At 68.7% G+C, this 56,840-nt stretch carries 50 protein-coding genes and 2 pseudogenes (2 of these 52 cut by a window edge); 23 read left to right on the forward strand and 29 right to left on the reverse strand.

The window, feature by feature from the left end; translation table 11 throughout:
* From DAETH_RS20670 to DAETH_RS20700, 6 genes are all read right to left on the reverse strand, one after another.
* Nucleotides 1-1,194 carry the 5' portion of a UDP-glucose dehydrogenase family protein gene (locus DAETH_RS20670; RefSeq protein WP_264778507.1) on the reverse strand. 195 nt of this gene lie to the left of the window's left edge, so the window shows 1,194 of its 1,389 coding nt (coding positions 1-1,194); the start codon lies at nt 1,192-1,194; its stop codon lies beyond the left edge, outside the window.
* Between the two features lie 1,151 nt (nt 1,195-2,345).
* Entirely contained in the window at nt 2,346-3,335 is a 990-nt protein-coding gene (locus tag DAETH_RS20675; RefSeq protein ID WP_264778508.1) for an AI-2E family transporter, read from the reverse strand.
* Nucleotides 3,336-3,747: 412 nt separating this feature from the next.
* A complete protein-coding gene (locus DAETH_RS20685) occupies nt 3,748-4,257 on the reverse strand; it encodes a fasciclin domain-containing protein (protein WP_264778509.1) in 510 nt (169 codons plus the stop codon).
* A 136-nt stretch (nt 4,258-4,393) separates the two neighbouring features.
* Nucleotides 4,394-4,813: a PRC-barrel domain-containing protein gene (locus DAETH_RS20690; protein ID WP_264778510.1), complete on the reverse strand. Its 420-nt coding sequence runs from the start codon at nt 4,811-4,813 to the stop codon at nt 4,394-4,396.
* Nucleotides 4,810-4,992 carry a hypothetical protein gene (locus DAETH_RS20695; RefSeq protein ID WP_264778511.1) on the reverse strand — a complete coding sequence of 61 codons (183 nt, stop codon included), beginning with the start codon at nt 4,990-4,992 and terminating at the stop codon, nt 4,810-4,812. Before DAETH_RS20695 ends, DAETH_RS20690 begins: the two co-directional genes overlap by 4 nt.
* 109 nt (nt 4,993-5,101) lie before the next feature.
* Complete coding sequence (locus DAETH_RS20700) at nt 5,102-5,620, reverse strand: PRC-barrel domain-containing protein (RefSeq protein ID WP_264778512.1); 519 nt, start codon at nt 5,618-5,620, stop codon at nt 5,102-5,104.
* Nucleotides 5,621-7,350: 1,730 nt separating this feature from the next.
* Here DAETH_RS20700 and DAETH_RS20705 point away from each other — a divergent pair.
* The 4 genes from DAETH_RS20705 (at nt 7,351) to DAETH_RS20720 (ending at nt 9,855) form a co-directional block, all read left to right on the forward strand.
* Complete coding sequence (locus DAETH_RS20705; protein ID WP_264778513.1) at nt 7,351-7,581, forward strand: hypothetical protein; 231 nt, start codon at nt 7,351-7,353, stop codon at nt 7,579-7,581.
* 314 nt (nt 7,582-7,895) lie between these two features.
* The gene (locus DAETH_RS20710) at nt 7,896-8,702 is read left to right on the forward strand and encodes a hypothetical protein (protein ID WP_264778514.1); all 807 of its coding nucleotides are present in this window, start codon (nt 7,896-7,898) and stop codon (nt 8,700-8,702) included.
* Nucleotides 8,703-8,744: 42 nt separating this feature from the next.
* The gene (locus DAETH_RS20715) at nt 8,745-8,894 is read left to right on the forward strand and encodes a hypothetical protein (RefSeq protein WP_264778515.1); all 150 of its coding nucleotides are present in this window, start codon (nt 8,745-8,747) and stop codon (nt 8,892-8,894) included.
* 565 nt (nt 8,895-9,459) lie between these two features.
* Nucleotides 9,460-9,855 (forward strand): WGxxGxxG family protein, encoded by a 396-nt coding sequence (locus tag DAETH_RS20720; protein WP_264778516.1) that lies wholly within the window; start codon nt 9,460-9,462, stop codon nt 9,853-9,855.
* Nucleotides 9,856-9,911: 56 nt separating this feature from the next.
* On the opposite strand, the pseudogene DAETH_RS20725 reads toward DAETH_RS20720, so the two are convergent.
* Nucleotides 9,912-10,441 (reverse strand): annotated as a pseudogene (locus DAETH_RS20725) (IS6 family transposase).
* On the opposite strand from DAETH_RS20725, the gene DAETH_RS20730 reads away from it, so the two are divergent.
* Nucleotides 10,340-11,416, forward strand: coding sequence for a helix-hairpin-helix domain-containing protein (locus DAETH_RS20730; protein WP_264778517.1), 1,077 nt, complete (start codon nt 10,340-10,342; stop codon nt 11,414-11,416). The pseudogene DAETH_RS20725 and the gene DAETH_RS20730 sit on opposite strands and share 102 nt — an antisense overlap.
* A gap of 366 nt (nt 11,417-11,782) precedes the next feature.
* Here DAETH_RS20730 and DAETH_RS20735 read toward each other — a convergent pair whose 3' ends face one another.
* From DAETH_RS20735 to DAETH_RS20770, 8 genes are all read right to left on the reverse strand, one after another.
* Nucleotides 11,783-12,286, reverse strand: a complete 504-nt coding sequence (locus DAETH_RS20735; RefSeq protein WP_264778518.1) for a response regulator — start codon at nt 12,284-12,286, stop codon at nt 11,783-11,785.
* A gap of 32 nt (nt 12,287-12,318) precedes the next feature.
* Nucleotides 12,319-12,672, reverse strand: coding sequence for a hypothetical protein (locus DAETH_RS20740; RefSeq protein ID WP_264778519.1), 354 nt, complete (start codon nt 12,670-12,672; stop codon nt 12,319-12,321).
* A 266-nt stretch (nt 12,673-12,938) separates the two neighbouring features.
* Nucleotides 12,939-13,961: a LacI family DNA-binding transcriptional regulator gene (locus DAETH_RS20745; protein ID WP_264778520.1), complete on the reverse strand. Its 1,023-nt coding sequence runs from the start codon at nt 13,959-13,961 to the stop codon at nt 12,939-12,941.
* 238 nt (nt 13,962-14,199) lie between these two features.
* On the reverse strand, nt 14,200-15,069 hold the full coding sequence (locus tag DAETH_RS20750) for a carbohydrate ABC transporter permease (protein WP_264778521.1): 870 nt from the start codon (nt 15,067-15,069) through the stop codon (nt 14,200-14,202).
* A complete protein-coding gene (locus DAETH_RS20755) occupies nt 15,066-15,974 on the reverse strand; it encodes a carbohydrate ABC transporter permease (protein ID WP_264778522.1) in 909 nt (302 codons plus the stop codon). Before DAETH_RS20755 ends, DAETH_RS20750 begins: the two co-directional genes overlap by 4 nt.
* A 76-nt stretch (nt 15,975-16,050) precedes the next feature.
* A complete protein-coding gene (locus DAETH_RS20760) occupies nt 16,051-16,539 on the reverse strand; it encodes a type 2 periplasmic-binding domain-containing protein (protein ID WP_264778523.1) in 489 nt (162 codons plus the stop codon).
* Nucleotides 16,458-17,354 carry an extracellular solute-binding protein gene (locus tag DAETH_RS20765; protein ID WP_264778524.1) on the reverse strand — a complete coding sequence of 299 codons (897 nt, stop codon included), beginning with the start codon at nt 17,352-17,354 and terminating at the stop codon, nt 16,458-16,460. The genes DAETH_RS20760 and DAETH_RS20765 overlap by 82 nt, the downstream gene beginning before the upstream one ends.
* A gap of 181 nt (nt 17,355-17,535) precedes the next feature.
* On the reverse strand, nt 17,536-19,071 hold the full coding sequence (locus tag DAETH_RS20770; RefSeq protein WP_264778525.1) for an alpha-N-arabinofuranosidase: 1,536 nt from the start codon (nt 19,069-19,071) through the stop codon (nt 17,536-17,538).
* A 248-nt stretch (nt 19,072-19,319) separates the two neighbouring features.
* On the opposite strand from DAETH_RS20770, the gene araB reads away from it, so the two are divergent.
* From araB to DAETH_RS20810, 8 genes are all read left to right on the forward strand, one after another.
* Nucleotides 19,320-20,966, forward strand: coding sequence for a ribulokinase (gene araB, locus DAETH_RS20775; protein WP_264778526.1), 1,647 nt, complete (start codon nt 19,320-19,322; stop codon nt 20,964-20,966).
* Nucleotides 20,966-21,637 (forward strand): L-ribulose-5-phosphate 4-epimerase, encoded by a 672-nt coding sequence (locus tag DAETH_RS20780; RefSeq protein ID WP_264778527.1) that lies wholly within the window; start codon nt 20,966-20,968, stop codon nt 21,635-21,637. Before araB ends, DAETH_RS20780 begins: the two co-directional genes overlap by 1 nt.
* Nucleotides 21,634-23,181 (forward strand): L-arabinose isomerase, encoded by a 1,548-nt coding sequence (gene araA / locus DAETH_RS20785; RefSeq protein WP_264778528.1) that lies wholly within the window; start codon nt 21,634-21,636, stop codon nt 23,179-23,181. The genes DAETH_RS20780 and araA overlap by 4 nt, the downstream gene beginning before the upstream one ends.
* Before the next feature lie 14 nt (nt 23,182-23,195).
* Nucleotides 23,196-24,200 carry an arabinan endo-1,5-alpha-L-arabinosidase gene (locus DAETH_RS20790; protein ID WP_264778529.1) on the forward strand — a complete coding sequence of 335 codons (1,005 nt, stop codon included), beginning with the start codon at nt 23,196-23,198 and terminating at the stop codon, nt 24,198-24,200.
* The gene (locus DAETH_RS20795) at nt 24,197-25,225 is read left to right on the forward strand and encodes an alcohol dehydrogenase catalytic domain-containing protein (RefSeq protein WP_264778530.1); all 1,029 of its coding nucleotides are present in this window, start codon (nt 24,197-24,199) and stop codon (nt 25,223-25,225) included. The genes DAETH_RS20790 and DAETH_RS20795 overlap by 4 nt, the downstream gene beginning before the upstream one ends.
* A gap of 20 nt (nt 25,226-25,245) precedes the next feature.
* On the forward strand, nt 25,246-27,195 hold the full coding sequence (locus DAETH_RS20800; RefSeq protein WP_264778531.1) for a glycoside hydrolase family 127 protein: 1,950 nt from the start codon (nt 25,246-25,248) through the stop codon (nt 27,193-27,195).
* Nucleotides 27,196-27,308: 113 nt separating this feature from the next.
* Nucleotides 27,309-28,292: an arabinan endo-1,5-alpha-L-arabinosidase gene (locus DAETH_RS20805; protein ID WP_264778532.1), complete on the forward strand. Its 984-nt coding sequence runs from the start codon at nt 27,309-27,311 to the stop codon at nt 28,290-28,292.
* A 120-nt stretch (nt 28,293-28,412) separates the two neighbouring features.
* Complete coding sequence (locus DAETH_RS20810; protein ID WP_264778533.1) at nt 28,413-29,957, forward strand: alpha-N-arabinofuranosidase; 1,545 nt, start codon at nt 28,413-28,415, stop codon at nt 29,955-29,957.
* A 530-nt stretch (nt 29,958-30,487) separates the two neighbouring features.
* On the opposite strand, the pseudogene DAETH_RS20820 reads toward DAETH_RS20810, so the two are convergent.
* Nucleotides 30,488-31,185 (reverse strand): annotated as a pseudogene (locus DAETH_RS20820) (IS6 family transposase).
* Between the two features lie 271 nt (nt 31,186-31,456).
* Between DAETH_RS20820 and DAETH_RS20825 the strand changes: the two are divergent.
* Nucleotides 31,457-32,191 carry a hypothetical protein gene (locus DAETH_RS20825; RefSeq protein ID WP_264778534.1) on the forward strand — a complete coding sequence of 245 codons (735 nt, stop codon included), beginning with the start codon at nt 31,457-31,459 and terminating at the stop codon, nt 32,189-32,191.
* Between the two features lie 266 nt (nt 32,192-32,457).
* On the opposite strand, the gene DAETH_RS20830 is transcribed toward DAETH_RS20825, so the two are convergent.
* The 3 genes from DAETH_RS20830 to DAETH_RS20840 all read right to left on the reverse strand — a co-directional run bounded on the left by DAETH_RS20830 (nt 32,458) and on the right by DAETH_RS20840 (nt 35,542).
* Nucleotides 32,458-33,384, reverse strand: coding sequence for a DUF1517 domain-containing protein (locus DAETH_RS20830; RefSeq protein WP_264778535.1), 927 nt, complete (start codon nt 33,382-33,384; stop codon nt 32,458-32,460).
* A 50-nt stretch (nt 33,385-33,434) separates the two neighbouring features.
* A complete protein-coding gene (locus tag DAETH_RS20835) occupies nt 33,435-34,172 on the reverse strand; it encodes a carboxypeptidase-like regulatory domain-containing protein (RefSeq protein ID WP_264778536.1) in 738 nt (245 codons plus the stop codon).
* 92 nt (nt 34,173-34,264) lie between these two features.
* Nucleotides 34,265-35,542 carry an SBBP repeat-containing protein gene (locus tag DAETH_RS20840; protein WP_264778537.1) on the reverse strand — a complete coding sequence of 426 codons (1,278 nt, stop codon included), beginning with the start codon at nt 35,540-35,542 and terminating at the stop codon, nt 34,265-34,267.
* Between the two features lie 394 nt (nt 35,543-35,936).
* Between DAETH_RS20840 and DAETH_RS20845 the strand changes: the two genes are divergently transcribed.
* From DAETH_RS20845 to DAETH_RS20875, 7 genes are all read left to right on the forward strand, one after another.
* Nucleotides 35,937-36,437 (forward strand): hypothetical protein, encoded by a 501-nt coding sequence (locus tag DAETH_RS20845; RefSeq protein WP_264778538.1) that lies wholly within the window; start codon nt 35,937-35,939, stop codon nt 36,435-36,437.
* Between the two features lie 58 nt (nt 36,438-36,495).
* Nucleotides 36,496-36,849: a hypothetical protein gene (locus tag DAETH_RS20850; protein ID WP_264778539.1), complete on the forward strand. Its 354-nt coding sequence runs from the start codon at nt 36,496-36,498 to the stop codon at nt 36,847-36,849.
* A gap of 76 nt (nt 36,850-36,925) precedes the next feature.
* The gene (locus DAETH_RS20855; RefSeq protein WP_264778540.1) at nt 36,926-37,966 is read left to right on the forward strand and encodes a LacI family DNA-binding transcriptional regulator; all 1,041 of its coding nucleotides are present in this window, start codon (nt 36,926-36,928) and stop codon (nt 37,964-37,966) included.
* 48 nt (nt 37,967-38,014) lie between these two features.
* Complete coding sequence (locus tag DAETH_RS20860) at nt 38,015-39,259, forward strand: ABC transporter substrate-binding protein (RefSeq protein WP_264778541.1); 1,245 nt, start codon at nt 38,015-38,017, stop codon at nt 39,257-39,259.
* Nucleotides 39,260-39,270: 11 nt separating this feature from the next.
* The gene (locus DAETH_RS20865) at nt 39,271-40,188 is read left to right on the forward strand and encodes a carbohydrate ABC transporter permease (protein WP_264778542.1); all 918 of its coding nucleotides are present in this window, start codon (nt 39,271-39,273) and stop codon (nt 40,186-40,188) included.
* Nucleotides 40,178-41,014, forward strand: a complete 837-nt coding sequence (locus tag DAETH_RS20870; protein ID WP_264778543.1) for a carbohydrate ABC transporter permease — start codon at nt 40,178-40,180, stop codon at nt 41,012-41,014. Before DAETH_RS20865 ends, DAETH_RS20870 begins: the two co-directional genes overlap by 11 nt.
* 3 nt (nt 41,015-41,017) lie before the next feature.
* A complete protein-coding gene (locus DAETH_RS20875) occupies nt 41,018-42,643 on the forward strand; it encodes an FAD-dependent oxidoreductase (RefSeq protein ID WP_264778544.1) in 1,626 nt (541 codons plus the stop codon).
* Here the strand turns inward: DAETH_RS20875 and DAETH_RS20880 are convergent.
* From DAETH_RS20880 to DAETH_RS20925, 10 genes are all read right to left on the reverse strand, one after another.
* Entirely contained in the window at nt 42,613-43,314 is a 702-nt protein-coding gene (locus DAETH_RS20880; protein ID WP_264778545.1) for a substrate-binding periplasmic protein, read from the reverse strand. The genes DAETH_RS20875 and DAETH_RS20880 overlap by 31 nt on opposite strands.
* A gap of 74 nt (nt 43,315-43,388) precedes the next feature.
* Complete coding sequence (locus tag DAETH_RS20885; RefSeq protein WP_264778546.1) at nt 43,389-44,213, reverse strand: ABC transporter permease; 825 nt, start codon at nt 44,211-44,213, stop codon at nt 43,389-43,391.
* Nucleotides 44,210-45,190, reverse strand: coding sequence for an ABC transporter ATP-binding protein (locus DAETH_RS20890; protein WP_264778547.1), 981 nt, complete (start codon nt 45,188-45,190; stop codon nt 44,210-44,212). Before DAETH_RS20890 ends, DAETH_RS20885 begins: the two co-directional genes overlap by 4 nt.
* Nucleotides 45,187-46,080, reverse strand: coding sequence for a substrate-binding periplasmic protein (locus tag DAETH_RS20895; RefSeq protein WP_264778548.1), 894 nt, complete (start codon nt 46,078-46,080; stop codon nt 45,187-45,189). Before DAETH_RS20895 ends, DAETH_RS20890 begins: the two co-directional genes overlap by 4 nt.
* 76 nt (nt 46,081-46,156) lie before the next feature.
* Nucleotides 46,157-47,821, reverse strand: coding sequence for a PQQ-dependent dehydrogenase, methanol/ethanol family (locus DAETH_RS20900; protein WP_264778549.1), 1,665 nt, complete (start codon nt 47,819-47,821; stop codon nt 46,157-46,159).
* 54 nt (nt 47,822-47,875) lie between these two features.
* Nucleotides 47,876-48,451, reverse strand: coding sequence for a QcrA and Rieske domain-containing protein (locus DAETH_RS20905; RefSeq protein WP_264778550.1), 576 nt, complete (start codon nt 48,449-48,451; stop codon nt 47,876-47,878).
* 222 nt (nt 48,452-48,673) lie between these two features.
* Complete coding sequence (locus tag DAETH_RS20910) at nt 48,674-49,909, reverse strand: MFS transporter (protein ID WP_264778551.1); 1,236 nt, start codon at nt 49,907-49,909, stop codon at nt 48,674-48,676.
* 440 nt (nt 49,910-50,349) lie between these two features.
* Complete coding sequence (locus DAETH_RS20915; RefSeq protein WP_264778552.1) at nt 50,350-50,733, reverse strand: hypothetical protein; 384 nt, start codon at nt 50,731-50,733, stop codon at nt 50,350-50,352.
* A gap of 399 nt (nt 50,734-51,132) precedes the next feature.
* Nucleotides 51,133-53,424 carry an ATP-binding protein gene (locus DAETH_RS20920; RefSeq protein WP_264778553.1) on the reverse strand — a complete coding sequence of 764 codons (2,292 nt, stop codon included), beginning with the start codon at nt 53,422-53,424 and terminating at the stop codon, nt 51,133-51,135.
* A gap of 161 nt (nt 53,425-53,585) precedes the next feature.
* Nucleotides 53,586-54,794, reverse strand: a complete 1,209-nt coding sequence (locus tag DAETH_RS20925; protein WP_264778554.1) for a sigma-54-dependent transcriptional regulator family protein — start codon at nt 54,792-54,794, stop codon at nt 53,586-53,588.
* Between the two features lie 289 nt (nt 54,795-55,083).
* Between DAETH_RS20925 and DAETH_RS20930 the strand changes: the two genes are divergently transcribed.
* Nucleotides 55,084-56,073: an ABC transporter substrate-binding protein gene (locus DAETH_RS20930; RefSeq protein WP_264778555.1), complete on the forward strand. Its 990-nt coding sequence runs from the start codon at nt 55,084-55,086 to the stop codon at nt 56,071-56,073.
* A 3-nt stretch (nt 56,074-56,076) separates the two neighbouring features.
* Nucleotides 56,077-56,840: the 5' portion of an ABC transporter permease gene (locus DAETH_RS20935; RefSeq protein ID WP_264778556.1), read on the forward strand. It continues 34 nt past the right edge of the window; 764 of the gene's 798 nt are visible here — the first part of the coding sequence; it begins with the start codon at nt 56,077-56,079; its stop codon lies beyond the right edge, outside the window.

The following is a 56,840-nucleotide window of genomic DNA, read 5'->3' on the forward strand; positions in this document are numbered from 1 at the left end:
CAGGGCGGTCGCCGGGTCCGGGGCGGCAGTGTAGGTGAGGTGGCTCCACTCCCTCTCGGCGCGGGGCATCGCCACGGGGTCGTGGGCCAGGACGGTCGCGCCGAGCTGGTGCAGGCGCGCGATCAGGTCGTGGGCGGGCGCGTCGCGCAGGTCGTCCGTGTTCGGCTTGAAGGCCATGCCGAGCACCGCGATGCGCTTGCCCTTGAGGGACTTGAGGTGCCGCAGCAGCTTCTCGACCACGACGTTGCGCTGACGGTAGTTCACGTCGATGGCCGCCTGGAGGATCGGCATGGGGTAGGCGTGCTCCCGCCCGGCGCTGATCAGGCCCTGGGTGTCCTTGCCGAAGCAACTGCCACCCCAGCCCAGGCCCGCCTGGAGGAAGCGGTGGCCGATCCGCCCGTCGAGGCCGATCCCCGTCGTGACCTCTTGGATATCCGCCCCGACCCGCTCGCACAGGCCCGCGATCTCGTTGGCGAAGCTGATCTTGAGGGCCAGGAAGGCGTTGGCGGCGTACTTGATCATCTCGGCGCTTTGCAGAGTCGTCCTGACCACGGCGGGCCGGGAGTAGCTGTCCGGGCGCCCGATGCCCTGGGGGGCAGTGAAGGACTGCTCGATCAGCGGACCGTACAGCCGGGCCAGGACCTCGACCGCCTCTGGATGGCCGCCCAGCACGATGCGGTCCGGGTAGAGGCTGTCGGCGAGGGCCGTGCCCTCCCGCAGGAACTCCGGGTTGCTCGCGACCCGGTGGCGGGTCTCGTCGAACTGGGGGGCGTGGTCTTCGAGCAGGCGCTGGAGGAAGTCGCCGGTGCCGATGGGAACGGTGCTCTTGTTGACGATCACCTGGGGGCGGTCTCCCAGGTAGGCCGCGATGCTGCGCGCCGCGCCGGTGACGTAGCGCAGGTCGGGCGTGCCGTCGGGTCCGGGGGGCGTGCCGACACAGATGAAAATGACGTCGGCCTCGGCGACGGCCTGGTAATCCGTCGTCCAGGTGATCCGGTCCTCCTGGCTCGCCAGCAGCAGGTCCAGCCCCGGCTCGTGGATGGGAACCACGCCCCGCTGCAACTGGGCGATCTTGTCGGGATCGATGTCGATTCCCGTGACCCGGTAACCAAGGTGGGCGAGCAGCCCGGCCGTCCCCAGACCCACGTACCCGGTGCCCACGACAGCAATACGACTGGGAACATGACTTCTCATTCAAAAGCCTCCTCTTCACCCGTCCCTTCGGGCCGCTGGACGACCGGAGGGGGACGTGTGCCTGTGCGTGCTGCCGTCGCCATCACCCCTGACGGAGGGTGAGTCGTCGGGTTTCGACGAAAATCGAATTTCAGAGCCTAGCGTTGTCGGAAGGGGTGCCGGGGTGAGATAGGTGAAAACTCCTTAAGGAGTACCAACGTTCCAACCACCGCAAAAGGAGTCTAAATACGACCTTAAAGTTTCGCTAACGGATACTTCACAAGAGGTGATGGGGGTATTCCCGGGGCCCAACGGGGGTATTCGGTGGCTGCTTGGGGGAGTGTGAGCGCTTCGCCTCAAACCAACGCCCCCTGAGTTGTGTGTTCCAACAACCGCGCACGGCTTGAAGGTGAGGGGGCACCAAGACTCAGTGTGAGGACTTGGTGTGAGGCCGCCCCCTTAATGTGCTTGAACGAACGACGGAAACGGGTCGACCAGGCGAGAGAGCGTTCCACTTGCCCACGTACACGTTCCCCTCGCGGCTGCCACGACCATACCCGCGAGAGCAACTCCTCCCGCGAGCAGTCCCGTTCCGGCCGAAGGTCGAAGCCTTCCAACAACTCGAACTCCCCGGCGTGAGGGGGACGCTCGCTCCGGCGGCGCCCGTTAGCTGACGCCACAGCAGGGGCCGCCGGAAGCCACCCGGCAGGGAGACCACGTTGCTGGGCCGTCCCGCCGAGCGGTGAGTCAGAGCTGAGAGGCGCGAGCGCCCCTTGCGGGAATCGAAGGGAAGACTCCCTGAGTCGTCCCCGCCGACATAGCGCTCAGGCTGGCGTGACCTCCTCGACGCTGTGCCCGGATTCTCGAAGGCCAGCGGTGATCAGTGGCCATGAACGCTGGTCGTCTTCCGCAGACAGGAGGCGCATGACAGCAGTGGGGAAAGCGCACGGGGGTGACCCCGTTCCCGCCATCCTCGACAGCCCTCCAGGTGGGGTCCTTGTGCACACCCAGGCAGGGGCGGGCTCCTGTCCTGCCTCGCGCCGTGGCGCCTCATGGCCGCGACCCTCACTCTGGGCCTCACAGACGTCCCCGGGCGCCGGGGGCCAGGACGCGTGCTGGGAACGTGGGCAGTCCCGACGGCTCCGGCCTGACCCGTTCATCCTTCAGCGGCCCTACCGCCGCTCGCCGTGACCCAGGAGGGCGGCGAGCGGGCGGGTCACCGGGAACTCGGCGAGCAGCAGCGCGATCCCCGCCGTGAGCGGCACTGCGATGAGGGCACCACCTACTCCCCACAGCCAGCCCCAGAACACCACCGAGACGGCCACCACGGTCGTCGAGAGCCCCAGTTGCCCGCCCTGGAGCAGCGGGTTCACGAAGCTGCCGATCCCGATCTGGATCACGCCGAGGCCGATCAGGACGAGCACGCCCTGCGCGGCGCTCCCGAACACGAACGCGAACAGGGTCGGCGGCAGGACCGCCAGGATCGAGCCGACGGTCGGGAAGAACTCCAGCACGAGGGTCAGCACGCCCCACACGAACGCGAGGGGCACCCCGACGATGAGGAGGAACAGCCAGGACAGCACGGCGGCGAGGGCTCCCGTCAGGGCCTGCACCCACACGAAGCGCTCGAACTCGCCCGACATCCGGTGAAAGGCGTCCGCGACCCGCGAGCCGTCCTGCACCCCGAAGGCGCGGGTGACCCGGGCGCGGATAGCGTCCGCCTCCAGCAGCAGCAGCGCGAGGAACACCACGATCAGCAGCAGGAGACTGCCCGCCGAGAACAGCGCGCCCACTCCCTGGAAGGCCGCGCTCAGCAGACTGGACGAGGAGGGGGTACCCGAGGAGAGGTGCTCGGGCAGCCGGACGCCCAGCCCTTGCAGGTGGTCACGGTAGCGGGGCCACTCGTCCGCGACCGCCGAGGCGCCGTAGCCGACCCCGGCGGCGAGCAGCCCCAGGAACAGCAGGAAGACCAAGACCACGAGCGTAACGCCCGCCCACCTGGGCACGAGAACCTCCAGGCGCCGTTGCAGGGGCCGGAACAGCACGGCGAGCACGCCGGCGAAGGCGACCGGCAGGGTCACGGGTTGCGAGACGTGTAAAGCTCCCAGGACGGCGACGACTGCGATCAGGGCGAGCAGGGGGCGCAGGGCAGCGGTATTCATACACCTCCTGGAAGCATGACAGTTCCGTGGTGGGGAGGTTCAGGGCGCACCAACTTCACCGCCCGTTGCTGCCCGGTCGCCCCGGCACATGGTCCTCGAGACGGGCCTGGCTGCCGCGAGCCAATTCAGCGCGCGGCAGCCTGAGAGGGAAGCTGGCGGTTTTGCGAGGACGAGTTGCCTATCCTGACGGCAGGATGGGCGGCGATCACCTCCATGCCGTCCTGCCCCGTCGTGCTCGCGCTGCAGGCGGAGCTGGTTATGCACCTGCACCTCGATATCGCTGGCGTCCGCCCCGTGCTCGTCTTCCAGGGCGGTACCGACCTCCTCGCGGATGCGGTCGTCGCTGCGCCGGTCCCCCTTGGGGCCCTTGCCCCGGGAGCCCGTCACGCCCGACCGGCCGGAGCCCGCGTGCTCAGGGAGGGGTGAGGTCCCCGGGCAGCAGGACGGTGTCGATGACGTAAATCAGCCCGTTGCACGCCCTGAGGGCCTGGTCCCCGGCATGTGCGTTGTTGACGACGACGTGTGACCCCAGCGGCCGCACGTCGAGCGGGACGCCCGCGAGGGTGGTGGGCGTCCGGATCACGTCCAGTTCCTGCAAGTTCACACGGCCCTTGACGATGTGATAACTCAGCAGCCGCGAGAGGGCGACCCGGTCGTTGCGGAGAAGTTGCTGGCGCCCTGCGGGAACGCGGGCGAAAGCGTTGTTGGTGGGCGCGAAGAGGGTGTAGACCGCCGGTCCGTTCACCACCGTGATCAGCCCGGAGGTGCGCAGGGCCTCCTGGAAGCGGCTGAGCTGCGGGTTGTTCGTCAGCAGGACACCCAGCGGCTGGCAGGCCACCGGGGCCGCCCCACCACCGGCGAGGGCTACCTGGGCACCGCCCAGCGCGAGGCTGAGGCTCAGGGCACGGAGAATAGAATTCATCAGGGCTCCTTTCCCGGCTGATGGGTGGCCCTTCGGCGTCCCGGTCAGCCTGTTCGGGTCTCTCCCGACATGGCCGGTTTCCCCGGCGGGGCGCCGGAGAGGCCGTGAGGGGCGGCGGGCGATTCAGTCCGGCGAGTCAGTACGGCGGAGGAGGGAGGTACCCGGCCACCCAGAAGGGCGGGGTCCCGTAGTAGCCGTAGTACGGCTCCCAGAAGTCGCGGTTCGGCCGCACGATCAGGTCAGGGTCGTACCTGGGCGAGTTCACCACGCGCTCGCGGGTCTGGTCGACGTGGACCTCGTCCCGGGTCACCCGGGTGACGGCCTCCACCGGAAGCAGGAAGTGCCGCTCGCCCAGGCCCAGGAAGCCGCCCGCGCCGACTTGCAGCATCCGAACCCTTTTCTCGCGCGGATCGACGAACAGCGCGCTCACGTGGCCGATCTCGTCGCCGTGCCGGTCGACCACCTTGCGGTCGCGGATGTCCTCCCCCTGCTGGGAGAGCGTGAGGTCGGTGTCGCTCAGCCGTATGAGCACGTGGTCCCCGGTGTCCTGCGTCATGGCTGCCTCCTTGACCGGGCATGGGGGGAGCGGCGGGCGGCCTGCCCAGGGTGGGCGTGGACGGGCCGGTACGACGGAGCCCGGTCCGGCATGAAGAGCGGCACGTCGGGGGCCTCCCCCACCCGCGCGAGCGCCCGGACGAGCCGGAAGAGGGTCTGGCGGAAGGAAAGCCCGGTCACGGCGGTCTCCTTTCTGCCCACCGGGACGGCGGGGCGGAGGCTGAAGGGTGAGGGGCGTGCCTGTGGCCGGTTCCGGGGCGGCCCGCCTGTTCGGCCACCGGGGCGCATCTCACCCCAGGTCGCCCGGGGACGCCCGCGCCATGTGGGCGAAGAACACGTCCGCCCGCGCCGAGACGTGCAGGGCCTCGTCCCCCTGAAAGGACGCGTGTTCCGCCGGGACGTAGACGAGTCGCGTCGGGGCGTCGCTCGACGCCACCTCGTATCCGGCCACCCGGGTGGAGTCCGGGTCGTAGTGCAGGTCGTGGATGACGCCGAGCGGGACGCCGTCGCTGCTGACGAGAGGGGTTCGGCCCAGGTGCGGGCCGTGCTTGTGCGCGAACCTGACCCTCGGCAACCGGCCGATGGGGGCCAGGTCGTCGCGGGCAGTCACGACCACCTCGGCGGACCTCAGCTCGAAGACCGACTCGAAGGGCAGCACGAGGTCATCGGCTGCGGGCGGAGCCGGGCGGACGAGGAGCGCGAGCACCTTGACCTCGGCCGGATCGATGATGACGTCTTTCACCTGCCCGAGCCGCCCGTCGCCGCGCTCGACGACGGCCTTGCCGATCAGTTCCAGGGTGGTAGGCACGTGGCCCTCCGAAGGAAGATTCCGCGAGCCGCGAAGGTCCAAACCGGCGACACGGCGAAGTGGGGGCGCCGGGCATCACCCGGTCCGTCCACCCCGACGGTACGCGGGGAAACTGTGGCCCACCTGTTCCGAAACTGAGCCAGAGCTGAGGCCTGCCGTGCCGTCCTCCCGGTGCGGCCACGACGCGGCGCGGGAGGGTCTTGCCGGGCAGCTTGAGGTGACGGGCAGATCGAGGCGCTTCCCGGCAGAGAGGCGCGATCAGGGAGGGGACGAAGGGCCCACTCACACAGGTTCCCGGACGCGCGTCCTCCGGGTGAAGGGGTGCCTGTGCCGGAGCGGGGCGTTCCTCGCCGGACCACGCCTGTCTTCCTCCCGCGTGCCCGGGGAGAACCGGCCCTGTCGGGCGGTCTTGCCCGCGTCCGCCGCCGTGGAGGTCACGGCCGGGCAGGTGAAGCAACGCGAGACGGGGCCGACGGACCCACGGTCATCCACGGGGCTGGGGGCCGGTTGAGGGCCGCCTCGCCTTCTCCGGGGTGGAGACTGCGACGACACATGGCGGTGGAGGACGACAACTCGGGTGTGACCGCGCCGCGGCGCGGCTTCACGCAGGGGGACGGCGGCCCCGTCTCGCCGGGGCCAGGGCACCCGACCTGTCGATTCCGCCGATGTCCTTGCCGGAAGTCCCGGCCCGGACACAACGGCTCGCCGGAAGACACGTGACGCCACCGGACCCCCGCCACTGGCTTCCTTTCCCCGGCGAAGGTGGGGCGGACCCCGGCCTATTGTCTTTGCCCGTGGAGGTGCCCCGGAGTCCCGGAGACGTGAATCGGTGCCAGCGCGCCGCCATCCCCCCAGGAGCGTGACCTGTCGCCAGTCGCACCCACACGAGCAGGGGTTGGTCGGCTCGCGGACCTCCAGGGTCCGATGAGCCTCAGCCGGGGCTCAGCCTGCCGACAGTCCCAACTCAGCCTGACCGCCTAGCGTAAGCACGGGTTGTTGCGGGAGCGTACGTGGTGATCCTTCTTCTCCCTGCCCCGGAGGTCCCCATGCTGACCCTTCAGGAGGTGGACGGTCCGCCCGTCATTCGGCGCGGCGGCACTCCGTCCCGGAAAATCGCCGAGACGGTCGTCGTGCCCCAGCGGGGAGAAGTGCTCGGCCTGTCGCCCGGCGAGGCATCCTGCGGGGCACGACCTTTCACGGTGCCCCCTGAGGTGGTGTTCGGCCTCCTCACTGTTCGGAAGAGGGCCACCGCAAGGCCGGGCGGTCTGACTCTGGATGAGTCCACCCCCAGAGTTCACCCGAGAAAATCGGTCCTGCCGACGCTTCCTCCCGCTCTCCGCCGCGCAGTCCGTGGGGGTGGAAGTCCTCTGCCCCTCCCAGTCGAGGCGGGTGCCTGCTCAACCTCTCCACGAATCAAGCCAGTCTCGTTCCGGGCAAGGTCGCGCGCTGCGAGAAGGGTGGCCCTTTCCCCGACGGGTGACCGTCCCTCACCCCGGGTTCGGCCGGACAGGAACGGGTGGACCTGTCGCCGGGGCTCGGTTCGTGCCCGACCTTCCCCGGGCCGAGCCCACAGCCTGAACGGTCAGAGGAGACCCGTGCTGCTCACGCACCCCACAGGACAGAGCCCCGGCTGCCGCGAACCGCTGGAGCCGGAAATTCCGGCTCACCCCGGACACCGACTCCCTTGCCACCCCACGGAGCGTCCCCACCTCACCCCCAGGAGCATGAAGATGAGCGACACCGAGCCCCTAAATTCCGTCCAGCCGATCAAGTCCCTCGACCAAATCGAACGGGAGACGGGCGGCGCCGCGACCCCCGTCACACCCGTCGATACCCGGGAGGGTGAGGACCGGTCGTTCCTCGGGGCGCTCGTTGCCCCGTTCATCGGGACGGCGGAAGGCGACAGGCCCGACCCGACGACCGCGCCACCCAGCGAGACCACGGAGAACTCGGAGGGTTGAGGCTTCCCCACGTCGTCGAAGCGGACGGAGGCCACGGCCGCGAGACAACGGGAACCCGGGCTCCGTGCCTCACCCGCGCCCGGGTTCCCGGAGGTTTTTCTTGGGGCCGAAGGGACGGTCGATTGCCCGCGCGGCTTGGTGCAGTCATCCGCCCCTGCGCCCTGACCGGCGGCAGATGGGAGACCAGCGTCCGGCTCTCGGGGAACGGTGTGGGTCCCCCGCTCCTGACGGACTGGAAGAGACGCCGCCTCGCGGCCCAGGGTCCAGCTTCTCCCACCTGCCGTCCTCCCGCCATCCACCTCGGAGGTTTCCCCATGCGTTTCCTGCCCCTCGCCGCCCTGCTGCTGCTGGCGCCCGTCGCCGCCCAGACGACCGGGGAGCGCCTGCTCTCCGGCACGACCTTCGAATTGCCCTGGGGGATCTACCAGGGCGGCCTGACCAACCTCTACGACGGCGAGACCCGCCTGCGCCTGAGTGCCCCGCAGGGCGTCCGCGTCCTGGGCACCCGCTACAACCCGGAAACCCACGGGGCGCTGGTCGCGTACCGTGGCACCCTGTCTCCCCGCGAGGCGCTGGCCTTCGCGGTGAATCAACTTCAGCGTCAGGGCTTCGAGCTGACCATCCGCGCCTACCCCGACCCCGGACAGGCCCGGGCCCTGCTGCGCCGCAACGAGCTCCTGATGGAGGTGAGGATCACGCGGGGCGACCAGGGGGTGACCCGGGCGCTGTACCTCTTCCGCAACGGAGAACTCCCCGAGCGCCTGCTCGTCGACCAGGCCCCGGACTTCCTGCGGGTGTATGCCGCCCCGGTCGATCTCCAGACGGTGCAGGTCGAGCGAGGGCGCGTCATCCTGACCCCGCCCGGGGACGTGCTGATCGACGTGACCAGTTACCGGGATGGGGTCGCCAGCCTGCAGTTCTACGGTAACTTCTCCCTGGAGCAGCTCAAGGACTTCTACCTGCCCTTCTTCAAGGCCCAGGGGTTTGTGGAGATCGGAACGGTTCGGGAGGACGACCGGGAAGTTTCCTTCCAGTTCGGGCGGGGCGACGAGCGGCTGACAGTGGAACTTGAGGCGGAGACGACCGACGCGGCCCGCGTGGACCTGCGTTACGGGCGCTGAGCCCAGGGCCGCCGGCCCGGCCTGTCAGCGAGGACCCGGCTCGTGGCGCAGCACCTGCCCGCGCGCCAGCCGCCCGGCGTCATGCCGCCTGAGCAGCAGCAGGTCGGCGACGGCGGCCCGACTGGGGCCGCGCCAGTGGTCCCGGACCTCCTCCCCGTCAACATCGCCATCTTGCTCCTCGCCGTGTGGTGATTCGTCTCGATTCGGTATGAACAGCGCGTTTACGACCAGAACAAGCCCTGACCTTCCCGAAATCGGCAGGGCGCTCCGTCCGTTTGCCACGGCTGAGGGTTGGAAAGGCATTTCGTTGGCGTGGCCCCTGCTCCCCCACGCGGGCGGGCTACATTCCGTGTCCACGCCGTTCCTTCTCCTTCTCACCCGCCTGCCTGGCGACCGCAAAGGCGTGGCGCCCGTTCCTCCCATCCTCCTCCTCCTGCAGGGCACGGTTGAACGTCTTTAACAACGCCTCGTTCTGACCGTCGTTGGACTGACCCACCCGCGACTACGGTAGATCAGCCATGCACTCCTCCGGCTTCCAGGCTTTGTGCGCTTCATCCTGGGTCGCGTTCGCAGGGGAACAGCACGTTCACTTGCGAACGCTCCGTGGAGGAGCACTTCGACGGGTCGCCTCGCCTCAGCCCCCCCTCAGCTTCGGGACAGGGAGGCCACAGCTTCTCCACGTACCCTCTCAAGCAGAGGGCGCTGGAAGTCTGCCCCATTGCGCCCCTGAGTCTTGAGAGGCACCCCAGGAGGACCTATGAATTCCAGAATCCAGAAGATCGCTCTCACCCTGGCCCTGGTCTCCCTGCCGGTGACGGCAACCGCTCAGACGGACGCGACCCCCAACGTCGAGAACAACGCCGTCACCACGCCAGCGGAGAGTGACAACGTCCCCGGCAACGAGGGTGGGGTGTTGACCGATCCCGACCGCATCGAGAACAACGCGACCACCACGCCGGCCGAGAACGACGGCATCCCGGGGAATGAAGACGACACCGTGGCGGGGAACGCCGTTGTCGTTAGGGCCGAGGAGGACAACCGTTTCCCCTGGGGACTGCTCGGCCTGATCGGTCTGGCGGGTCTGGCGGGCCGCAGCGGTGGTGCGCGGCGGGAGGTCAAGCTGGGCGGGCCGGTGGACGGCGCACGCCATTGACAGTTCTGGCAACTTAACCTCAGCGAAGCGGAGTAGCTCAGCAGGCGGCTTGAGAATCAAGCCGCCTGCTGAATCGCCTCGCTCCAGAGGAGCAGTGCTGCGGTCTGGTTGCTTCGTCGGAGGGCAGCGGGGACGGTCGTTCGGGTCTGGCGGTGAAGGTTCGAGATTCGGGCGTGCAGCGCGAGGAATTCCTGTGTTCGAAGCCGAGTTGGCTCCGTTCCTGCTGTCGTGCCCTGCGATGCGATTGTTCCACGAGGTTGTTGCAGCGGGCGGACTTGGCTGCCTCGGTGTCGCGGTGTTCCTGAAGCAGGATGTCCAGCACGTCTGTGTGTTCGTTGACCGCCCGCCACAACCCATGCCCTACCCCACCGACCTTGACGCACACCTCGTCCAGAGGCCACCGAGAACCCCGCTGGGATTCTCGGTGGCGCAGTTCCTCGGTGAGGAGCGGCGCGAATGGGATGTTCCACTGTCGCAAGGTCTCATGGCTGACCTGAACCCCGCGCTCGTGAAGCAGTTCCTGCACGTCCCGCTGGCTGAGGGGGAAGCGGTGAGAGAGCCGCAGAGCGTCGCCGATGACGCTCAGGGGAAAACGGTGGCGGTAGGGCTTCCGGTCAGTCACCGCTCACCACCCTACCGGCGTTTAGTTGCCAGAACCCACGCCCATGCGTTCGCGCAGCACGCCTCCGCCTCCGCCTGGATGCGCCAGCACCACCCGGCAGCGTTCCTGGCGGGCGTGCTCGCTGAAGCGCCGGGGATGTGGCCCGCGAGCACCCTGGGTCACGAGGCGCGGCGCTGGGGAGTGAAGCTCGCCCCCATGTGCATCAACCGGAGTGGGATCAGCTACCGGGCCGAATCGGCGCAAGTTGTCCGTGCCCCACTGACAGCGGTGGACGGGCTGAGCCCCGACGCGGCGCGGGGGATCGTGCAGGAACGCCTGACCGGGGGGAAGTTCGTGGGCGTTGAGGACTTCTACGACCGGGTCGATCTGAGCCGGGACACGTTGGAGACGCTGGTGAAGGCCGGGGCGTTTGACGTCCAGGGTCCGCGACCGAACCGCCTCCAGGTCTTCTACGCCTTGCAGACCGTCGCCCACGCGCGGAAGCCAGGCACCCGTGCCCTGCTCGGTCCCCAGGTTCAGGCCCCGGACCTGCCCGACCTCTGCGCGGACGAAACCTTGTGGCTGGACCTGGAGACCAAGGGGGTCTCGGAGTCGGGACGGCACCCCCTGGACGCCCACCGCACCCGGCTGCGGGACGTGGGGTGCAAGCCGCCGGAAGCGCTGCGGCACGGGGAGCAGGCCTGGACGGCGGGGCTGATCGTGGCGAGGCAGAAACCGCCTACGGCCGGGGGCTTCGCCTTCTATGTCTTGGAGGACGGCGCCTCGCGAGCCCAGGCCGTCATCTCCCCGGACCTGTGGGAGGCGCACCGGGTCCTGCTGCGCGATGCCCAGGCGCTGATCGTGTGCGGGGAGGCGACGGTGCGGGGCCGGGCGGTGACCCTGCGGGTCCTGCGGCTGTCGGAACTGCCGCTCAGCCACGTGCGGCAGGCGGCCGATTAAGCGGGCCCGCCTCATGCGGGGGGCAGGGGCATTCCGCGTCTACTCGGCCGCGCACCCCTGCCCGTCCAGTGGCCGCCGGGCACCCGACTTCCGGGCGGCTGAGCCCCCTGCGTGGGCCACGTCTCTCGGCGGCCCCTGGCCCTGGTGCCCCAGCCTGGACCACGGGGATCAGCGCCGTCAACCCACCTGGAGGCCGGGTCGCTCACACGCACGGGCGCACCCAAAGGCCAAGAAGTAAGCCCCGGGGCCTACACGGCGCCCAGGAGCAAAGGGACCGACTTCACCCGGCCAGTTGTGTGGGACACCCCAACCTTAAAACCCCAGCATCAAGGTGGGATGCAAACCCAAGGAAGAGGCCTTCACCGCTCAGGCGCAGCGGTCGGCGGTGAGCCAGCGCCGACCAAGCTGGTTGATGGTGGTGACGAACTCGGCGAACCCCTCGGGCTTGAGCAGGTAGTCGTCCGCGCCGCAGGCCAGGCACGCCTCGCGGTCCTGGGACAGGTTCGAGGTGGTGAAGATCACCACCGGCACCTCCCGGAGCGCGGCGTCCCCCTTGATGGCGCACAACACCTGGTGGCCGTTCACCCGGGGCATGTTCAGGTCGAGCAGAATCAGGTCCGGTTGTCCCGCCGGGCGCCCGGCGTAGGCTCCGCGGCGGGAGAGGAAGTCCAGCGCCTCGGCCCCGTCGCGCGCCACGCTGACCTTACACTGCACGTTGCTGAGTTCCAGCGCCGCGCACGCCAGCTCGACGTCGTGTGCGTTGTCCTCGACGATCAGCAGGTGCCTGGACAGGCGGACTCCTTTCAGGAAGCAGGGCGCCCGGTGGCGCCCCTCGCGCTTCAGAATACCTTGACGTGTGAAAAAGGACACGTCCGCTGTATTCCTACCCGTGGGATGCAGACTCAACGGCGCAGTCCAGCGCCTTCCTCCAGCACGGAGAGGATCGCCTCCGTCAAGCCCCGGGCATCTGCCCGCGCCTCCTCGGCCTGGTTGAAGCGGAAGGCGTGGGCCGTCTCGTAGGATGTTTTGCGAACGCAGTATCCGAGCACTGCCCAATGCGGGGCGTCGAAAGCCTCGGGATGGAAGAGGTGGACGACCGCCTGGGACCCTTGCTCCTCGCCTCCCGCCAGCTCGACGTGGGCCAGGCCGAACGCCGTGGCATGGTTCTGCGGCTCCTCCTGCTCGGGGAGTCCCTCGACTGGCACGAACGAGGCCCCGACGACCGGCGGAACATCACATTCCTGGTGCCAGAGCACCGTCAGTCCTCAATCCCCGGGTGCAGGGCGGTCGACTGGAGCGCCGCTCGGGCTTGGCACAGGGCGCTCCCGCGCCCGGAGGCGTTGGCGTCCTCGGGCGGCCAGGATGTCCTAAGCGGCTCTCCCCGTGGAGGGGCTGGGCGGTGGGCCGCGCTACACGTTCATCCCGTAGGCCGTCCCGCCGAACTTCATGAAGGCTAGGGGCCTTCCTGTGTTGCGCCTCACGGTGGGGCTTCCCCCGACACTGGGCCCGGTTGACGGCTGTCTCAGGCTCGGGGGCCGGGAGGCACCGTGGTGGCCCGCACGAGGAGGTGCGGTTGAAAGACGTGATGCGACGCCCCCAGCCGCTGGCCCTGAATCCGCCGGATCAGTTCCTCCAGGCTCTTGCGCCCGAGCTGGGCGAAATTCTGCTGGACCGTGGTGAGCGGCGGCTGGTAGAAGGCCGATTCGGGCGTGCCGTCGAAGCCGACCACCGAGACGTCCTCCGGCACCCGCCGCCCTGCCCGCGCGAGGGCGGACATCGCGCCCAGCGCCATCTGGTCGTTCCCCGCAAAGACCGCCGTGAAGGTCAGGCCGCCCGCGAGCGCCGCTTCAAGCACGTTGAAACCGCTCTGCGCACTCCAGTCCCCGTTCAGCCGGGGAAGCTCGGGCAGGCGGTGTGCCGCGAGGGCGGCGCAGTACCCTCGGTAGCGCAGGTCCGCGTCGCTCCACTCCACTGGACCGCCGAGGTGCAGAATCTGGCGGTGGCCCAGCTCGATCAGGTGCTCGGTGGCGATCCGCCCACCCTCGAACTGGTCCACGCTCACGCTGGGACCGTCCACCTCGGTGGTCGCGTCAATCAGGATGAACGGCACCTGCGCGCCGATCACCGGCACGACCTCGTGCGCGTCATAGGGGGTCAGCAGCACCAGGCCGTCCACCCCGAACTGCTGGAGGCGGGCGACGGCCTGCACCATCTCCGCCGCCTCGAAACGGCGTAGCGTGGTGAGCATGCTGTCGTACCCGCAGAGGCGGGCCGACTGCTCGACATGCTGGACGATCTGGGCCGGGCCGTACTGGTCGGTCGCGGAGGCGACGATGCCGATGAGGTGCGAGCGGCGCGTCACCAACCCCTTGGCGATCAGGCTGGGCTTGTACTTCAGTTCCTCGATGGCGTGGAGCACCCGTTGGCGGGTGGCGGGTGCCACGCTGACGTGGTTGTTGATGACCCGGGAGACCGTCTGATAGGAGACGCCCGCCCGTTTGGCGACGTCGTGAATGGTGGCGTTGCGGGGGACTACCTTCGACATGCTCGTCCTCTCACGCTGCTTCGGGGCGTCCAGCGGGGGTGGAGGGTGGGGTGGGGGGAGTTCAGGGGGGCTCTGTCACGGCGCATGTGGGGGTGTCACGGTCCGGGTTCGGGCGACCCGTCATCCTACCTGCGGCGGAGGGCCCGGGCGCCGTGCCTCAACTCCCGTTCAAGGAGGGGGGCAGAACGCGGTCACCCGGTCGTTCTGCCCCCCCTGCACCCCCCGGGTTACTCCCGGGTTACTTCAGTCCGGCGGTCGCCATGACTCCCTCGGTTACCCGGCGCTGGAAGATCAGGTAGGCGATCACGGTGGGCAGGGCCGCTGTGACGGCCGTCGCCATCGTCTTGGCGTAGGCCACCCCGTAGGCCGACTGCACCTGGGTGATGCCGACCGGGATGGTGAGTTTAGGCGGGTCGTTCAGCACGATGAAGGGCCACAGGAAGTTGTTCCAGGCCGCGATAAAGGTCACGATGGCGAGCGCCACGGTAATGCTCCAGTTCAACGGCAGGAAGATGCTGAACAGCACCCGCCACTCGCCCGCCCCGTCGATGCGCGCGGCGTCGCCGAGTTCGTGGGGAATCTGGTCGAAGAACTGCTTGTAGATCACCACCGCGAGGGGGGCGGCGAGCTGCGGCAGGATCAGCCCAGCGAAGTTGTTTACTAGCCCCATCTTGTTGATCAGGATGAACAGCGGAATCAGGCTCGCCTGGAAGGGAATCATGAACCCCACCAGCACCAGCACGTACAGCCACTTCCTCCCCCGGAAGTCGATCTGCGAGAGGGCGTAGGCGCACAGCAGCGAGAGCAGCAGCACGAGCACCGTGATCGCCAGCGAGGTCAGGATGGAGTTGGCGTACCAGCGCACCAGCGGGCTGTTCTGGAGGATATAGGTGTAGCTGCTGAAATCGAAGGGCTTCGGCCAGAAGGTCGGCGGGTTGGCGATGGTGTCGTTGTCGGCTTTCAGAGACGTGATGGCCGCCCAGTACAGCGGGAAGACCCACAGCGCGGCCAGCAGGACGGTGAGCGCGGTCACGACCCCGCCCCACAGCCGGGCCAGCCGGACGGAGGACGAGGCGGTGCGCGCGGCGCGTGGAACGGTGGTCGTCATGCGCGTTCTCCCCGGCCCAGCACCCTCGACTGGAGCAGCGAGGCGGCCAGGATGACCACCATCAGCACCACGCCGATGGTCGAGGCGTAGCCGCCGTGCTGCTGCTGGAAGCCCTCGCGGTAGGAGTACAGGAGCAGCACGAGCGTCTTGTCGAAGGGGCCGCCCGCCGTGAGCAGGTAGACCTGATCGAAGATCTTGAACTGGGCGATGAGTTGCAGCAGCAGCACGAGGCTGGTCACCGGCCAGAGGTTGGGCCAGGTGATCGAGCGGAACAGCCGGAAGCCCGACGCCCCGTCGAGCGCGGCGGCCTCGTAGATCTCCGGGGGGATGTTCTGAAGCCCGGCGATGAACAGCAGGATGTTGAAGCCCACCGTCCACCAGATCGTCACGAACGCGACGGCGGGCATGGCCCACACCGGGTCCTGGAACCACGCGACGGTGCTGTGGGTCATGGTGTTCACGATCCCGAAGTTCGAGTCCAGCACCCAGTTCCAGATGTTGGTGACCACGCTGACCGGCAGAACGTAGGGCAGGAAGAAGCAGGCGAGCACCAGCCCCTTGAGCCGGTTCAATCTCGTCACCAGCAGGGCCAGCCCCAAACCGACGAGCGTGTTGGGCACGACCGTCAGCAGGATGAAGTACAGCGTGTTCAGGAGCGCCGTCCAGAAGGTGGGCTCGCGCAACAGCCGCGCGTAGTTGCTCAGCCCCACGTACTCCCCCTGCCCGGTGAGGTCGGCGTTGGTGAGGCTCAGTTGCAACACCCGCAGGGAGGGGTAGATCAGGAACACCAGGTAGAGCAGGACGAACGGCGCGACCATCAGGAGGGCCGTGACGCCCCGCCTGCGGAGCTGGACCTGCTTTTCCTGGCTAGCCAGACGCCCCGGTTTGGAAACGGTTTCGAGCATGACGCCGGGTTCTCCTTTCCCGTGGGGCTGGGAAACGCAAAGGGGGAAGGCCACGGCCGCCTTCCCCCTTCCCCCCTTACTTGTTGAAGTTCTGGAGGGCCGTTTTGAACTTACTCATGGCCTGGTCAACGCTGATCTGCCCCAGCAGCACGGGCGTGAAGTTGTTGCCGACCGCGTCGTACACCGGGCCGCCCACACCGAAGATGGGCAGGGTGGGCTCCAGGGTCGCGTCCCTGGCCGAGGTCGCGCTGTACTGCACGTTGGGCTGGAGGGCCTTGAAGGCCGCGCTGCTTTGGGTGGGCAGGTAAGCGGGGATGTGACCGCCACCTGCCCAGGTCAGGCCGCCCTGCTTCTGCACGTACCCGACAAAGGTCATCACGGCCTTGAGTTTCTCCGGGCTGAGCTGGCCCTTGGCGTTGGCGGGGATCGCCAGCATGTGCGAGTCAGCCCAGGTCTTCTGGTTGGCGTACAGCTTGGGGAAGCTCACCACGCCGTAGTCGAACTTGAGGGTGCCCTTGGCCTTGGCGTCCACCAGGGTGGGCACCTCCCAGTTGCCATTCGCCATGATCGCGGTGCGTCCGGAGGTGAACAGGGCCACGTTCGCCGGTACTGGGTGTTCTTGGGGATCAGGCCCTCCTTGGCCCAGTCCGCCATGACCTGAAGGGCCACCTTGCCCTTGGTGTCGAGGTCCGTCAGGTCGAGCTTGCCGTTCCGCACCAGCGTCCCGCCCTGTTGCAGGAACAGGGTGTACCACAGCCGCCAGACGTTGGCGGGGTCTTGGTTGGTGCTCAGGCCCAGGGGTGTCACGCCGGTTTTGGCCTTGATCTGGCGCAGCATGGCCGTCATGCCCGCGACGCTGTTCACGCCCGTGAGCTGACCATTGGCGCCCAGCACACCCGCCTTCTTCAGCAGGTCCTTGTTGAGGTACAGCACGAAGGTGTGCGTGTCGAGCGGGACCGCGTACCAGCCCGCCTGCCCGGACTGCACCTTGGCGTCCCCGGTCATGGTGTTCACCAGGTTCGCCTGGAAGTCGGCGGGCTTCAGGCCTCCCTGAGCCAGCTCAGCCGCCGTGAGGGGACGCAGGTCCTTGCCTTGCAGGCCCGCAGGCAGGTGCGACAGGTGATAGGTCATCACGTCGGGCACCTGGCCGGAGACTACACCGGTATGCACCTTGGTGTAGAAGGGATTCCCCCACGTCTGCGTCGTGCGCTGCACCACGATGTCCTTCTGCGAGCTGTTGAAGGTGTCCACGATCTGCTTCATGCGGGCGCCGTCGCCGCCCCCGAAGAAGTCCCAGAACACGATCTTGGTCTGCGCGTGGGCGGCGCTGGCGAGAGCAGCGGACACCGTGAGGCCGAGGGTGATCATCCTGTGACGCATACATTCCTCCAGGGGGAGCGACGTGCGAGGGGCCGGGCGCGGAGCGCGGGAAGCGGCGAACGCAGCCGGAGAACCGGCAGGGGCAGAGCGCGAGGCGAACCGTCAGGCCGATCTGGGTTGTTGATGTGAACGATCACAGCTTAAACATCCTGTGAAGTTCTGTCAAGCCATCGGGGACCCTTCAGCCCCGCGTGTGCTGAGTCAGCAGGGCGGTGAAGGATAGGGGCGGCAATTCCAGCGTGACGGCGCGGCCCTCCATGTGGGGAGGGGTGAACTCGTAGGGCACCACGTTGTCCGGCTGCTCGAAGGAGTTGCCCGCGAAGGGGTCCTCGCCGTGCATCTGCCAGGCGCGCGTCACGCTCTGCGGCGCCTCGTCCTCCCAGCAGAGGTGCAGGGTCAGCGGCTGGGTTTGCGAGCGGTTTACCAAGAACACCCCGCCCTTACCGGTAGCCGGATCGAAGCTGGCGGAGGCGTCGAGCTGGGGGACGTCGCCGTAGCGCTTGGTTGCCCGCAGCGGCGCCTTGACCAGCGCGTCCAGCGCGTACCCGCTCGCGTGGTTGCTGAAGATCGTCAGCGGGTAGAAGATGGTCTGCTTGAACATCCCGTCCTTGCGGGTCATGATCGGCGCGATCACGTTCACGATCTGCGCGATGCAGGCTATCTTCACGATGTCGGCCTTGCGCAGGAAGGTGTTCAGCCAGGTCGCCACCACGAGGGCGTCCTCCAGGTTGTACTCCTCCTCCAGGATGTGCGGGGCCTCGCTCCACTCGCCGTCCCCGCCCTTGGCGCGGTACCAGACGTTCCACTCGTCCCAGCAGAGGTGGACATTCTTTTTGGAACGCTTCTTCGCCTTCGCCACGCGAATGGCGGCGCCGAGCGTGTCGGCGTGTTCCTCAAAGTGGAGGCTGCTCGCCAGGTAGGAGTCGGTGTCCACCGGCAATCTCTCGGTGTTCGAGATGGTCGGGTAGGGGTTGGCCGCGTAGTGGTGCATCGAGAAGTAGTCGATGTGGTCGTAGGCATGGCCCAGCACCGTCATGTCCCAGTCGGGGTAGCCGGGCATGGCGGTCGCGGACGAGCCACAGGCGATGGTCTGGATCGTGGGGTCCATCCAGCGCATCAACTTGGCAGCCTGCACGGCCTTCTCGGCATAGGTCGCCGCGTCCATCTGGCCGATCTGCCAGGGACCGTCCATCTCGTTGCCCAGGCACCAGTACTTCACGCCGTAGGGCTCGGGGTGGCCGTTTTTGGCGCGCAGATCGCTGTAGAGCGTGCCGGTGGGCAGGTTCAGGTACTCGACGAGGTCGGCGGCCTCCTGAATCGTGCCCGTGCCCAGGTTGACCGCCCACATAGGCTCGGTGCCAATCTCCCGGGCGAACTCCATGAACTCGTGCGGGCCGAACTGGTTGGTCTCAATGGAGCGCCAGGCCAGGGCGCGGCGGCGGGGGCGCTGTTCCTTCGGCCCGATGCCGTCCGTCCAGCGGTAGCCCGACACGAAGTTCCCGCCCGGGTAACGCATGATGCGGTAATTGGTCTCCCTCAGCGCAGCCACCACATCTTGCCGGATGCCGTTCTCATCGGCCAGGGGTGAGCCAGGGTCGTAGATGCCCTCGTAGATGCAGCGGCCCATGTGCTCGGCAAAGCCCCCGAAGATCAGCGGGGAGATTTCGGCGATGGTGCGCTGGGTATTGAGGGAGACGGTCGCACGGTTCTGGTCCACGGGGCGTCCTTTCGGGCGGGGGAAGGCGTGAACTCCGCGAGGTCGCACGGGAGCGTGCGGCGGAACCCTCCGCCGGGGCGAGCGTTGACAGGCTGACCCCCCCAGCATACGATGTGATCGTTCACAGTCAAGCCCGCCCCCACTTCCTGCCTCGCCACCTCCTCCCCGGCGTCCCCGAGGTGGTGCCCCCGCCCGGACGCCACGGAGGCATCCCTTGTCATCTGTTTTTCCCCTCCCGGAGGCCCGACATGGCTGAGCGTTATGCGGTCGGCGTCGATTTCGGCAGCGAGTCGGGCCGCGCCGTGATCGTCCGCGTCTCCGACGGCGCAGTGCTGGGCGAAGGCGTGACGCCCTACGCCCACGTCGTGATGGACCGCACCCTGCCCACCGAAGAGAAACTGGGCAAGGAATGGGCCCTGCAACACCCCCAGGACTACCTGGACGTGTTCCAGCAGGCCGTGCCCGCCGCGCTGAAGGCGTCCGGCGTCTTCCCAGACGACGTAATCGGCATCGGCATCGACTTCACCGCCTGTACGATGATGCCGACCACGGCGGACGGCACACCGCTATGCTTCCTCCCCGAGTACGCGCGCCGCCCGCACGCCTGGGTGAAGCTCTGGAAGCACCACGCCTCACAGCCCCAGGCCGACCGCATCAACGCGCTGGCCGAGGGGCGCGGCGAGTTCTGGCTGCCCCGCTACGGCGGCAAGCAGTCCTCGGAGTGGTTCTTCGCCAAGGCGCTCCAGATTCTGGAGGAGGACCCGGAGATGTACGGGGCCAGTGAACGGCTGATTGAGGCCGCCGACTGGGTGGTGTGGCAACTGACGGGCGTGGAGACGCGCAACGCCTGCACGGCGGGGTACAAGGCGATCCACCAGGACGGGCACTTCCCGGACCAGGGCTACTTCGCGGAACTGCACCCGGACTTCGCGGATGTGGTTCAGACGCGGATGAAGGAGGACCTGGCACCCCTCGGAGGCAAGGCCGGGGAACTTACTCCGCGGGCCGCCGGGTGGACGGGCCTGAAGCCCGGGACCGCCATCGCCGTCGCCAACGTGGACGCGCACGTCACCCTGCCCGCCGCCGGAGTCACGGAGCCGGGGCGGCTGGTGGCGATTATGGGCACCTCGACCTGCCATGTCCTCCTCGGGGACACCTTGCGCGAGGTGCCGGGCATGTGCGGGGTCGTGCCGGGCGGGGTCGTGCCGGGCCTGTACGGCTACGAGGCGGGGCAGAGCGGCGTAGGTGACATCTTCGCCTGGTTTGTGAAGAACGGCGTGCCGCCCGAGTACCACGAGCAGGCGAAACGGGAGGGGATTAACCTCCACGCTCTGCTGGAGCGGGAAGCGTCCACTCAAGCGCCCGGCGAACACGGCCTGGTGGCGCTCGACTGGATCAACGGCAACCGCAGCGTGCTGGTAGACGCGAACCTCAGTGGCATGATTCTGGGGCTGACGCTGGGCACCCGCGCGCCCGACATCTACCGCGCCCTGATCGAGGCGACGGCTTACGGGACCCGTGTGATCGTCGAGAACTTCGAGGGGAGCGGTGTGCCCGTGAACGAAATCGTCATCTCCGGCGGCCTCAAGCGCAACCGGATGCTCATGCAGATTTACGCGGACGTGACAGGCCGCCCGCTGAGCGTTCTCGACGTGGAGCAGGGTCCGGCGGTGGGAAGCGCGATGCACGCGGCGGTGGCAGCGGGCGAGTACCCAGACATCTTTGCCGCGGCGAAGTGCATGGGCAAGGTGCGGCGGGAGGCCTTTGTGCCGGACGCGAAAAACCAGCGCACCTACGACAGGCTCTACGGTGAATACGTCAGCCTGCATGACTACTTCGGACGCGGCGCGAACGAGGTCATGCACCGCCTGAAAGCGATGAGGAGGGCGGACTGATGTACGAGGACCTGCGAGCGGACCTCACCCGGCTGCACCTGGCACTGCCGAAAAACGGCCTGGTCACCTGGACGAGCGGCAACATCAGCGCCCGCGCCGGGGAGCACATGGTCATCAAGCCCAGCGGCGTCACCTTCGAGGACCTGACGCCCCAGAGCATGGTCGTCACCGATATGGAGGCGAACGTGGTGGAGGGCGACTTCAGCCCCTCGTCGGACACCGCCACCCACGCCTACATCTACCGCCACCTGCCGGAGGTCGGCGGCATCGTCCACACCCACAGCCCCTACGCGACCGCCTGGGCCGCCAACGCCCGCGAGATTCCCTGCATCCTGACCGCGATGGCCGACGAGTTCGGCGGGCCGATCCCCTGCGGCGGCTTCGCGCTCATCGGCGGCGAGGAGATCGGCGCGGAGGTCGTGCGGGTGCTGCGCGGGCACCGCTCGCCCGCGATCATCCTGCAAAACCACGGAGTCTTCACGGTCGGCAAGACGCCGGGAGCCGCCCTCAAGGCCGCCGTGATGTGTGAGGACGTGGCGCGCACCGTCTTCCTCGCCTTCCAGCTCGGGGCCGTCCAACTCATCGCTCAGGAACACATCGACAGGCTCTACGACCGCTACCAGGGCGTGTACGGGCAGAGGTCCGGCACACCCGCGAAAGGACCCGCATGACGACGCTCACCCAGACTGTCCCCCAGGCCAAGGCGCCCGTCCACCTCGCCCCGGCGGAGGTGTGGTTCGTCTGCGGTTCACAGCACCTCTACGGGCCTGAAGCCCTCGAACAGGTGGCGGCCCATGCCGGGGTGATCGGGAATGCGCTGAACGAGAGCCCCTCCATCCCGCTCGAAGTCGTGACCAAGGGCGTGCTGACCACCCCCGAGGAGATTCGCCGCCTGTGCCGCGAAGCGGACAGCGACCCCCGGTGCGCCGGGCTGATCCTCTGGATGCACACCTTCTCGCCGTCGAAGATGTGGATCGGCGGGCTGAGCACGCTCAAGAAGCCCTTCGCCCACCTGCACACCCAGTTCGACCGGGAACTGCCCTGGGACAGCCTGGACATGGATTACATGAATCTCAACCAGTCCGCCCACGGGGACCGGGAGGCGGGCTTCCTGCATACCCGGCTGCGACTGGAACGCAAGGTGGTGGTGGGCCACTGGTCCGACCCGGAGGTGCATTCCAGGTTGGGTGCGTGGGCGCGTGCCGCTTGGGCCTGGCACGACCTCCAGGGGGCCCGCTTTGCCCGCTTCGGCGACAACATGCGTGACGTGGCCGTGACCGAGGGCGACAAGGTGAGCGCCGAGATGCGCTTCGGCTTCGCGGTCAACGCCTTCCCGGTGGGCGACCTGGCCGAGCGGGTGAACGCGGCGACTGAGGCGCAGGTGGACGCGCTGATCCAGACCTATCTGAGCGAGTACGAGGTCGGGCCCGAATTGCAGCCCGGTGGTGAGCGCCACGCTTCTCTGCGAGACGGCGCCCGTATCGAACTCGGCCTGCGCTCCCTTCTGGAGGAAGGCGGCTTCAAGGGCTTCACCGACAACTTCCAGGACCTGCACGGCCTGAAGCAGCTTCCCGGTCTCGCCACCCAGCGGCTGATGGCCGATGGTTACGGCTTCGGCGGTGAGGGCGACTGGAAGACGGCGGCCCTGGTGCGCGCGATGAAGGTGATGGCGCAGGGACTGGAAGGCGGCACCTCCTTCATGGAGGACTACACCTACCACCTGGAACCGGGCAACCATCAGGTGCTGGGCGCGCACATGCTGGAGGTCTGCCCCACCATCGCCACAGGCAAACCCCGGCTGGAGGTCCATCCCCTCGGTATCGGCGGGAAGGAGGACCCGGTGCGGCTGGTGTTCGACGCGCAGCAGGGCCGGGCGATCAACGTCTCGCTGGTGGACCTGGGCAGCCGCTTCCGCTTCATTGTGAACGAGGTGGAGGCGGTGGATCACCCGGAGCTGCCGAAGTTGCCGGTCGCGCGGGCGGTGTGGGAGTGCGAGCCGGACTTCAAGACGGCCTGTGCAGGGTGGATTTATGCAGGGGGCGCGCACCACACTGGATACAGCTACGCGGTAACGACGGAGATGATCGAGGACTTCGCAGCCATCGCCGGGGTGGAGCTGGTGGTGATCGACGAGAACACTCGGCTGCGGGCCTTCCGCGAGGCGCTGCGTCTGAACGACCTGTACTACGTCCTCGCGCAGGGGCTGAGGGCATGAGGGGGAAGCCGGGAGTGAGACGGGCTGCGCCCCTCCTGCTCACGCTGGGCTCCGTCGCATCAGGCGGTGGTGACCGCCCCACCCAGCCCATTCTGAAGGGCGACCTGCAAATCCACGACCCCACCCTGCTGCGCGTCGGCAACACCTACGTGGCGATGGGCACGGGCTACGAGAACGTGGACGGCGGCACCCTGCGAATCAAGACCTCGCCCAATGGCATCATCTGGACGGACGCGGGCACGTTGGGGGAAACACAGCCCGCCTGGGTGGAGAAGCAGCTCGGGACCGCACCGCCCAACCTGTGGGCGCCGCACCTCTTCGCGCGGGGGAATACGACCTACCTGTACTTCGCCGCGTCCCTCTTCGGGAAGAACACCAGCGCCATCGGCCTGATGACCAACAAGCATCTCGACCCGAAAAATCCGGCGAAAGGCTGGGTGGATCAGGGCGTGGTGGTGACCAGCCAGCAGGGCGACACCTTCAATGCCATCGACCCGGCCCGTATCGACACGCCGGATGGGCGCGCGTGGCTGGCCTTCGGGTCCTTCTGGGAAGGGATCAAGATGCGCGAACTCGACCCGGTGAGCGGCAGGCTGAGGGCGAGCAATCCGAAGCTCTACAGCCTCGCCTCACGCGGGGGCGGGGCCATCGAGGCGGCCTCAGTCCTGCGGCATGACGGCTATTACTACCTCTTCGTGTCCTTCGACCGCTGCTGCGCGGGGCTGGAGAGCACCTACCGGATCATGGTGGGCCGCTCGAAGAACGTGACCGGGCCTTACGTCGATCAAGAGGGCGTGCCTATGCTGCAAGGCGGAGGAAGCCAGCTTCAGGCCACTTATGGGCGCTACATCGGGCCGGGCGGGCAGGAGGCGATCCACGACGGCTCGCGCGACCTGCTCGTCTACCACTACTACGACGGGGACCAGGGGGGCACGCCGCAGCTTCAGGTTTCGCCGTCGCGTTGGGGCGCTGACGGGTGGCCCACGCTCGATCCCCTGCCCGGGGGAGGCCAGCTATGAGTCACCCCGCCGCCGTCCTGACCGGTCCCGGCCAGTTCGCCCTCACCCAGCGTGACCTGCCCGCTGCCGCTCCTGGTGAAATCGTGGTGGAGATTCGCACCGTCGGCGTGTGCGGCTCCGACATCCACATGTTCGCCGACGGGCGAATTGGCAACATCGAGATCGAGCGGCCCCTCGTCCTCGGTCACGAGTTCATGGGCGTGGTGGTGCAGGCCCCTGGGGGAATCCTGGACGGCGACGACCGGCCGTTGAAGGTGGGGGACCGGGTGGCCGTCGAGCCGCACGTGGCCTGTGGCCACTGCCGGGAGTGCCGCGAGGGGAACCCCAACCTCTGTGCCCACCACACCTTCATGGGCGTGTACCCGCGCGACGGGGCACTCCAGAAATACCTCAGCGCACCTGCCCACAACTGCTTCGTCCTGCCGGAGAGCGTGTCGGACAACGGCGGCGCGATGCTCGAACCCTTGGGGGTAGCCCTCCACGCGCTGCGGCTGGGGCACGTCGACGTGGGCGACCGGGCTGCCGTCGTGGGCGCGGGGCCTATCGGCTTGCTGCTCGTCCAACTGCTGAAACTCGCAGGGGTTACGGCTCTCCACGTGATCGAGCCGCTGACCTGGCGCCGGGGCTTCGCCACCCGCAGCGGCGCGACCTCGGTGGCGGCGACCTACGACCCCGCGGAGGAGTCCCGCTACAACGTGGTGTTCGAGGCGGGCTGGGCGGACGACTCCGTGCAGACCTCGGCGCTGCTGGCCCGTCCTGGTGCAAAGGTCGTCCTCGTTGGCATCCCAGGCGACGACCGTTGCACGGTGCAACACTCGCTCGCCCGCCGCAAGGGCCTCTCGCTGATCTTTTCCCGGCGCATGGCGCACACCTACCCGGAGGCCATCGCCCTGGTCGAGCGGGGAATGGTGGACGTGGACGGCCTGGTCAGCGACGTATTCCCGCTGGAACAGGTGCAACGGGCTTTCGAGCGCCACTCCGGTTACGAGGACGGCGTGATCAAGGTGATGGTGCAGGTGGGGTAGCCCTACCTCCGAGGTTTCGCATGACCGACCCCCTGAACAACTCACTGCGGTTCACGCCGCTGCCCCTCCAAAGCGTGACCCTGGATGACCGCTTCTGGCGCCCCCGCCTCGAAGTGAACCGGACCGCCACCCTGCCCTTCCTCTATGAGCAACTGGAGCGGGTGGGAGCCATCGATGCCCTCGACCTGAGACCGCGCCCCCTGCGAGTCCCCTGCCACCCCGGCAGCGCCGTCACGCCGCAGATGTGGTGGGATTCGGACATCGCCAAGTGGATCGAGACGGCAGCCTACGCCCTAGCCACCCACCCCGACGCGGCGCTGGAGGCGCAGGTGGACGCGCTGGTGGAGAAGATCGCGGCGGCGCAGCAGCCCGACGGCTACTTCAACACCTTCTTCACCGCCATCGAGTCCCAGAACCGCCTCACCAATGAGCGTGACTGGCACGAGCTGTACAACGCGGGACACCTGATCGAGGCCGCCGTTGCCTACACGCAGGCCACCGGCAAGACGGCCTTCCTCGACGTGATGGAGCGGTACATCCGTTTCCTGATGGGGGTGTACGGCCCCCATCCCGGCCAGAAGCACGGCTATCCCGGCCACGAGGAGATCGAGCTGGCGCTGGTGAAGCTCTCCCGCCTGACGGGCAAGCGCGAGTATCTGGAGTTCGCCCGCTACTTCGTGGACGAGCGCGGGCGGCAGCCGTACTTCTTCGACGAGGAGGCGCGGGCGCGCGGGGAGGAACCCAGCTCCGAACTCCTGTCCCACGGTGATGCCCTGCCCTATGAGTACATGCAGGCCCACAAGCCCATGCGCGAGCAGGACAAGGTGGTGGGCCACGCTGTCCGCGCCATGTACCTCTACAGCGCGATGGCCGATCTCGCCGCTGAACTCGGGGACGAGAGCCTGCGCCAGGCCTGCGAGCGGTTGTGGGCCGACCTCACCTCCCGGCGCCTGTATGTGACGGGTGGTCTGGGCCCCTCCGCGCACAACGAGGGCATGACCACGAATTACGACCTGCCCAACGACACAGCCTACGCGGAGACCTGTGCCGCGGTGGGACTGGTCTTTTGGGCTCAGCGAATGCTGAACCTGACGGGCGACGGGCAGTACACCGACCTGATGGAGCGTGCGCTCTACAACAACGTCCTGAGTGGCGTGGCGCAGGACGGGCGGCGCTTCTTCTACGACAACCCGCTGGAGAGTCACGGGGACAAACACCGCTGGGAATGGCACTCCTGCCCCTGCTGCCCGCCGAACGTGTCGCGCCTGCTCGCCTCACTGGGGGGGTACGTGTACGGGCGGACGGCGGACGGTATCGCCGTTCACCTGTATGCGGGGGGCAGCGCCCGGTTCGAAGTGGAAGGTCAGCCGGTGACCTTCTACCAGCGCACGGAGTACCCCTGGGAGGGGAAGGTCGAGTTGGAATTCGACCTCGAACGTCCGGCCCGCTTCACCCTGTCGCTGCGGCTGCCGAGGTGGTGCCGCGATCCGAAGCTCTCTGTAAACGGCGAGGCGGTGGACCTGTCTGACGCCCGCGACGGCCACGTCCACCTCACACGGGAGTGGAGCGCTCAGGACCGGGTGGAACTGAATCTCCCCATGCCCGTCGAGCGCGTCTATGTCCACCCGAACGTGCGACAGGACGCCGGGCTGGTCGCCCTGCAACGTGGCCCCGTCGTGTACTGCGTGGAGGAGGCAGACGTGGACGTGCCCCTGCACCAGCTCGCCCTGCCGCGCGGTGCGGACCTCACGGCCACCTTTGAGCCGGAGTTGCTGGGCGGTGTCAGCGTCGTTCGTGGAGAGGCCGAGGTGGAGGAGCCGGGCGACTGGGGGGGAACGCTGTACCGGACCGCTCCCCCGCGTCAGATCACAACCTCACTGTGCGCCGTGCCGTATGCCCTGTGGGACCAGCGCGAGCCCGGCGAAATGCGCGTCTGGCTCCGGGAGGAGGTGAGGGAGGCGCCCAGGTGAATGCACAGGAACGTCTGCCATAGAACACCGAACACACCAAACTCTCGCCTGTATTAGGCCAGGAACTCCTGTGCCTGGTCAGCGGACGGCTGACGCCGTTTTGAGGAGCTCTTATGAAGCCTAAAACCGTTGCCCTTCTCGTCCTTTCGGGCCTGCTGTCGTCCTGCACGCGGTTAGGGTCCACTCCATCCGACGGCGGCCCGGCACTCCTGACGCTCACGGGGGAACTCGACGCGCACGATCCCACCCTCTTCAAGGCCGGGAACACCTATTACGTGTTCTCCACGGGCCTGATTCAGACCGAGGCCGACCCGGGAGGCATCCGCGTCCGGTCGGCCCCCAGCCTGAACGGGGAGTGGAAGGTCCAGGGGGCGATTACCGCACCCGAGTGGGCCAAGAACGGCTACCACGCCAACAACCTCTGGGCGCCGAACGTGGTGAAGAATGGCGACACCTACTACCTGTACTACGCAGTGTCGGAATTCGGAAAGAACCACTCGGCCATAGGTCTGGCGACCACGACCACCCCGGGGGACCTCGGGAGCTGGCAGGACCAGGGGCCCATCCTGACTTCCAATACCACCGACGATTTCAACGCCATTGACCCGCACGTGTTCAACGACGGGGGGCAGTGGTGGATTTCCTACGGGTCCTTCTGGAGCGGCCTCAAACTCCAGAAGTTGCAGGACATGAAGACGCCCACGGGGGACCGCGTCGCCCTCGCCGACCGCCCGGGGGTGCAGTACAACCCCATCGAGGGCCCGGCGATCACCAAGCACGGGAGCTACTACTACCTGTTCATGTCCTGGGACTTCTGCTGCCAGGGGCGCAATACCACCTACAAACTGGCGGTGGGCCGCTCCACCAGCGTGACTGGCCCGTATGTGGACAGGACCGGCAAGGCGCTCACTGAAGGCGGAGGCACCGTCTTGCTCACCGGCCAGGGCAGCCTGGTGGGCGCAGGCGGCGAGGACGTGTACACCGAGGGCGGCAACACGCACCTGATCTACCACTCCTACGACGCCAACCAGAACTACCTGCCCACCATGAGCATCCGGCGACTCGGTTGGTCGGGCGACTGGCCCACGGTCGAGTAACCCCGTCAAGGAGGGCGCGAAATCCCGAGAAGCTCCCGCCCGCGCGTCTTCCCCGCACGTGGCGGGAGGGTCTGTTTTCCATCTCCGCCCCCAACTCAGCCTTCACCCCGCGAGGACCCCGTGACCACCTCCCCTTCCCTGCAAACCGCCACACTGCACGTCCGCACCAACTCTCCCATCGGCAACCTCTCCCCCCGGCTGTACGGCCACTTCGCCGAGCACCTGGGCCGCTGCTGTTACGACGGGCTGTGGGTGGGCCCTGATTCCGAGATTCCGAACACGGACGGCTTCCGCAACGACGTACTGAGCGCCCTGCGCGAACTGCCCGTGCCCCTGCTGCGCTGGCCGGGCGGCTGCTACGCCGACCACTACCACTGGCGCGACGGGATCGGGCCGGAGAGGATGACCCGGCTGGGCATCTCGTGCGGCCTCCAGGTGTCCGACACGAACGCGCTGGGCACGGACGAATTCCTGCGCCTGTGCGAGCTGATCGGGGCCGAGCCCTACCTGGCGGGCAACGTCGGCAGCGGCACCGTGCAGGAGCTGTGCGACTGGCTGGAGTATTGCAACGGGGCCGCCGACACCAGCCTGACCCGCGAACGCGCGGCGAACGGCCGGGCCGAGCCCTGGAACGTGCGGCTCTGGGGCGTCGGCAACGAGAGCTGGGACTGCGGGGGCCGCTTCGCCCCGGAGACGTACGCCCACGAGTACCGCCGTTACGCCTCCATGCTGCGCCACGTGGACCCCACCGCCGAACTCGTGATGGTCGGCCTGGAGGACGAGGGCTGCTTCCAGGCCGGGATGGACCGCGAGTGGAACCGCAAGGCGCTGGAGACGCTGGGCTGGAGCCTGCCGCTGGTGGACCACCTCTCCATCCACCACTACTGGACCCACGGCGGCCCGGAGACGGACTTCAGCGAGGAGGAGTATTACGCCCTGATTCAGGAGGCGGAGGCCACCGAGGGCAACATTACGCGCACGGCGGACGTGATCGCGCGGGTGACGGGCGGCAGGCAGCGCATCGGCATCGCGCTCGACGAGTGGGGCGTGTGGCACCCGGAGGCGCGGCCCTGGGGACCGGGGGAGGGCACCGCGCGTCGCGAGCCCATCACCTACGAGCAGGCGAACACGCTGCGGGACGCCCTCGCCGCCGGGGCCATGCTGGAAGTCCTGCACCGCCAGTGCCGAGTGCTGAGTATGGCGAACCTCGCCCAGATCGTGAACGTGCTCCAGGCCGTCGTGCTGACGAAGGGGACGCAGGCCATCCACACGCCGACGTACCACGTCCTCGCGCTGCATAAGCCCCACATCAGGGCGGAGGCGCTGCCCGTGAAGGTCAGCGGGGGCGAACGCCTGCCCGACGGCTCCCCCGCCGTGACGGCCACCGCTTCCCGGAATGCGGAGGGCTTCGCCGTCACCCTGCTCAACCGGCATATCTCGCGTCCGGCGTTCGTGCGGCTGCCCTTCGCGGAGCCTTCCGTCCGGCAGGCGCACCTGCTGACCGCCGATCAGCCGAACGCGCAGAACACCTTCGAGGAGCCGGACCGGGTCTCCCCCGTGCCGCTGGAGGTAGGCCGCGAGCGGGACGGCACGTGGGGCGTTCACCTGCCGCGGCACTCGCTGGCGACGGTCGTGTTCGCCGCGGGGAGCGAGGGTCAAGCCTAGAACCTATGTCAAGGACACGGCAAGCTTCCCGATCCTTTCTGGCGGCCCACTTTCCACCGGACGCGCTAGGGCGAAGGCCTCCTCCCAGGGGATTCACTTCTCCGCGAGTCCCACGACGCCTCCGCTTTCAGGCGCCCGCGTTGCCGCCTTCCCTCCACGTCGAACGCGAGGTACAGCCAGCCGGATCAACGCCGGAGCGTGCAGGCTCCCGCCGTGGTGGGAGTCCTGCACCGGGTGCAGCGAGGAAAAGCCCAGACCACGCTGCTCAACCCGCCCCGAACGGTCAGGAACGGGGCGATTCTTCTCGCCGCGTCACACCCGTCTTCCAGTTCAGCGAATCACGGTGGTGGGCACGCCAACACTCAAGCTGCTCCAGGCCCGGTCAGCGGTTAAGGCCGGGATGCCGAGGCGCTGCGCGAGCGCCAGGCAGTACCGGTCGCCAAGGGAGAGCCCGGCGCTGCGGGTTGGGCCGAAGAGTTCTGGCAACTTAACCTCAGCGAAGCGGAGTAGCTCAGCAGGCGGCTTGAGAATCAAGCCGCCTGCTGAATCGCCTCGCTCCAGAGGAGCAGTGCTGCGGTCTGGTTGCTTCGTCGGAGGGCAGCGGGGACGGTCGTTCGGGTCTGGCGGTGAAGGTTCGAGATTCGGGCGTGTAGCGCGAGGAATTCCTGGGTTCGAAGCCGAGTTGGCTCCGTTCCTGCTGTCGTGCCCTGCGATGCCATTGTTCCACGAGGTTGTTGCAGCGGGCAGTGGAGACCACCTGAACGTGCTCCACGGTGTGGAGCACGGGAAGTTCCCGCAGAGCTGCCCCGTAGCTCCACAACTTGTCGGTGTGAATGACCTCCGGCACGTCGTACTGGTGGAGCAGGCGCACAAAAAAGGACCTGGCTGCCTGGGTGTCGCGGTGTTCCTGAAGCAGGATGTCCAGCACGTCTCCGTGTTCGTTGACCGCCCGCCACAACCCATGCCCTACCCCACCGACCTTGACGCACACCTCGTCCAGAGGCCACCGAGAACCCGGGCGGGGTTCTCGGCGGCGCAGTTCCTCGGTGAGGAGCGGCGCGAATGGGATGTTTCACTGTCGCAAGGTCTCATGGCTGACCTGAACACCGCGCTCGTGAAGCAGTTCCTGCACGTCCCGCTGGCTGAGGGGGAAGCGGTCATCGAGCCGGAGAGCGTCGCCGATGACGCTCAGGGGAAAACGGTGGCGGTAGGGCTTCCGGTCAGTCACCGCTCACCACCCTACCGGCGTTTAGTTGCCAGAACCTTGTTCGGCCGGGTGTTCATGGCGTCTCCTTGTTCGGAGCGCACGGTAGGAGGTGGGCGGTGGCTGGTGGATGGCGCGGCTCCCCTCGTGTTCCCCGTTGACCCACCGTGACGCCGATTCCGGGGGCGACCCGTGACTGCGGCCGTGTGTAACGGCGCCCCGCCGTCATGTCGGCCACCCGTCAGCCATCCCCGCCGTCATCCCCGAATCACCCGGCCCTGAGTACCCTTTCCCCATGAACGCGACACTGCTCAGCGCCCTGCTTCTCCTGGCCGCCGCCACACCCGCCCTGCCGAAGGTGACCTTCGACGCCCGGCCCCTCGGTGTAACGGCGACCGTCCGCACCGTGGGGGCACAGAAGCGCGAGGACACCCCCGACTTCTTCCCGCCCCGGCACGTGCGGGTCGCCCTCGGTCCGCAGGGGGACGAGGTGCGCGAACTCAACGTCTACCCGGTCGCGGGCCTGATCGCCCAGTACCCCGGCATGAGGGACGGGGTGCGCACCGAGATCGGCAGCCTGCGGGCCCTGCTCAGGGAGCGCCCCGTGCCCGCCGAGATTCGGGGGGAGCTGCCCTTCCTGCCTCTTCCCTTTGCCGGGCAGGTGCTCAGCGCCGCCGTCAAATACCTCGACTTCCCCGGCGGGCGCGGCGTGCGGTACCTCGTCGGTTTCAGCCAGGACGTGTCACCCCTGTCGCGCGAGCAGGTCTTCTACACCTTCCAGGGAATCACGAACGACGGGCGGCACTACGTCTCGCTCCAGTACCCGGTGCCGCTGAAGGAACTGCCCCAGGACGCCTTTTCGGGCCCGAACCGTCCGGTCATGGACGCCCTCAACTCGGGGGACCAGGCGCGGGCGAGTGCGGCCTGGAAAGCCTACCTGGCGCGTACCAAGGGGCAACTCAACGCCCTGGCGAACGACCCACGGCTGACGAAGATCGACACCTTCGTGGGGTCGTTGCGGATACGCTAAAGCCGAACTCGGAGGACACGGGGGCCAAGACCCCGACAATCCCAGCACTTGCGGCGCCCACACTGTTCTCGTGGGCGCCGCGATGCTCGGTGGCCCGGACGCACCCCTTGCCTCCTGCCCGACTTTCCACGTCGCCTCCCGCCGGAAAGCCCAGGGGCACGCCAGAACGGGGTGCCCCCGGGCGGTAGTCCTGCAAGGTGTGGCTCGGCCCGGAGGCGGCGAAGGCAACTTGTGGGGACTCCGGTGTTCGTGCCCGTCGCTGCCCGTTACAGCGGGGCGAGGACCGGGTAGCGGCGGATCGCCTGCTCCTCGCTCAGGAACTCGCCCTCGCCGTCCGGGCTCCACACGGCCTCCAGACGCAGGAGTTGCCCACTTCCCACGCCGGAAAGGGCCAGCAGCGCCGACTCCACGTCGCGCACCGTCTCGCCCGTCTCCGGGGCGAACTCCAGCCCGGCCGTCGAGACCGCCAGCGTGACGGCGAGGTACAGGCCGCCCGTCCGGCCCCCGGCCGACGTGTCGTGCTCGTACCCGCCCGCCGCGTCGCCGTCCTGGTACTGGCTGGTGGTCTGCGTCTCGAAGGTGGCGCGGGCCGCCGTGGCCCACTGCCCGACGAGCGAATTGGCCTCGTCCTCGCCCGCCGCGCCGTGTCGCTCGACCGTGCCGTAGGCCCAGTCCTCCTTGTGGCGCAGCAGCAGCAGTGCACTCTCCCGCAGCAGGATCGCCAGCGCACCGGGAGCATCCGGGTCGTGGCGGCGGGCGAGGCGCTGGAGGTGCCGCTTCACCTCCTCGCCGTTCTCGAACAGCACCTGGACACGCACCGCCTGGGCGCCCCGGCCACGACCGGCCCACTCCTCATACAGCGCGGAGAGGAGCAAGAAGGCCAGCAGCGCCCCCACCACGACGAGGATGGCCGTGAAGCTCCAGGATGAACCGGGAGAAGGCGTGCTCGTCGTCGGAACAGATGTGGACGAGGTCGTCACGACGGAAGGGCTGTACGTGGGGGAGGGCACAGGAGCGGGGCGGCTCTGTGGGGTCGCGTGGGAGGAAGTGCTGGAGTGGGAGGTCGTGCCCCCAAAGCCTCCCCCGGTCACCCCCAGGGCGCCGCCGAGCAGCAGCGCCGACAGCAGCGGCAGCAGGCGAAGGGGGCGGAGGAGGACGTGCGCCGGGCGGCGTGTGGATGGAATCCTGTTCATGGCTGTCACCTCTGCCGCCCGTGTGGAACGCGGCGGTCGGGTTCCCCGAATCAGTCCCCGCTCTTCGGCAGGCGGACTTCGAGGTACATGTTCGGCTGGTTGATGTTGTAGTCGCGCACGAAGCCGCCCGTGAAGCTGGAACCCCACTCGAAGTTGTTCGGGCTGGTGCGGCGGCGGATCTCCAGCGGCTTGCCGTTCAGCGTGGCCGTCACCTTGTACGTCCCCCACATGATGTTGGGAATGACCGGGCCGCCGCCGCTGGGCAGCAGCTTGAAGGTGCGCGCCTTGCCCACCGAGCCGTCCGCGAGCTTCCCAACCGGCGTGAGGGTCACCTGCACCTGGTTGGTGTCCACGTCGTACTCGCCGATGCCGCGCTCCACATAGACGCACGCCAGATTGCCGTAGGGGTCCTCGGAGGTCACCGGCTTGGGCTTGAAGACGAAATCGCGCACGCCGCCCGCCACGCCGGGGACGGCATCCGGGTTGTTGGGCACCAGTTCGACTTTCACCGTGGAGTCGCCGTACTTCAGCTTCATCTTCGCGTAGACCTGGAAGGTGAAGGGGAGCTTGCGGACATCCACCCTGTACCGGCCCTGAGCGTCGGTGTACGTGATGAGGCTGCTGTCGTAGGAGAGCGTGTTGTCCACGTCCACCTCGACACCGGGAATGGGCTTGCCCTGCTCGTTGACGACGGTCCCCGTGATGAAGCCCTCCCGTGCGGGGGTGGCGCTGGCGGCGGAGGCGAGCAGGGCGGTCGTCAGCAGGGCGGCGAGGGCAGTCTTGTTCATGGTCGTTCTCCTTGGGCAACCGCTCCGGATTGCTTCTTCTGTAGGGCGAGGGTAGGAGGAGGAGGATGGCTGGCGAATGGCAGGACGCGCTCTTAACGCCCCGACACCAGGGGCAGGCGGGCGACGAAGGCGTCCACGTCCTTCACGGCGGGCTTGCCACCCATCGGGCCGAACGAGACGCCGGCCACGAAGAGGGCGTCGCTCGTCGGCAGGACCTGAGAGCCGTAGTCCGACTGCGCGGTGCCGAACAGGCGCGTCCAGAGGCGCTCACCACCCGCCGAGTACCGGCTCACGAACACGTCGTACTCGCCCTGCCCCTTCTGGTCGAAGAGCCCGCCGTCGGCCTCGCCCGTCACGAGAATGTCCCCGTTCTCGGTGATCGTCACCCCGTAGGCGCCGTCTGTCCCGGTCCCGCCGAACTGCCGAATCCACTTCGTCTCGCCCTTTCCGTCCACGCGGATCATAAAAGCGTCGTCATTGGTGCCGTACTGACCCGGCCCTGCCGACTTCTGCCCGGGCAGCACCGTAGTCGTGCCGCCGACGAGGACGACGGCGTCGCCGCGCACCGCGAGGCCGTGGACGTACGACTGCCCCCCAGTGGCGTACGTCTTCGCCCACAGGGGGCGGCCCGCCGCGTCGAACTGCGCGAGGAACCCGTCGAGGTTGGCAATATCGTTCGTGCCGACGCTCCCGGCGGCGTACACGTGCCCACTCGCATCCACGGCGATGCCCCCGGCCACGTCGTCGAATTCGTTGCCGAGCTGGTGCATCCAGGTCAGCTCGCCGCTCTCCGACAACCGGGCGACGAACGTGTCCTGCCCGCCCTCGGACGTGCCGCCGGGCAGCGTTCCCTTGGTAATGCCCATGACGTACAGCGAGCCGCCTGGCCCAAGCGTCACGGCCCGTGCCGAGTCGTCCGCAGCTGAGCCGAACTGCTTCACCCACACGACCTTGCCCTCAGGCGTCAACCTGGCGACGAAGGCGTCCTGTCTTCCAAGCTGGCCGCCGGGTTGCAACTCGCCGCCCGTCCCACCCGCGATGTAGATGTTGCCTGCCGTGTCGGTCGTCATGCCGAAGATGTCGTCCTTTTCCAGGGTCGAGATCGGCGTGGTCCACAGCACCTTTCCGGCTGGAGAGAGCTTGCGGACGAAGCCTTCACGGTTGCCGAGGGTCTCCAGGAGGTCGCCCCCCGTCGAGCCCGCGACGATCAGGTTCCCCTCCGGGTCCCGGGCGAGCCCCGAGGTGGCGTCGGACGTGGCCGAGCCGATGGGGCTGACCCAGGACGGCCCCCAGGCGCCCTGCGCGGCGAGGGCGGCGGGGGTCGCGGCGAGCAGCATCAGGGGGAGGGCGGCAGGGCTGATTCTTTTCATGGTCATTCTCCTTGGGCAAGTGCTCCGGGTCGCCCCGTTCTGGAGCCGAGGGTAGGGGGCGGAGGATGGCTGGCCGATGATGGGGCGCTTCGAGCACCCCGCCGCTTCACCACTTGGCCGGGCGGCCTCGGACCACCCACGCTTCCCGTCCTGCGGCGGGCAGGGGCGCCTGGACACCTCGAATCTGCTGCGCCCCGGCGAACACGGTGGTCGGGCGCGACCGTGGGACAATGGAAGACGTGGTCAACCGTCGCCGCTCGCCATACCCCTACCGCCAACGCTCGCGCCGCCGCCCGGCCAACGCCAGCGGCCGGAAAGGCGAGGTGGCCCGAAGCGCGGGTTGGACCTTGACCGGCAGGAGCGGAACTCCCAGATCACTTGTGAGAGGTGCACCATGAACAATCCACTCGACGCCCCCCATGCCGAACTGCTGGACACCATCGCCGCCTGGCAGCGGGGGGAGACGACGCGGGACGCCGTCGTCACACCGCTGACCCTCCTGGGGGGCGAGCAGGGCGAGGTCGTTCAACAACTCGTCGAAGAGCTTCTCCGGCACGCCTCCCCGAGGCTTACGGGCGAGGCCGGGGGCCAGGGGACGGACCAGTGGCGGGCGGAACTCATGGCCTGCCGGGCGAAGACCTGGGGCTCCCCCACGAGCGCCGGGCTGCTCGTGGGCCCCACGGTGCTGATCCTGACCGACGGTCGCCGAGGGGTGGTGCTGGACGACTCCGGCACCCAGCTCCTGAAGAGCAGCGTCAGCGCCTCTCTGCTGCTGCTGTGCCAGACCATCGTGCTGGCCGACAACGCTGTGGACGCGCAGGAGGTGGGCCGGTTGCGACAGCAACGGATTGAGTCCACCTCCACGTCGTTGTCCGAGATCAAGCCCGTGCAGTAGGGAACAGGCGTTCAGCGTCCCCTCAACACACCCCGTCTCCTGGCCCGTACGCTCAGCCATGCTCAGGCTGTGGGGTCGGAGGGGGCACGCCCTCGTGGATTACGTGACGGCGCCCGCCCTGTACCTGGCGGCTCGGCGGGCCGGGTTACAGGGCCCGCCGCTCCGGTGGGCGAATGTGTTCGTGGCGCTGATCCTGCTCGCCGTGACGACGACGCGGACGCCCCTGGGGGTGGTGCGCGTGGTGCCCTTCCAGTGGCACGGGCGGGCGGAACTCGCCAGCGTCGCCGTGCAGTTCGCGCTGCCGTGGCTCGCGGGCTTCGCGCGGGAGAGGCGGGCGCGCTCCTTCTTCCTGGCTTTCGCCACGTACAACTTCCTGGTGTGGTGGGCGACGGACTGGGAGGCCGAGGGGTGAGGCGGGGGCGGGGCGCGGTTCAATTTTTGAATGAAATTTGAATAGAAAGTGCGCGGGGGCCTAAGCTGCCCTCACCATGCCCGTGACTCAACAGGACGTGGCCGAGGCGGCCCGCGTCTCGGTGTCCACCGTCTGCCTCGTGCTGCGCGACGACCCGCGCATCAGCGAGCGGACGCGGCGGCGGGTGTTGCAGGCGGCGCAGGAGGTGGGATACGTGGCGCGCACGGCCGTGCACGTGCCGGGAGCCACACATCACCTGGGGGTCTTGATCGCGGAAAGCAGCGCCCACCCCAGCGCCGACCACTTCTTCGGGGAGGTGCTGCGCGGCGTCACCGAGGAGGCCGAGCAGGGCGGCCACACCGTCAGCGTCGCCGCCTTCGACGGGCTGGACCTGCCGCGTCTGGTCCGGGAGGGCCGCGCGCACGGGCTGATCCTGGGCGGCAACCCCATCGCCGAGGGTGTGCTGGAGCGGGTGCGCGCCCTGACGGTACCGAGTGTCTTCATCGGGCGCTACCCCGGCCACCTCGCGCTGAATGCCGTGCTCACCGACAACCCGGGAGGCGGGCAACTCGCCACCGAGCATCTGCTGGGGCTCGGGCGGCGGCGGGTGGGGTTCATCAGCGGCGACCCCGCCGAGTCGTTCATGAACGACGACCGCCTCGTGGGATACCGCCGCGCGTTGCAGTGGGCGGGAGCGCAGGCCGGACCCACGTGGTTCGCGCGCGGCACGGCGATGGGAGGAGTGGGGGGCGGAGCGCGGGCCGTTTACGAATTGCTGGACAGCGGTGAGGACTTCGACGCCCTCCTCGTTGCCGAGGACCACATGGCCCTGGGGGCGCTGCGGGCCCTGCGTGAACGCGGCGTGCGCGTGCCGGACGACGTGGCGGTCGTGGGCTACAGCGACATCCACCTCGCGGGCCTGAGCGACCCACCTCTCACCACGGTCCACGTCCCCCGCCGCCGCCTCGGCCGCGCCGCCGCCCGCCTCCTGGGCGACCTGCTGGCCGGGCGGGTGGAGCCGCCGCTGCACGTTACCGTTCCTCCGAAGCTCGTCGTGCGCACCTCGTGCGGGGCCGCGCCGCAACCTGCCCACCTCTCACGGCCGCCTCCCGGCTGACCCGGCCCGCCTTCCCCCACCCGCCTCTCTCCCCCCCGGAGGTCCACCATGCGAAAGGCCCGTTCCCTGCTCATCCTCGCCGCGCTCGCGGGCGGCAGCGCCCTCGCCCAGGAGAAGGTCACCCTGCGCTTCACCACCTGGGCGGGCGGCGACGCCCTGAAACTCCTGCAAAGCCTCGCCGCCGACTACGGCAAGCGGAACAGGAACGTCACCGTCGAGGTCGAGTCCATCCCCTTCGGCAGCTACGACCAGAAGATCACGGTGCAGATCGCGGGCGGCACCCCTCCCGACGTGGGCTGGGTGGCAGAACGGTCGGTGCCCGGTTACATCGCCTCCCGCTCGCTCGTCAACCTGCGGTCCACGGTGGCGAGCGACCCCGGCCTCGTCCTGAACGACTACGCGCCCGCCTCGCTCGCGCTGTGGACACGAGGAGATGCGCTCTACGGGCTCCCCTTCTCCTTCTCGCCCATGCTGGTGTACTACAACCGGGACCTCTTCGAGAAGGCTGGGATTCCCACACCTGCGACGCTGCTCAAGCAGAACAAGTGGAACTACGCCGCCTTCGAGGCGAGCGCGAGTGCCATCAAGAAGGCGAGCCCGGGCGCGTACGGCGCGAGCCTCTTTCGCCTCGACCCCCAGAACTGGGCGGGCGGCATCCTGGCGGCGGTCTACTCGAACGGCGGCGACGTGTTCGGGCAGGACGCGGCGAGCTGTGCGCTGGACACCCCCGGCAGCGTCCGTGCCTTCGAGCTGGCGCAGCGGATGATGCGGGACGGCACGGCGCCGAGGCTCGGCGAGCAGGTCACCTTTGCCAGCGGGCGGCTGGGCATGTACGCCGATCAGGTGTCGTACAGCGCGCAGCTCAAGGACGTGAACTTCAAGTGGGACGTGGCGCCGATGCCTAGCGGACCCTCCGGGCGCAAGACGCTGCTCGGGCAGGCGGGGTACGCCGTCTTCAGCGCGTCGAAGCATCAGAAGGAGGCACAGGACTTCATCAAGTACCTGTCGAGCCGCGCCGTCATGCAGCGCACCGCGCAGTTCTTCCCGCCGCCGCGCCGTTCCCTGCTGAACTCCAGCACCTTCCTCAAGAACCCCCTGATCAGCGAGGCGAGCCTGCGCGACGCCGTCTTGAAGCAGGTGGGCAGCGCCCGCACCCTGATCGTGCCGACGAACTGGACGCAGGTGAACGACGTGGTCGTCCGCAACCTCGAACGCACCCTGAGACCGAGTGCCAACGTGGCGCAGGAACTCGGGCGGGTGTGCAACGAGGTCGACGCCGTGCTGAAGAAGTGAGGGAGGCTCCCATGATGCTCAAGGCGAGAACGGTTGCTCCGCCACGGGTCGTCAAACGCCGCCGGGGCTGGGAGTCGCCGTGGGTGGGGCTCGCGTTCGTGGCGCCCTTCATGCTGGGGCTGACCGTGCTGTTCCTGGGGCCGGTGCTCGCGGTGCCCGTGCTCTCCCTGCTGAACTGGGTCCTCCCCGACGCGCCGACGTGGGCGGGCTTTTCCAACTACGCGCGGCTCGCCCGCGACCCCGAGGTGCTGCGCTCGACGTGGATCACCGCGCTCTTCGTGGCGGGGCTGGTGCCTCTGAATATCGGCCTTGCCTTAGGGCTGGCGCTGCTGCTGAACGTAAAGGCGCGCGGCGTGGGCCTCTTCCGCACGCTGCTGTTCTCGCCTGTGGTCGTGCCGCTCGTCGCGTGGGCGCTCGTGTGGCGCTTCGTGCTGCAACCCGACTTCGGGCTGGTGAACAACCTGCTGGGCCGTCTAGGCATTTCAGGGCCGAACTGGCTGTTCGAGTTTCCGTGGGCGCTCGTCGCGGTGATCGTCAGCATGGTGATCGAGCACGTGGGCCTGAATATGCTGATCTTCCTCGCCGCGCTTCAGGGCGTGCCGCGCGAGGTGCACGAGGCCGCCGTCATCGACGGGGCGAACCGGGGGCAGGTCTTCTGGAAGGTCACCCTGCCGATGATCTCGCCCACGGTCTTCCTCACCCTCGTCGTCACGATCATCGGGGCCCTGAAAGCCTTCGCGCCCATCTACGTCCTGACCGGGGGCAGCGACTCCGCGAGCGTGCTGATGGTGCAGATGTTCAAGAACGGGTTCAGGTATTTCGACTTCGGCTACGCCTCGGGCATCGCGTGGGTTCTCTTCGTCGTGATGCTGCTCCTGACGGTCGGGCAGTGGCAGATGCGCAAACGCTGGGTGCACTATGAGTCTTAGAAACCTCTCTCACACCGTGTATTACGCGGTCATGGTCGTGCTCGCCGTGCCTTTCGTCTTCCCGACCTTATGGATGCTCGGCGCGTCGTTCAAGTCGAATCAGGCGATCTTCGCCGAACCGCTCGGCCTGCTGCCTTCCCGCATCGACTGGGCGAACTACGCGCAGGTGTTCCGGGATTACCCTTTCGCCGCGCAGTACATGAACTCGGTGTATATTGCCGTGGTCGTCACGCTAGCGACCCTGCTGCTGGGTGCCCTGGCCGGGTACGGCTTCGCGCGGCTGAACTTCCCCGGGCGCGACCTCATGTTCATCGCCTGCCTGAGCGCGATGATGCTGCCGAGCGAGGCCGTCTCCATCCCGCAGTTCGCCCTGTTCAAGGCGGCGGGGCTGGTGAACACACACGCCCCGGTGATCCTGCTGCAAATCTTCGGGGGGACGGGGGCGCTGGCGGTCTTCCTGCTGCGGCAGCACTTCCTGACCGTACCGCGCGAACTCGACGAGGCCGCCCTGATCGACGGGCTAGGGCGCTGGGGCATCTTCTGGCACGTGATGCTGCCGCTGGCCCGGCCCGCCCTCGTCGCGGTGGGCATCTTCGCCTTCCTGAACTCATGGAACGACTACTTCAACCCGCTGATCTACCTCAACTCGGGCGAGCGGTTCACCCTGCCGCTGGGCCTTCAAGGCTTCACCGATCCGCTCGGCGGCATCTTCTGGAACCTCACCCTGGCGGCCTCCACCCTCGCCACGCTGCCGCTGCTCGTCGCCTTCCTCGTCGCCCAGCGGCACTTCGTGGAGTCGATGACCTCCAGCGGGCTCAAGGGCTAAGGCATGACCGAGATTCGGACGGACATCCTGATCGTGGGCGGCGGCTTGGGCGGCGTGGCGGCGGCCCTCGCGGCTTTAAGGCTGGGGCGACGTGTGGTGCTGACCGAGGAGACGGACTGGTTGGGCGGGCAACTCACCGCACAGGCCGTGCCCCCCGACGAGGCGTGGTGGATCGAGGACGCGGGAGCGACGGCCTCCTACCGCCGCCTGCGCCACCTCGTGCGCGAGTATTACCGGACGCATTACCCGCTGCGGGAGGAGGTGCGGGCCCAAGAGCACCTCAACCCTGGCCTGGGCAACGTGTCGCGCCTGTGCTTCGAGCCGCGCGTGGGGGTTGCCGTCATCGAGGCGATGCTGGCCCCGTGGCGGGCGGGCGGGCAATTGCGGGTTCTGATGAATCACCGGCCCGTGCGAGCGGAGACGAACGGGGACCGGGTGACGGGCGTGGAGGTCGAAAGCTCAGCTACAAGCAACCGCACCTTCATCCACGCGCGGTACGTCCTCGACGCGACCGAACTGGGCGACCTGCTCGACCTCGCCGGGGTGGAACACGTCGTGGGCGCGGAGAGTCAGGACGACACCGGGGAACTCCACGCCCTGCCTGGCCCGGCCAATCCCCTCGACCAGCAGGCGGTGAGCTGGTGCCTCGCTGTGGACCACTTACCCGGCGAGGACCACACCATCGAGAAGCCGGAGGACTACGACTTCTGGCGCACGTATCAGGCGCCCTTCTGGCCGGGTCCGCAACTCGCGTGGACGGACGTTCACCCCATCACCCTCCAACCGCGCACGCGTGACCTCTTCGGCGATCCGGTCGTTCAACTGCACCGGGGCGACTTCTGGCACTACCGCCGCATCTTCTGTAAGGACCAGTACCCGGAGGGCCTCTACCCCAGCGACATCACCCTGGTGAACTGGCCGCACATTGACTACTGGCTGGGACCCATCGTGGGCGTGAGCGAGGAGGAGAAGCGGTGTCACCTGCGCGGCGCGCGGCAACTCAGCCTCTCCATGCTGTATTGGATGCAGACGGAAGCGCCCCGGCACGACGGCAGGGGGGAAGGGTATCCGGGTCTGCGCCTGCGCCCCGACGTGGTGGGGACCGAGGCGGGAGGCCCCGAGGACGGCCTCGCCAAGAGCGTCTACGTGCGCGAGTCACGCCGCATCCGGGCAGAATTTACGGTGCTGGAGCAGCATGTGGGCGTTCAGGCGCGCGCGGGCCTGACGGGGGCCGAGACCTTCCCCGACAGCGTGGGCATCGGGCAGTACCGCATCGATCTGCACCCCTCGACGGCGGGCAGAACGTACGTGGACGTGGAGAGCTACCCCTTCCAGATACCGCTAGGCGCCCTGATCCCCGTGCGGGTGGAGAACCTGCTTCCGGCGGGCAAGAACATGGGCACCACCCACATCACCAACGGGTGTTACCGCCTGCACCCCGTCGAGTGGAACGTCGGCGAGGCGGCGGGGGCGCTGGCGGCGTACTGCCTGGAGCGGGACCTCACGCCACGTCAGGTGCGGAACACGGCTGAGCACCGGCAAGACTTCCAGGCCCTCCTCACGGTGGACCTCGGCTTCGAGCTGGCGTGGCACGAGCGTTACCGCCTGACGGCCTCGCCGGGGTTCTGAGGGAGGGCGGCGGTCAGCGCCCGCTTGAGGGTGATGGAGTTCTTCCACATGCCTAATGCGAGAGTGTGCCGGGGCAACTCGGACACCTCCTGCACCCCCGCGCCCGGAAGCTGCCCCCGCAGCCACTCTGCCTCCTCCCGCAGGGAGAGGACGCGGCCCACCTCTCCCCCCCTCAGGGCGGCCAGGGCCTCGCCCGCATCGTCGTAGGCAGTGAAGTCCTGGCCCTGACGGTCGGCCCAGTCGTAGGCCTCTTCGGCGTTGAGCCCCCAGTGGTTCGCCAGCACGCCGAGGGGTTTCGCCGGGTCGAGCGTCAGGAGCGCCCAGCCCGTCTCGGCGTAGGGCAGGGGTTGCATGAGGGCCTGCGTTTCCGGCGAGACGACGATCCCGCCCGCGAGCACCTGACAGGACTCCGGGCGCAGGCCCCAGTCCACCGGGTCCGGGGTCGTTCCCCACGACGCTTGAAGGTTCCATTCGAGCGAGGTGCCGATGCGGGCGGCGGCGCGGCGCAGTAACTCGGCCTCCCGCCCCTGCGCCCCGTCTGGGGTGGCCGTGACGAAGGGGGGGAATTCGGGCGGGACGCACACGCTCATCACCCCCGCCTGCCGCACGAGCGCGAGGGAATTGTCGGGCGGAAGTTGGCGCAGGCCCAGGTACGCGAGGACGCCGACCACGATGAAGACTGTGCTGCCGGAGGGACGCCAGCGGCGTGGCTGGGGTGGCGGCCCCACCGGACAGCGCCTCACCGTCACCGCCGGAACTCGCGGTAGGCGACCGTGCAAGCGGTGAGGGTCAGGGCTAACACGACGCCCACGTCGAGCGCGACGGCGTGCTCCCGGTAGTTGATGATGAAGCCGCGCAGGAGATCGATGGCGTAGGTCAGCGGATTCGCCCGCACGAGCAGCACCAGCCACGCCGGGAACACCTGTTGCTGCTGCTGCACGCTCAGGCTGGGGTCGAGGGGAAAGACGCTGCTCGCCAGGAAGTACAGCGGCAGGATCAGGGCGTTCGAGAACACGCCGAAGCCCTCGAAAGACTTCAACCGCGAGGCAATGAGGAGGCCGACCGCCGTGAACGCCAGCGACACGAGCAGCATCACCCCGAGGATGCCCGGCAGCATCGCGGGCGTGATCGCCACGTCCACGTAGGGGGCCAGGAGGAGGACCAGCCCGCCCTGCAAGGTGGCGACCGTCGCTCCCCCCAGCAGCTTGCCGAAGAAGACCGCGCTTCTCGGCACGGGCGAGGCGAACACCTCCCGGAAGAAGCCGAACTGCCGGTCGTAGATCAGGCTGACCGCCGACTGGATGCTGGGGTAGAGGATGTTGAGCACCACCACCGCCGGGAAGATGTACTGCATGTAGGTGAAGGGCACCACGAAGGTCGTCTCGCGCAGCCCAGTGCGGAAGTACGGCGTCAGCCCCACCCCGAAGATGATCACCCACAGGAGGGGGCGGCTGAAGGCCCCGACGAGCTGCCCGCTCTCGCGCACGCTGCGCTTGACCTCGCGCGACCAGATCGCGTAGAGGCAGGAGAGGTAATACCCGGCCCCCGTTGTCGCTGAGTAAGCCGTCACCGCGTATGCTCCCCGCCGCCCCGTGCAAAGGCGAGCGTGGCCGCCTCCAGACTGGGACGGTCTTCCCGCAGCGCCCGCCCGGTCAGGTCGAGAAACACGTCCTCCAGGCTGGGCGGCTGCACGCTCAGGCCTCCCAGGTCGCCGAGTTCGGGCGCGAGGCTTGCCATCAGGGGTCCAGCGTCGGGAACGCGCAGGCGGAGGGTGTCGCCGCTCCCCTCCACGTTCCCCGGATACCGCCGCTCCAGCCGGGCGCGCAACTCGGGGCGGGCGCCGCGCAGGGTGACGACCGTGCCGCCGTGCCGCTCCCTCAGTTCGGCGGGCGGCCCGAAGGCCAGCACCTCTCCCCTATCCACGATGGCGACGAGATCGGCCCCCTCCGCCTCCTCGATCTGGTGGGTGGTCAGCAGCAGCGACACGCCTGTCTCACGGCGCAGCTCGCCCAGGTACGTCCACACGGCGCGGCGGCTCTGCACGTCCAGCCCGGTCGTCGGCTCGTCGAGCATCAGGAGGGCGGGGTCGTGCATGACGCCGCGCGCGATCTCCAGGCGCCGTTTCATCCCGCGCGAGAGGATACGGGCGGTCACGTTCTGCCAGTCGTTGAGTTCCACCACGCCGAGGACGTGTTCTGCTCTTCGCGCACGTTCGCGGGCGGGCAGGCCGTAGATGCGCCCGTGGAAGTCGAGGTTTTCGAGCACGGTCAGCCGCTCGTCGAGGCTGGGTTCCTGAAAGACGAGGCCGAGGGTCCGTCGCACCCGCCCGCTCTGGCGCCGCACATCGAAGCCCGCCACCCGCGCCTCGCCCCCCTGGAGGGGGAGCAGGGTGGAGAGCAGGCTCACGAGGGTACTCTTCCCCGCCCCGTTCGGCCCCAGCAGGGCGAAGAAGGTGCCGCGCGGAACGTGCAGGTCCACCCCGCGCAGCGCCTGGATGTCCCCGTAGGCGTGCCGCACCCCCCGCACCTCGATGACGGGCTCGGTCACCGCCCGGGCCCCTCGTCCTTGTACGACTCGGAGGCGGGACGGCGGTCACTCACGCTCGCCACCGCGATTCCGGGTCGGTCGAGCCCGTGCTTGGCGAGAAGCCGCTGAATCTCGCCGCGCCGGATCAGGCGCACAATGGCCGAGTCGAGCTGGGTGCGCAGGCTGGGCCGGTCACGCCGCAGCCCGTAGATCACGTACCACGTCATGTTGGGCAGGGTCGTGACCGGAGTGGCGGTGAGCCCCACCTTCGCCAGGTCCTTCTGCCGTCCGTACAGTTGGGGCGCGAAGACGAGACCCGCCTTCGTCTTCCCCGTCACGAGGTCCTGCACGAGCCGGGCGGCGGTCGTCACCGGGCGGTCGGTGAATTGCCCTTTGCGGGTCGCGTACATGAAATAGGCGGGCAAACCGTTGCGTTCCATGCTCAGCGGCGTGGTCTTCGGTAGGGCATTCAGCGTCTTCACCTTGGGGTCACGGCTGGCGAAGACGTAGCTCACCTTGAGGTAGGGGCGGGTGGCGTACATCTGCTCGTCGGCGGGGTAGTCGAAGGCGGGGGTAGTGCTGCCCACGAGTCCCGGGTAGATGTCGCAGCGGTGGGCGAAGAGGCGCAGGAGTTCGAGGCGGTCGAGCGGTTGCGGCGAGGTGTCGAGGCCCGGCAGCGGCGTGCGGTGGACGTAGAACTCCGCCTTGCGCCCCAGCGAGCGGGCGACGGCGAGGGCGAGGTCCTGCTCGAAGCGCCAGATCGGGTTTTGCTGGTCGAGGCAGAAGAGCATGGTGTTGTCGGTCCGCAAGAAACCCGTGGTGCTCGTCGGCGAACTGGGGTCCTGCTGGGCGAGCGCGGGCCCCGGCAGCCCGAGGGCGAGCAGGGCCAGCAGCGGCTTGAGGCGGTTCATGGGCCCTCCTGGACGGGACGTGGCGAAGGGCGGGGACCCCGTGTGACAGGCCCCCGCCAACTTCTCCCCAATGCTCTCAATCGACGGCGAAGACCCAGAAGACCCCGCCGCGCGGCGTGTCCTTGGTGAGCTGCGCCATCGGCCCAGCCCACAGCGGGATCGCGCCGCCGTAGCCGCTGAAGACGCCGATGTACTGCTTGCCGTTCACCGAGTAGCTCACCGGCGTGCCGATCACGCCCGAGTTCGTCTTGAAGGACCACAGCTTCTTGCCATTTGCGGCGTCGAAGGCCATGAAGTCACGGTCAGCAGTGTTGCCGGTGAAGACGAGGCCGCCCGCCGTGGTCAGCACCCCGGCCCACAGGGGCGCGTTCCACGTCTGCTTCCAGACCTGCTTGCCGGTGACGGGATCGACGGCTTGCAGCTTGCCGACGTGGCCGAGGTTGGGCACCGGGCTCAGCTCGAACTCCGCGCCCACGTAGGCCTCGCCCGCCGCGTACTTCGTCTGGGCGCCCTTGATCGCCATGCACCACTCGTTGCTGGGGATGTACACCAGCCGCGTCTGCGGGGAGTAGGCGGCGGGCTGCCAGTTCTTGCCCCCCAGGAAGCTCGGGCAGGCGTTGACCTGCTTACCGATGTCGGGGCGGTGCTGCGGGTCCCAGATAGGGCGGCCCTGGGCATTCAGGCCCTTGTAGGCCGTGACGGTCACGTACTTGTTCGCACCCTTGTACGCCACGTTGCCGCCCGTCCGGTCGAAGAGGTACAGGTAGCCGTTGCGGTGCGCCGAGACCATCGCCTTCGTCGGCTTGCCGTTGATGTTGGCGTCGATCAGGATCTGCTCGTTCACCCCGTCGTAGTCCCAGGCGTCGTTCGGCGAGTACTGGAAGCCCGACTTGATGCGGCCGGTGCCGACGTCCACGGCGATCACCGAGGAGGACCACTTCAGGTCGTCGCTGGCCTTGCGGCGGGGGTCCATCCAGGGGCTCGGGTTCCCGGTGCCCCAGTACACGGTCTTGGTCGCCGGGTCGTACGAGCCGGTGAGCCAGGTGGGGGCGCCACCCTGGGCCGAGCCGCCCTGCGGGTAGCTCGCGGGGACGGTGGTGTAGCTCTTCCACACCGACTTGCCGGTCTTCGGGTTCATCGCCTCCAGGAAGCCCCGGATGCCGTACTCGCCGCCGTGGACGCCGGTGATGAGCTTGCCGTCGGCGACCAGGGGGGCGGAGGTGATCGTGTACCGCTTCTTGTAGTCCTCGATGGTGCGGTCCCAGGCGATCTTGCCGGTCTTGGCGTTGAAGGCGAGGATGTGGGCGTCGAGGGTGCCCATGTACACCATGTCGCCGTACACGGCCACGCCCCGGTTCACCACGTCGCAGCAGCTCGTGATGTCGTCGGGGAGTTCGCGCTCGTACTTCCACAGGAGCTTGCCGCTCGCGGCGTCGAGGGCGAAGAGCTTGTTCATGGGGGAGGTGATGAACATGACCCCGTTGTTCACGATGGCGGGCGCCTCGTGGCCCTCGGTCTGCCCGGTCGAGAAGGCCCACACCGGGCGCAGGCGGCTCACGTTCGCGGCCGTGATCTTGTTGAGCGGCGAGTAGCCCCAGTTACTGTAATTGCCCCGGTACATCAGCCAGTTGCTTGCCTCGGGGTTCTGGAGCCGGGCGTCGGTGACGCTCGTATAGTTCCCCACCTGCGCCGCGCCCCACGTGCCTGCCATCGCCAGTACCGCCGTCAGAATCCTTCGCATGGTGCCCCCTTTGAGAAGCTCGAAAGCCGAAATGGTGGACGGGTTCGGACGGCCTTACTTCGGCCCGATTTTGCCGGTGAACTCGGCGGCAGCCATCAGGTCCCCGCCTGCGCCCGCCTTGAGCGGCAGGGCGGCGAGGCGGCGGGGCGCGGGCCCCCCGAGGACGGTCGCGTTGTCGCGCGGGTCGAAGATCGAGCCGTGGCAGGTGCAGATGATGTTGCCCTTGCCCTGACCGAGCGAGCCGATCTCCTTGACCGGGCAGCCCTGGTGGGTGCAGACGCTGGAATAGGCGACCACGCCGCCCGAGGCGTTTTTCTTAGAGCTGTCCTTGATCTCGCTGGGCTTGAGCCGCACGACGACCACGCCCGATTTCATGGCGTCGCGGGGCTTTTTCGTGGCGGGGTCCACCGCCATCGCCCAGACGGCCACGCCCTCCTTCAAGTCGGCGGCCTTGACGGGCTGGCCCTTCTTGGGGCCCTCCTGGTACATCAGCAGGTCGCCGCTTCTGGCGGGGCTGCTCGCCGTCTGGGCCCCGGCGCGGTGCCCGAGGGCGACGGCGGCGCCGGTTACGGCGGTCAACTTGATGAAGGTGCGGCGGCTGGTCTGCGGCTTGGGGGGCGTGTCGGTCATGGACGTGTCCTCCGGGATGGGGCGGGGACTCAGCCGGACGTCTTGGGAGTGAGGGCGAGTCCCACGATAAAAATTTCGTGAAGCGATGTCAAACGGGGTCGAACGCGGCGAGGGCGCGGGGAGGTGGAATGGACGGACTCCTCCGTGAGCAGGTTGTGTGATCGTTTCCCAGTCTAGGAGGCCCGGGTTGGGGAAAGGTTGGTGGGCGGCCCCGCCACGTCCTCAGCCGCGACCACCCGCAATTCGCGCCGCCTCGGGAGCGCGGGCGAGCCGCCGCATGGCGACCACTCCCAGCAGCGGCCCCACCGCGAGGACCGTGAAGGCCAGCGACCAACCCCCCGCGCGCACGAGCACGGGCACGAGCGCGATGCTCGCGGCGGTGAGGGTGAAGCCCAGCGCGAGTTGCGCGGTCAGCGCCGTGCCCACGTAGGCGGGGTCGGCGACCTCGCTCACGATGGTGGAGAACTGCGCCGAGTCGGCGATGATCCAGAAGCCCCAGAAAAGGCTCAGCGCCAGCACCACCGGGGGCGCGGCGTGCGAGAAGGCCGCGAGCACGAGGGCGCAACCCCCCGAGAGCCCCATGGCGAGCGCGGTGAGCCGTGTGCGCCCCCAGCGGTCCCCGAGGACCCCGCCCGCGTAACAGCCCAGCGCGCCGACCCCCACGACCGCGAAGGTCGCGTAGGCGGCGCCCCGCCCCGAATCGGTCAGGCCACCCGCCGTGAGCACCCCGCCGAAGAAGGCCGCGAACCACGCCCACATCGCGTACAGCTCCCACATGTGCCCCAGGTAGCCCAGGGTGGCGAGCCCTACCCCCCGGCTCCGCAGGATGCGCCACGCCTGCGCGGGCCGGAACACGGCGGGCGGGAAGCGGTGCGGCCCCTCCCCCACCCGCGCGGCGATGAGTCCTCCCAGCGCGGCGAGCAGACTCGTCGTGAGGATGACGCCCCGCCAGTTCGCCCCCCCCAGCCCGTTCACGAGGTGCGGCAGCGCCGAGCCGAGGGTGAGCGCCCCGACCATCACGCCGAGGGCCACGCCCCGCCCGGTGCGAAACCACGCCGACATCGCCTTGAGCGCCGGGGGGTACACGAGCGCGAGCGCGGCCCCGGTGAGCGCCCGCAGCACCCCGGCGGCCACCGGACCCCCCGCCACGAGCAGCCCCAGGTTCGCCCCGGCGGCGAGGAGCGCCCCCGCCAGGATCAGCCGCCGGGGCGGCACCCGGTCGGCGAGGTTAAGCGCCGCACTCAGCACCGCCCCGGCCACGAAGCCGAGTTGTACGGCGAGCGTGAGCCAGGAGGCCGCCGCGTCCGTAAGAACCCACGCCGCCCGCAACTGCGGCAACACCGCCGCCGCCGAGAACCACGGTGCCATCGCCAGCACCACGGCGACCGCGAGGCGCGACAGGGCCGACCAGCGTCCCGGGGCAGCCTGGGCCGTCCCCTCCAAGGCAGGTTGTGACATGAGGGGCAGCATAAGGGGTGGCGACTGGAGCGCGTGGGGAACCGGGAAAGGAGGCGGGCCGCTCCCCTTACCTTTCCGGAAAGATAGACGGGGCGCCCCGTCACGTTTGCAGGAGAGGGGGAATGCGAATGCCCGCCAAGGCGCGAGGGGACCGCCTCGGGCTTGCGGCTGGCGCTGGGATGCTCTTCTTGCTCTGCTGCCGGGTTCCCAACCCCTCGTGGGGTGAGTTGTCCTGCTCCACCCTCGGAAGGGCGGAATCTCGGTGCTGTCCAGTTGTCCGTTCTTGGAGCGAATTACTCAGGGCTGTGAGCTGGGTGCACGACAACTGCATGTCAGACTACGGAACCGAACTTCCGTGGTGGAAACGAGCGGCGGCGCTCGACTCCCTGGAGGGCTGCCCTGACCTGTGGCCCGGTGCGGCCCCCCGGGGAGCCGAACTCTCAGCGAGTGCCGGTGAACTCGTTCCAGCGAATGGTGCCCGGATACTCCCGTGCGGAGAAAGAGTTCCCCACGTCCAGTTGCCCGGAGAAGGCCAGAACCGTCGTCTTGGCCTCCGTGTTGTACCAGCGGGCGATCAGTGTGCCGTCCTCCGTGACCCGGGTTCGTATGGTCTGGTAACCGGCGTTCTGAAGCAGAGCGTCCAGGTCCCGCATCCGCCCCTGACACTCGGCTCGCGTCAGGCTGGTTCCCGACATGGTGGCGAGCTGGCTGCCCAGGGTGTTGTCGGGTCCGACCTTCACGGTCGCCTGTCCGGCCCCGATCAGCAGGGCGGCGGCGGTCACTATGAACGATGAGCGGGAGAGCCAGCTCCTGGTGGTGTTCATGACTGTTCCTCCTGGGCAGGACGGCCCTGCCCCCGCGCTCCTCTGTCTGAATGCTGGGTCTGGACGAGGGTGGGCGCGAGGCGAGACGGGTTCACTGACGGAAGAGAGCGGGACGAAGAAGCCTACGGCCACGGTCGGCGGCAGTCTCTCTGCCGACCATGTCTACCGACGACCTCTTCCCCGAGCATCAGCCCCGGGCTGATACCGCACGGTAGGCTGGGGATGCCGCCGGGCACATCGTCAGAAGTAGGACCCTGACAGAATTAGGTAGTCGCCGCGTTCAGGGCGGACCCAGGCCTCGTGTGCCTCCCGGGAACCCGGGCAGATCGGACACCGACGGATGCTTCTCCGGCGGTCGTGTCACCGGGCGAGGCTCCAGGACGCGGGTTTCTCGCAGAACTACGCGGAGTCTGGTTCGGCCTGTTCGATGGCCCAGCGGGTGAGTTCCACCCGGTTGCGTAATCCCAGCTTCCCGAGCAGGTTGCCGACGTGCTTGCTCGCCGTGCCCGGACTGATGCCCAGCAGCCGGGCAATCCGGCGGTCCGGGTGGCCTTGCGAGACCAGCGCCAGCACCTCCCGCTCACGGGGCGTCAGGTCCGCTCCGGAGGCCGAACGCTGCGGGGGATGGCGTGGTCCCCGCGCCAGCCGTTCAGCCAGTTCCACCACGTCCGGCAGCCGCAGGTGCGTTCCGGCCTCCCAGGCATCCCGGAAGCCCGCTTCGCCCAGCGCTTCACGGGCCTGGGCTATGTCGTGCCGGAGCTGACGGTCCGGCACACTCGGCGCGTACTCAAAGGCGGGATCATTCACGAAGGCCGTGAACTGCGCCACAGCGTTCCAGTCCTGCAACCTGGCGGCCAGGAAGATCAGGCCCCAGCGCAGGACTTCCTCGGCCACACCCCTGAAGCCTTTGTCGGCGGCGTCGTGCAGGCAGGCGAGCAGCAGCGTCCGGGCTTCGGGCAGCCGGTGCAGGTGCAGCATCAACATTCCCATGACGGTCCCGGATTCGAGGTCGAACATGGCGTTGCCCGCCTCCCGGAAGTACTGCCGGGCCAGCGTGGCGTACTCCAGGGCCTCAGCGTGGCGGCCCAGTTCCAGCAGGGTCAGGGCGCCGTGCAGGTGAGCACTCGCCCGCAGCATCCGCTGTTTGCGGGTCTGAGGTCCGTCACCCACCCGCTCCCGGTACTCGCGCAGGACCCGCTGCACGGTCTCCCAGGCCTCCTCGCCGCGGCCCTCCTCCCACGCCACCGGGATGAGATTGAGGCTGGCCCAGGCCGCACTCTCCACGTCGCCCAGCTCACGGCACAGCGCCAGGACCTCGCGCAGACGCGCGTTGCGGGCCTGGTACTGCCCGACGGAATTCAGGCTGTCCACGCTGACCTCCAGCGCACGCAGCAGCACCCGCCGGTCAGCGGGCGCAGGCAGCGCGAGGACCCGTTCCACCAGCGGTACCTCCTGAACGAACAGGCCAAAGGGTGCCCACAGTGCCCCGACGACCCCCAGGTAGCGGTAGGCGAGGTCGGCCCGGCCCTGCTCGATCACCCAGACCATCCCGGCCCGGACGTTGGGATAGTGCGGCAGGTACGCCGCGCGGTCGTCGGTGTTGGTGTGTTCCCAGCGCAAGAAAAGCTCCTCGGTCATCTTCAGGAAATACAGGGCGTGCCGTTCGCGCCAGAGCGGGGCCTGAGGATGCCCGTCCAGGTGCTCGGCGGCGAGTTCCCGCAGGGGTTGCAGCATCCTCCAGCGCGTGTCGGGCGTGTCGAGGCGTTGCAGGAAGCTCTGCTCCAGCAGGGATTCGGCCCCGTCCAGCACGTCCGGCGATCCCCAGACCTCGGTCAGGGCCTCCGGGGTGAAGCTGCCCTCGAAGACCGCGCAGCACTCGAACACGGCCCGGTCGTCCTCGCTCAGCAGGTCGTAACTCCACTGCACGGCCGCCCGCAGCGAGCGCAGCCGTTCCGGACGGTCCCGGAAGTCCGCTCTCAGAACCTCCAGAGGACGCTCCAGCCGGGCGAGCAGGTCCGGGAGCGCGTAGGTCCGCAACCGGGCGGCGGCGAGTTCCAGGGCCAGCGGCACCCCTTCGAGAACTCCGCAGAGCCGGATGACCTGCGCCGTGTTGAGGGCGTTCAGTTCGAAGGCGGGTGAGGTGGCCTGGGCCCGCGCCACGAAGAGCTGCACGGCGGGGCTCGACGCGGCGTGCTGGGCGCGTTCCGGCAGGGCCAGCGGCCCGACCGGGTACTCCCGTTCGTCGTGCAGGTGCAGCGCCGAGCGGCTCGTCACCACGAGCTGGAGGGTGGCGGTCTCGGAGAGCAGGTCGCCCAGGTGCGACGCGGCCGGGAGGAGCTGCTCGAAATTATCGAGGACCAGGAGCGTCCGGTGCTGCCCGGTGAAGTCGAGGATCAGCCGCCCGGGCGGCAAGGAACGGTCGTGCGCGGGGAGCGTCGCGGCGACGGCGCCGAGCACCTCGGCCGGGTCACGCAGGTGGGTCAGGTCCACGACCTGAACGTGATCGTACTCGCCGCGAACCGCGTGGGCGAGGTGCAGGGCGAGGGCCGTTTTGCCGATGCCGCCGGGGCCGCGCAGGGTGATCAACCGGGACCCGCCCCGCAGAAGCCGCGCGAGGTGCTTCAGGTCGTGCTCGCGGCCGAGGAGGGGGCCGAGCCCTGCCGGAAGCGGCGCCGCCACCCGACGGTCCATAGCCCAGTGTAGACGAGGAGGCCAGGGCGCCGCGTGACCGAAAGGCCGAGGGACCCTCCCGCCGGGGAGGTCCCCGACAACGAGCCCGCGCCTCCTCCTAGCCTGATCCTGGGGCGTCCCGACCGACTCCTCGTCACGTCCGGCCTCACGACTTCCAGCCCCTACATCTCCCCCAGCGCCGCCCGCCGGGCCCGGACCATCGGCAGCCTCGGGTCACGCGGGGCGAGCAGGGTTTCGAGGTCGAGGAGGAGTTCGGAGTCGTCGAAGCGGTTGGTGTAGCGCCAGAGCAGTTCGGGGTCGCCCGAGCGCGACACGGCCTCGCGCAGGGCGGCGTCGAGGTACTCGCGCCAGTAGGTGAGGAGCGGCGAGGCGCTGTGGGGCAGGAGCGGCCCGTTGTACGTGTCGAGCGCCCGCCCGGGGTGGCCCGAGAGCAGGGCGGCCTCGACGTTCAAGGCGTCGAAGCTTACTTCCAGCGTCAGGCGGTAGGGGCGGGAGGCGACGGCCCCGCCGAGCAGGGCGCGCAGGGTGCTGATCTCGGACTTGAGGGTGCTGAGGCTGACGGGCAGGTCGCCGTACACGTGCGCGTGCATGGCGTCGAGGGTGAGCCCGTTCGGGCACAGCGCCATCACCGCCAGCAGCTCGTGCTGCCTCGGCGTGAGGTGCAGGGGGCGACCACGCAGCAGGGCGCGCGGCGGGCCGCACAGCCGCAGGGTCAGGCCCTCGGCCGCGCTCTGGCCCGCGGTCAGCCCCGCCTCGATCAGGCCCGCGTAGTGCCGGATGCTCGCCAGCCCGAGCGGCGTGCTGCGCTCCCAGGTCGTGCTGAAGTCGAGGACGCCCAGAAGCTCCCCGGACCGGGGGTCGCGGATGGGCGCGGAGTAGCACACCCAGTCGTGGACGGTCTGGACGTAGTGCTCGGCGGCGAAGACCCGCACGGCCTGCCGGGTGCGCAGGGCGAGGGCAAGGGCGTTCGTGCCCACGCTGTACTCGTCCCAGTGGCCGCCGGGCACGAAGTTGATGCCGCTCGCCAGGCGGTGCATCCGCTCGCTGCCGCTCGTCCACAGGAGTTGCCCGCCCGCGTCCCCGATGGCGACGATCAGGTCGCCGTCCTCGGCGAGGCCCGTCAGTTCGGCCAGGAGGGGACGGCTCGCGTGTTCCAGCCGGGACTCCTGCCAGGCGTGCCGCACGTCGGCGTCGTTCTCGACGGGCGCCGAGACCCGCTCGGGGGGCACCGTCTGGGCGGAACGGGCCCACGACGCCACCACCTCGTCGGGGATGGGCTCCCTGGGCACGGACTCCTCCGGCCGCGAGGTGATGTACTGCTGCCAGGCGCGTTCCAGCCGCTCACGCTCCCGGATGAGCCGTTCGTCCATGCTGCCTCTGTGCAGGGGGGTGTGGTGCCAAGGAGGTCCGGTTCCGCAGGCACGGTGGGGCCGTGCCGTCTGTCATTGAATTGAGCCCAATTGATAGCCCCAACCTAGCACAGTCCCCGAGCCGGAGGTTGGAAACAGGTTGGGACCCTCTGCGACACGGCTTGCAAAGTTGCAATGCCGGGGTTCGTGCGGCTAGCGTGGGGGTATTCAGGTTCGCAGCGTCCGGTTGCCGGGCCCGCCACAGAGGCGGGAGTGCGGCCCGTCACCGCTTCTCAGACGGAGGTGCAGCGTGGCTCAGCAAGGAAAGAAGGGACGATGGGGGCCGTGGGCGCTCGCCGGGGCGCTGCTCCTCGCGGGGGGGGCGGGGGCGCAGACACGCACCGTCAACGTCGGCCTCCAGGCGGGCGGCACCCTCTCCTGGGTCACCTACGCCATCGGATACTTCGGCATCGACCGGGACCTGGGGCTGAAGGTGAACGCGAGGACGTACGCGAGCAAGGACGCCACCCGCGTCGCGCTGCGCTCGGGGGACACGCAGGTCGTCGTGGACGACTTTCTGGAGGTCACGCTGCTGCGCTCCCGTGGCTTTCCCGTCACCGCCGTGTACCCCTTCAGCCTCCTCACGGGCGGGGTGATCGTGCCCGCCGCGAGCGACATCCGCACGGTCGCCGACCTGAAGGGCAAGACCATCGGCGCGACGAGCCTCACCGACAAGACGCTGCTGCTGCTGCGCGCCTACGCCCGCGCGAAGGCAGGGTTCGACCCCCAGACCGCGGCCCAGGTCGCCTCGGTGCCGAGTCCCACGATGGACCAGTTCATGGGCCGGGGGGAGATTCAGGCGGCCCTGCCCTTCTGGCACCACGGCGCCCGCATGGTGAGCACCGGGAAGTACCGCCAGCTCATCTCCACGGGGGACCTCCTGCGCGGCCTGGGCCTGAAGCCCAACGTCCCGCTGCTGTACCTCGTCGCCCGCAACGACACCGACCCCGAGACGCTGCGCCTCTTCGTGAAGGCCGTCCTCCTCGCCGAGGAGCGGATGAAACAGGACGGCGGGTACTGGGACGCGATGCTAAAGGAGGGGCTGTACAACCTGCCCGACCGCGCGCAGCTTCCCGCCCTGCGGACCCAATGGGCCGCCGGGTTGCCGAAGGGGTGGAGCGCCGCCGATCTCAACAACACCCTCCTTCTCACCCGCCGGATGATCGAGGTGGCCGGGCCCGACGTGGTGGGCCTGAACCGGCTGGACACCCGCGCCTTCGACACCCGCTTCCGGCCCTGAGCCATGCAGCGCGTCCAGCCCCACCGCGCCCAAGCCGCGCCCGCCCGCCGTCCGCGGTGGGGGCGCCGGGCACTGCCCGCGCTCGGGCTGGGGCTGCTCGTCCTCGCGTGGCCGCTGGCGAGCGCGGCGCTGGGAGCGGACGTCTTTCCCGGCCCCGGCGAAACCCTGCGCTTCCTGGCGCGGGAGGCCGGGCGGGGGACCCTCTGGACGAACGTGGGGATCACGCTCTGGAGGGTGCTGGCGGCCTTCGCCTTCGCGCTGCTCTTGGGGGCGCCGCTGGGGTGGGCGCTGGGCACACATCCCCGGTTCGCGGCGCTCGCCTCCCCCTGGCTGGCGGTCGGGCTGACGGTGCCGCGCATCCTGATCCTGCTCGCGGCGTACCTCGTCGTGGGGCTGAACGAGCGGGCTCTCATCGCGGCGATCACGCTGATCCTGCTGCCCACCGTCGCCGTTCAGGTGCGGGAGGGGGTGCGGTCGCTCGACCCCCGGCTCTCCGACATGGCGCGGGCGTTCCGGGTCTCCCCGGGGCAGACCCTGCGCCACGTCACGCTGCCGCAACTGTGGCCCGCCCTGCTGGGGGCGGCGCGGGTGACGCTGAGCCTCTCGTGGAAGATGGTCGTGTTCGGCGAGGTGTTCGGGCGCACGAGCGGCGTGGGGTACATGATCGCCTTCTACTTTCAGCAGTTCGAGATGCGCGGCATCCTCGCCTACGGCCTGGTGATGACGCTGATCCTGTCGGCGGTCGACTACGGGCTGGCCGCGCTGGG

It is taken from the genome of Deinococcus aetherius (assembly GCF_025997855.1).
Taxonomy (GTDB): domain Bacteria; phylum Deinococcota; class Deinococci; order Deinococcales; family Deinococcaceae; genus Deinococcus; species Deinococcus aetherius.

Coding starts and splice junctions, on each gene's coding strand:
- DAETH_RS20675 (WP_264778508.1), bottom strand. CDS start 3,335: ATGAATACCGCTGCCCTGCGCCCCCTGCTCGCCCTGATCGCAGTCGTC.
- DAETH_RS20685 (WP_264778509.1), bottom strand. CDS start 4,257: ATGAATTCTATTCTCCGTGCCCTGAGCCTCAGCCTCGCGCTGGGCGGT.
- DAETH_RS20690 (WP_264778510.1), bottom strand. CDS start 4,813: ATGACGCAGGACACCGGGGACCACGTGCTCATACGGCTGAGCGACACC.
- DAETH_RS20705 (WP_264778513.1), top strand. CDS start 7,351: ATGAGCGACACCGAGCCCCTAAATTCCGTCCAGCCGATCAAGTCCCTC.
- DAETH_RS20710 (WP_264778514.1), top strand. CDS start 7,896: ATGCGTTTCCTGCCCCTCGCCGCCCTGCTGCTGCTGGCGCCCGTCGCC.
- DAETH_RS20720 (WP_264778516.1), top strand. CDS start 9,460: ATGAATTCCAGAATCCAGAAGATCGCTCTCACCCTGGCCCTGGTCTCC.
- DAETH_RS20730 (WP_264778517.1), top strand. CDS start 10,340: ATGGCTGACCTGAACCCCGCGCTCGTGAAGCAGTTCCTGCACGTCCCG.
- DAETH_RS20745 (WP_264778520.1), bottom strand. CDS start 13,961: ATGTCGAAGGTAGTCCCCCGCAACGCCACCATTCACGACGTCGCCAAA.
- DAETH_RS20750 (WP_264778521.1), bottom strand. CDS start 15,069: ATGACGACCACCGTTCCACGCGCCGCGCGCACCGCCTCGTCCTCCGTC.
- DAETH_RS20755 (WP_264778522.1), bottom strand. CDS start 15,974: ATGCTCGAAACCGTTTCCAAACCGGGGCGTCTGGCTAGCCAGGAAAAG.
- DAETH_RS20760 (WP_264778523.1), bottom strand. CDS start 16,539: ATGGCGAATGGCAACTGGGAGGTGCCCACCCTGGTGGACGCCAAGGCC.
- DAETH_RS20765 (WP_264778524.1), bottom strand. CDS start 17,354: ATGCGTCACAGGATGATCACCCTCGGCCTCACGGTGTCCGCTGCTCTC.
- araB (WP_264778526.1), top strand. CDS start 19,320: ATGGCTGAGCGTTATGCGGTCGGCGTCGATTTCGGCAGCGAGTCGGGC.
- DAETH_RS20780 (WP_264778527.1), top strand. CDS start 20,966: ATGTACGAGGACCTGCGAGCGGACCTCACCCGGCTGCACCTGGCACTG.
- araA (WP_264778528.1), top strand. CDS start 21,634: ATGACGACGCTCACCCAGACTGTCCCCCAGGCCAAGGCGCCCGTCCAC.
- DAETH_RS20795 (WP_264778530.1), top strand. CDS start 24,197: ATGAGTCACCCCGCCGCCGTCCTGACCGGTCCCGGCCAGTTCGCCCTC.
- DAETH_RS20800 (WP_264778531.1), top strand. CDS start 25,246: ATGACCGACCCCCTGAACAACTCACTGCGGTTCACGCCGCTGCCCCTC.
- DAETH_RS20805 (WP_264778532.1), top strand. CDS start 27,309: ATGAAGCCTAAAACCGTTGCCCTTCTCGTCCTTTCGGGCCTGCTGTCG.
- DAETH_RS20825 (WP_264778534.1), top strand. CDS start 31,457: ATGAACGCGACACTGCTCAGCGCCCTGCTTCTCCTGGCCGCCGCCACA.
- DAETH_RS20830 (WP_264778535.1), bottom strand. CDS start 33,384: ATGAACAGGATTCCATCCACACGCCGCCCGGCGCACGTCCTCCTCCGC.
- DAETH_RS20835 (WP_264778536.1), bottom strand. CDS start 34,172: ATGAACAAGACTGCCCTCGCCGCCCTGCTGACGACCGCCCTGCTCGCC.
- DAETH_RS20840 (WP_264778537.1), bottom strand. CDS start 35,542: ATGAAAAGAATCAGCCCTGCCGCCCTCCCCCTGATGCTGCTCGCCGCG.
- DAETH_RS20845 (WP_264778538.1), top strand. CDS start 35,937: ATGAACAATCCACTCGACGCCCCCCATGCCGAACTGCTGGACACCATC.
- DAETH_RS20850 (WP_264778539.1), top strand. CDS start 36,496: ATGCTCAGGCTGTGGGGTCGGAGGGGGCACGCCCTCGTGGATTACGTG.
- DAETH_RS20855 (WP_264778540.1), top strand. CDS start 36,926: ATGCCCGTGACTCAACAGGACGTGGCCGAGGCGGCCCGCGTCTCGGTG.
- DAETH_RS20860 (WP_264778541.1), top strand. CDS start 38,015: ATGCGAAAGGCCCGTTCCCTGCTCATCCTCGCCGCGCTCGCGGGCGGC.
- DAETH_RS20865 (WP_264778542.1), top strand. CDS start 39,271: ATGATGCTCAAGGCGAGAACGGTTGCTCCGCCACGGGTCGTCAAACGC.
- DAETH_RS20870 (WP_264778543.1), top strand. CDS start 40,178: ATGAGTCTTAGAAACCTCTCTCACACCGTGTATTACGCGGTCATGGTC.
- DAETH_RS20875 (WP_264778544.1), top strand. CDS start 41,018: ATGACCGAGATTCGGACGGACATCCTGATCGTGGGCGGCGGCTTGGGC.
- DAETH_RS20895 (WP_264778548.1), bottom strand. CDS start 46,080: ATGAACCGCCTCAAGCCGCTGCTGGCCCTGCTCGCCCTCGGGCTGCCG.
- DAETH_RS20900 (WP_264778549.1), bottom strand. CDS start 47,821: ATGCGAAGGATTCTGACGGCGGTACTGGCGATGGCAGGCACGTGGGGC.
- DAETH_RS20905 (WP_264778550.1), bottom strand. CDS start 48,451: ATGACCGACACGCCCCCCAAGCCGCAGACCAGCCGCCGCACCTTCATC.
- DAETH_RS20910 (WP_264778551.1), bottom strand. CDS start 49,909: ATGTCACAACCTGCCTTGGAGGGGACGGCCCAGGCTGCCCCGGGACGC.
- DAETH_RS20915 (WP_264778552.1), bottom strand. CDS start 50,733: ATGAACACCACCAGGAGCTGGCTCTCCCGCTCATCGTTCATAGTGACC.
- DAETH_RS20920 (WP_264778553.1), bottom strand. CDS start 53,424: ATGGACCGTCGGGTGGCGGCGCCGCTTCCGGCAGGGCTCGGCCCCCTC.
- DAETH_RS20925 (WP_264778554.1), bottom strand. CDS start 54,794: ATGGACGAACGGCTCATCCGGGAGCGTGAGCGGCTGGAACGCGCCTGG.